This is a genomic window from Glycocaulis alkaliphilus (genome assembly GCF_004000605.1).
In the GTDB taxonomy this organism is placed as follows: domain Bacteria; phylum Pseudomonadota; class Alphaproteobacteria; order Caulobacterales; family Maricaulaceae; genus Glycocaulis; species Glycocaulis alkaliphilus.
Genome location: NZ_CP018911.1, coordinates 114,384 through 171,297 on the forward strand (window position 1 = coordinate 114,384; position 56,914 = coordinate 171,297).

General features: G+C 63.6%; 50 protein-coding genes (2 of these 50 only partly in view). 24 read left to right on the forward strand and 26 right to left on the reverse strand.

All coding sequences use genetic code 11. From position 1 onward, the window contains the following. Window positions 1-1,062 carry the 5' portion of a YifB family Mg chelatase-like AAA ATPase gene (locus tag X907_RS00575; RefSeq protein ID WP_127565129.1) on the reverse strand. It extends 504 nt beyond the left edge of the window, so the window shows 1,062 of its 1,566 coding nt (coding positions 1-1,062); its start codon is at window positions 1,060-1,062; the stop codon falls past the left edge of the window. A gap of 164 nt (window positions 1,063-1,226) precedes the next feature. Then, a complete protein-coding gene (locus X907_RS00580) occupies window positions 1,227-1,616 on the reverse strand; it encodes a YraN family protein (protein WP_127565130.1) in 390 nt (129 codons plus the stop codon). A gap of 123 nt (window positions 1,617-1,739) precedes the next feature. Between X907_RS00580 and X907_RS00585 the strand changes: the two genes are divergently transcribed. Then, window positions 1,740-3,110 (forward strand): penicillin-binding protein activator, encoded by a 1,371-nt coding sequence (locus X907_RS00585; RefSeq protein ID WP_127565131.1) that lies wholly within the window; start codon window positions 1,740-1,742, stop codon window positions 3,108-3,110. A 19-nt stretch (window positions 3,111-3,129) separates the two neighbouring features. On the opposite strand, the gene hemW is transcribed toward X907_RS00585, so the two are convergent. Next, window positions 3,130-4,275 (reverse strand): radical SAM family heme chaperone HemW, encoded by a 1,146-nt coding sequence (gene hemW / locus X907_RS00590; RefSeq protein ID WP_127565132.1) that lies wholly within the window; start codon window positions 4,273-4,275, stop codon window positions 3,130-3,132. Beyond that, window positions 4,272-4,895: an RdgB/HAM1 family non-canonical purine NTP pyrophosphatase gene (gene rdgB / locus X907_RS00595; protein WP_127565133.1), complete on the reverse strand. Its 624-nt coding sequence runs from the start codon at window positions 4,893-4,895 to the stop codon at window positions 4,272-4,274. The genes hemW and rdgB overlap by 4 nt, the downstream gene beginning before the upstream one ends. Before the next feature lie 410 nt (window positions 4,896-5,305). On the opposite strand from rdgB, the gene X907_RS00600 reads away from it, so the two are divergent. Together X907_RS00600 and X907_RS00605 are read left to right on the forward strand one after the other, a co-directional pair. Continuing rightward, window positions 5,306-5,866 (forward strand): DUF2975 domain-containing protein, encoded by a 561-nt coding sequence (locus X907_RS00600; protein ID WP_127565134.1) that lies wholly within the window; start codon window positions 5,306-5,308, stop codon window positions 5,864-5,866. A gap of 12 nt (window positions 5,867-5,878) precedes the next feature. Then, window positions 5,879-6,115, forward strand: a complete 237-nt coding sequence (locus X907_RS00605) for a helix-turn-helix domain-containing protein (protein ID WP_127565135.1) — start codon at window positions 5,879-5,881, stop codon at window positions 6,113-6,115. A 4-nt stretch (window positions 6,116-6,119) separates the two neighbouring features. Here X907_RS00605 and X907_RS00610 read toward each other — a convergent pair whose 3' ends face one another. After that, window positions 6,120-6,869 carry a LolA family protein gene (locus tag X907_RS00610; protein ID WP_170175405.1) on the reverse strand — a complete coding sequence of 250 codons (750 nt, stop codon included), beginning with the start codon at window positions 6,867-6,869 and terminating at the stop codon, window positions 6,120-6,122. Window positions 6,870-7,059: 190 nt separating this feature from the next. On the opposite strand from X907_RS00610, the gene X907_RS00615 reads away from it, so the two are divergent. The 6 genes from X907_RS00615 (at window position 7,060) to X907_RS00640 (ending at window position 11,505) form a co-directional block, all read left to right on the forward strand. Continuing rightward, window positions 7,060-7,638 carry a DUF2244 domain-containing protein gene (locus tag X907_RS00615; RefSeq protein ID WP_127565137.1) on the forward strand — a complete coding sequence of 193 codons (579 nt, stop codon included), beginning with the start codon at window positions 7,060-7,062 and terminating at the stop codon, window positions 7,636-7,638. A 23-nt stretch (window positions 7,639-7,661) separates the two neighbouring features. After that, complete coding sequence (locus tag X907_RS00620; protein WP_127565138.1) at window positions 7,662-8,531, forward strand: bifunctional helix-turn-helix domain-containing protein/methylated-DNA--[protein]-cysteine S-methyltransferase; 870 nt, start codon at window positions 7,662-7,664, stop codon at window positions 8,529-8,531. A 10-nt stretch (window positions 8,532-8,541) separates the two neighbouring features. After that, window positions 8,542-9,180, forward strand: a complete 639-nt coding sequence (locus tag X907_RS00625) for a hypothetical protein (RefSeq protein WP_127565139.1) — start codon at window positions 8,542-8,544, stop codon at window positions 9,178-9,180. Between the two features lie 35 nt (window positions 9,181-9,215). Further along, window positions 9,216-9,680, forward strand: a complete 465-nt coding sequence (locus tag X907_RS00630; protein ID WP_127565140.1) for a VOC family protein — start codon at window positions 9,216-9,218, stop codon at window positions 9,678-9,680. Between the two features lie 42 nt (window positions 9,681-9,722). Next, window positions 9,723-11,102 (forward strand): alpha/beta hydrolase, encoded by a 1,380-nt coding sequence (locus X907_RS00635; protein WP_127565141.1) that lies wholly within the window; start codon window positions 9,723-9,725, stop codon window positions 11,100-11,102. Window positions 11,103-11,187: 85 nt separating this feature from the next. Then, window positions 11,188-11,505 carry a hypothetical protein gene (locus tag X907_RS00640; RefSeq protein ID WP_127565142.1) on the forward strand — a complete coding sequence of 106 codons (318 nt, stop codon included), beginning with the start codon at window positions 11,188-11,190 and terminating at the stop codon, window positions 11,503-11,505. Between the two features lie 291 nt (window positions 11,506-11,796). Here X907_RS00640 and X907_RS00645 read toward each other — a convergent pair whose 3' ends face one another. Both X907_RS00645 and rph read right to left on the reverse strand, forming a co-directional pair. Continuing rightward, the gene (locus X907_RS00645; RefSeq protein ID WP_127565143.1) at window positions 11,797-12,987 is read right to left on the reverse strand and encodes a hydroxymethylglutaryl-CoA reductase; all 1,191 of its coding nucleotides are present in this window, start codon (window positions 12,985-12,987) and stop codon (window positions 11,797-11,799) included. Between the two features lie 28 nt (window positions 12,988-13,015). Continuing rightward, complete coding sequence (gene rph / locus X907_RS00650) at window positions 13,016-13,738, reverse strand: ribonuclease PH (protein WP_127565144.1); 723 nt, start codon at window positions 13,736-13,738, stop codon at window positions 13,016-13,018. A 134-nt stretch (window positions 13,739-13,872) separates the two neighbouring features. On the opposite strand from rph, the gene hrcA reads away from it, so the two are divergent. Continuing rightward, window positions 13,873-14,943 (forward strand): heat-inducible transcriptional repressor HrcA, encoded by a 1,071-nt coding sequence (gene hrcA, locus X907_RS00655; RefSeq protein ID WP_127565145.1) that lies wholly within the window; start codon window positions 13,873-13,875, stop codon window positions 14,941-14,943. Window positions 14,944-14,999: 56 nt separating this feature from the next. Next, window positions 15,000-15,662, forward strand: coding sequence for a nucleotide exchange factor GrpE (gene grpE, locus X907_RS00660; RefSeq protein ID WP_127565146.1), 663 nt, complete (start codon window positions 15,000-15,002; stop codon window positions 15,660-15,662). A 67-nt stretch (window positions 15,663-15,729) separates the two neighbouring features. On the opposite strand, the gene X907_RS00665 is transcribed toward grpE, so the two are convergent. The 5 genes from X907_RS00665 to X907_RS00685 all read right to left on the reverse strand — a co-directional run bounded on the left by X907_RS00665 (window position 15,730) and on the right by X907_RS00685 (window position 18,870). Continuing rightward, on the reverse strand, window positions 15,730-16,095 hold the full coding sequence (locus X907_RS00665) for a glycine zipper domain-containing protein (RefSeq protein ID WP_127565147.1): 366 nt from the start codon (window positions 16,093-16,095) through the stop codon (window positions 15,730-15,732). 178 nt (window positions 16,096-16,273) lie between these two features. Continuing rightward, window positions 16,274-16,627 (reverse strand): glycine zipper domain-containing protein, encoded by a 354-nt coding sequence (locus X907_RS00670; RefSeq protein WP_127565148.1) that lies wholly within the window; start codon window positions 16,625-16,627, stop codon window positions 16,274-16,276. Between the two features lie 115 nt (window positions 16,628-16,742). Then, on the reverse strand, window positions 16,743-17,453 hold the full coding sequence (locus X907_RS00675; RefSeq protein ID WP_127565149.1) for a hypothetical protein: 711 nt from the start codon (window positions 17,451-17,453) through the stop codon (window positions 16,743-16,745). Window positions 17,454-17,568: 115 nt separating this feature from the next. Then, window positions 17,569-18,195 (reverse strand): alpha-ketoglutarate-dependent dioxygenase AlkB, encoded by a 627-nt coding sequence (locus X907_RS00680; RefSeq protein WP_127565150.1) that lies wholly within the window; start codon window positions 18,193-18,195, stop codon window positions 17,569-17,571. A gap of 6 nt (window positions 18,196-18,201) precedes the next feature. Beyond that, a complete protein-coding gene (locus X907_RS00685; RefSeq protein WP_127565151.1) occupies window positions 18,202-18,870 on the reverse strand; it encodes a peptidase associated/transthyretin-like domain-containing protein in 669 nt (222 codons plus the stop codon). Window positions 18,871-18,985: 115 nt separating this feature from the next. Here X907_RS00685 and X907_RS00690 point away from each other — a divergent pair, with 115 nt between their 5' ends. From X907_RS00690 to dapB, 4 genes are all read left to right on the forward strand, one after another. Further along, window positions 18,986-19,333 carry a hypothetical protein gene (locus X907_RS00690; RefSeq protein ID WP_127565152.1) on the forward strand — a complete coding sequence of 116 codons (348 nt, stop codon included), beginning with the start codon at window positions 18,986-18,988 and terminating at the stop codon, window positions 19,331-19,333. Window positions 19,334-19,533: 200 nt separating this feature from the next. Beyond that, entirely contained in the window at window positions 19,534-21,450 is a 1,917-nt protein-coding gene (dnaK, locus tag X907_RS00695; RefSeq protein ID WP_127565153.1) for a molecular chaperone DnaK, read from the forward strand. Between the two features lie 88 nt (window positions 21,451-21,538). Next, the gene (dnaJ, locus tag X907_RS00700) at window positions 21,539-22,720 is read left to right on the forward strand and encodes a molecular chaperone DnaJ (RefSeq protein ID WP_127565154.1); all 1,182 of its coding nucleotides are present in this window, start codon (window positions 21,539-21,541) and stop codon (window positions 22,718-22,720) included. A 72-nt stretch (window positions 22,721-22,792) separates the two neighbouring features. Then, on the forward strand, window positions 22,793-23,623 hold the full coding sequence (gene dapB / locus X907_RS00705) for a 4-hydroxy-tetrahydrodipicolinate reductase (RefSeq protein ID WP_233352441.1): 831 nt from the start codon (window positions 22,793-22,795) through the stop codon (window positions 23,621-23,623). 2 nt (window positions 23,624-23,625) lie between these two features. On the opposite strand, the gene polA is transcribed toward dapB, so the two are convergent. The 3 genes from polA to X907_RS00720 form a co-directional block, all read right to left on the reverse strand. Beyond that, window positions 23,626-26,400 (reverse strand): DNA polymerase I, encoded by a 2,775-nt coding sequence (polA, locus tag X907_RS00710; RefSeq protein ID WP_127565155.1) that lies wholly within the window; start codon window positions 26,398-26,400, stop codon window positions 23,626-23,628. Between the two features lie 87 nt (window positions 26,401-26,487). After that, window positions 26,488-27,009 (reverse strand): hypothetical protein, encoded by a 522-nt coding sequence (locus tag X907_RS00715; RefSeq protein WP_127565156.1) that lies wholly within the window; start codon window positions 27,007-27,009, stop codon window positions 26,488-26,490. Further along, a complete protein-coding gene (locus X907_RS00720; protein WP_127565157.1) occupies window positions 27,006-27,530 on the reverse strand; it encodes a hypothetical protein in 525 nt (174 codons plus the stop codon). The genes X907_RS00715 and X907_RS00720 overlap by 4 nt, the downstream gene beginning before the upstream one ends. A gap of 152 nt (window positions 27,531-27,682) precedes the next feature. Between X907_RS00720 and X907_RS00725 the strand changes: the two genes are divergently transcribed. Both X907_RS00725 and gyrB read left to right on the forward strand, forming a co-directional pair. Further along, window positions 27,683-28,309 (forward strand): LysE family translocator, encoded by a 627-nt coding sequence (locus tag X907_RS00725; protein ID WP_127565158.1) that lies wholly within the window; start codon window positions 27,683-27,685, stop codon window positions 28,307-28,309. A 9-nt stretch (window positions 28,310-28,318) separates the two neighbouring features. Continuing rightward, window positions 28,319-30,739 (forward strand): DNA topoisomerase (ATP-hydrolyzing) subunit B, encoded by a 2,421-nt coding sequence (gene gyrB / locus X907_RS00730; protein WP_127565159.1) that lies wholly within the window; start codon window positions 28,319-28,321, stop codon window positions 30,737-30,739. A gap of 1,420 nt (window positions 30,740-32,159) precedes the next feature. On the opposite strand, the gene X907_RS00735 is transcribed toward gyrB, so the two are convergent. The 4 genes from X907_RS00735 to X907_RS00750 all read right to left on the reverse strand — a co-directional run bounded on the left by X907_RS00735 (window position 32,160) and on the right by X907_RS00750 (window position 35,879). Further along, window positions 32,160-34,058, reverse strand: coding sequence for a SulP family inorganic anion transporter (locus X907_RS00735; protein ID WP_127565160.1), 1,899 nt, complete (start codon window positions 34,056-34,058; stop codon window positions 32,160-32,162). 12 nt (window positions 34,059-34,070) lie between these two features. After that, complete coding sequence (locus tag X907_RS00740; RefSeq protein ID WP_127565161.1) at window positions 34,071-34,502, reverse strand: protein tyrosine phosphatase family protein; 432 nt, start codon at window positions 34,500-34,502, stop codon at window positions 34,071-34,073. A gap of 163 nt (window positions 34,503-34,665) precedes the next feature. Next, window positions 34,666-35,535: an MBL fold metallo-hydrolase gene (locus X907_RS00745; protein ID WP_127565162.1), complete on the reverse strand. Its 870-nt coding sequence runs from the start codon at window positions 35,533-35,535 to the stop codon at window positions 34,666-34,668. Next, on the reverse strand, window positions 35,532-35,879 hold the full coding sequence (locus X907_RS00750) for an ArsR/SmtB family transcription factor (protein ID WP_127565163.1): 348 nt from the start codon (window positions 35,877-35,879) through the stop codon (window positions 35,532-35,534). Before X907_RS00750 ends, X907_RS00745 begins: the two co-directional genes overlap by 4 nt. A 142-nt stretch (window positions 35,880-36,021) precedes the next feature. On the opposite strand from X907_RS00750, the gene X907_RS00755 reads away from it, so the two are divergent. From X907_RS00755 to X907_RS00765, 3 genes are all read left to right on the forward strand, one after another. Next, a complete protein-coding gene (locus tag X907_RS00755; protein ID WP_127565164.1) occupies window positions 36,022-36,459 on the forward strand; it encodes a YeeE/YedE family protein in 438 nt (145 codons plus the stop codon). Window positions 36,460-36,469: 10 nt separating this feature from the next. Next, complete coding sequence (locus tag X907_RS00760) at window positions 36,470-36,883, forward strand: DUF6691 family protein (protein WP_127565165.1); 414 nt, start codon at window positions 36,470-36,472, stop codon at window positions 36,881-36,883. Window positions 36,884-36,961: 78 nt separating this feature from the next. After that, window positions 36,962-37,822: a DUF1295 domain-containing protein gene (locus X907_RS00765; protein ID WP_127565166.1), complete on the forward strand. Its 861-nt coding sequence runs from the start codon at window positions 36,962-36,964 to the stop codon at window positions 37,820-37,822. Between the two features lie 10 nt (window positions 37,823-37,832). Here X907_RS00765 and X907_RS00770 read toward each other — a convergent pair whose 3' ends face one another. The 5 genes from X907_RS00770 to X907_RS00790 form a co-directional block, all read right to left on the reverse strand. Beyond that, on the reverse strand, window positions 37,833-38,051 hold the full coding sequence (locus X907_RS00770; RefSeq protein WP_127565167.1) for a hypothetical protein: 219 nt from the start codon (window positions 38,049-38,051) through the stop codon (window positions 37,833-37,835). Window positions 38,052-38,126: 75 nt separating this feature from the next. After that, entirely contained in the window at window positions 38,127-38,936 is an 810-nt protein-coding gene (locus X907_RS00775) for a hypothetical protein (protein ID WP_127565168.1), read from the reverse strand. A 55-nt stretch (window positions 38,937-38,991) separates the two neighbouring features. Then, window positions 38,992-42,105 carry an efflux RND transporter permease subunit gene (locus X907_RS00780; RefSeq protein WP_127565169.1) on the reverse strand — a complete coding sequence of 1,038 codons (3,114 nt, stop codon included), beginning with the start codon at window positions 42,103-42,105 and terminating at the stop codon, window positions 38,992-38,994. Between the two features lie 25 nt (window positions 42,106-42,130). Continuing rightward, window positions 42,131-43,225 carry an efflux RND transporter periplasmic adaptor subunit gene (locus X907_RS00785; protein ID WP_127565170.1) on the reverse strand — a complete coding sequence of 365 codons (1,095 nt, stop codon included), beginning with the start codon at window positions 43,223-43,225 and terminating at the stop codon, window positions 42,131-42,133. Next, window positions 43,222-43,788: a TetR/AcrR family transcriptional regulator gene (locus X907_RS00790; RefSeq protein ID WP_127565171.1), complete on the reverse strand. Its 567-nt coding sequence runs from the start codon at window positions 43,786-43,788 to the stop codon at window positions 43,222-43,224. Before X907_RS00790 ends, X907_RS00785 begins: the two co-directional genes overlap by 4 nt. Before the next feature lie 310 nt (window positions 43,789-44,098). Between X907_RS00790 and X907_RS00795 the strand changes: the two genes are divergently transcribed. Continuing rightward, on the forward strand, window positions 44,099-45,244 hold the full coding sequence (locus X907_RS00795; RefSeq protein WP_233352442.1) for a hypothetical protein: 1,146 nt from the start codon (window positions 44,099-44,101) through the stop codon (window positions 45,242-45,244). Window positions 45,245-45,251: 7 nt separating this feature from the next. On the opposite strand, the gene X907_RS00800 is transcribed toward X907_RS00795, so the two are convergent. Both X907_RS00800 and X907_RS00805 read right to left on the reverse strand, forming a co-directional pair. Further along, window positions 45,252-49,376, reverse strand: coding sequence for a translocation/assembly module TamB domain-containing protein (locus X907_RS00800; protein ID WP_127565172.1), 4,125 nt, complete (start codon window positions 49,374-49,376; stop codon window positions 45,252-45,254). Then, window positions 49,376-51,130: an autotransporter assembly complex protein TamA gene (locus X907_RS00805; RefSeq protein ID WP_127565173.1), complete on the reverse strand. Its 1,755-nt coding sequence runs from the start codon at window positions 51,128-51,130 to the stop codon at window positions 49,376-49,378. Before X907_RS00805 ends, X907_RS00800 begins: the two co-directional genes overlap by 1 nt. 223 nt (window positions 51,131-51,353) lie before the next feature. Between X907_RS00805 and X907_RS00810 the strand changes: the two genes are divergently transcribed. The 3 genes from X907_RS00810 to mtaB form a co-directional block, all read left to right on the forward strand. Then, on the forward strand, window positions 51,354-52,508 hold the full coding sequence (locus tag X907_RS00810) for an efflux RND transporter periplasmic adaptor subunit (RefSeq protein WP_127565174.1): 1,155 nt from the start codon (window positions 51,354-51,356) through the stop codon (window positions 52,506-52,508). Next, window positions 52,505-55,699: an efflux RND transporter permease subunit gene (locus X907_RS00815; protein WP_233352443.1), complete on the forward strand. Its 3,195-nt coding sequence runs from the start codon at window positions 52,505-52,507 to the stop codon at window positions 55,697-55,699. The genes X907_RS00810 and X907_RS00815 overlap by 4 nt, the downstream gene beginning before the upstream one ends. 83 nt (window positions 55,700-55,782) lie before the next feature. Then, window positions 55,783-56,914, forward strand: the 5' portion of a protein-coding gene (gene mtaB, locus X907_RS00820) for a tRNA (N(6)-L-threonylcarbamoyladenosine(37)-C(2))-methylthiotransferase MtaB (protein WP_127569214.1). It continues 176 nt past the right edge of the window; 1,132 of the gene's 1,308 nt are visible here — the first part of the coding sequence; it begins with the start codon at window positions 55,783-55,785; its stop codon lies beyond the right edge, outside the window.

Genomic DNA, 56,914 nt, shown 5'->3' on the forward strand with positions numbered 1-56,914 from the left:
TGCGCCGGCCCAGCCGCAGCGGCAGGGATTCATTGCCGCAACCAGCTGAAACCGCGCCGGAAACGTGATCCGCGCATTGGCGCGGGCCACCGCAATTTCGCCGGTCTCCAACGGCTGGCGCAGGGAGTCGAGCACTTGCGGGTGGAACTCTGGCAGCTCATCGAGAAACAGCACGCCATTATGGGCCAGCGAGGCCTCACCGGGCCGCACCCGCGTGCCCCCGCCTACCATTGCCGCCATGGACGCGGAGTGATGGGGCGCACGGAAGGGCCGTGTGCGGCTGAGCTCTCCGCGCTGCAACAGTCCGGCGACCGACTGCACGGTGGAGATTTCCAGCAATTCCCTTGCCGAGAGCGGGGGCAGCAGGCCGGGCGCCCGCTCTGCCAGCATGGACTTGCCGGAACCCGGCGGGCCGATAAACAGAATATTGTGGCCACCAGCCATGGCGATCTCGAGCGCGCGCTTGGCGGTTTCCTGACCGCGCACATCACGCATGTCCCGGAAGCGCGGCCCCTCGACCAGATCACCCGGCTGCGGCCGCACCAGCGCCTGCCCGCCCTTGAAATGATTGATCAGCTGGATGAGCGATGCCGGGGCCAGGATGGCGAGATCCCCGCCCGCCCAGGCCGCTTCCGGCCCGCTATCCTTCGCACAGATAAAGCCTGTTTCCTGCTCCACGGCGAGCATGGCCGCTGGCAGGGCGCCCGGCGCTGGCGAGATCGAACCGTCAAGGCCGAGCTCCCCCATGGCCAGATACTCCGAGCCTGCCTCCGGCGGCAGGACGCCCATGGCGATCAGAATGCCAATGGCGATGGGCAGGTCGAAATGGGCGCCTTCCTTGGGCCGGTCCGCCGGGGCCAGATTGACAATCAGGCGCTGGCCGGGGAGGGAGAGACCAATCGCCGCAAACGCCGCACGTACCCGCTCACGGCTCTCCGCAACGGCTTTGTCGGCCAGCCCGACCACGGTGAAAGCCGGTGTGCCGCCTGCAATCTGCACCTGAACATCAACCAGGCGTGCGTCAGCGCCTTCAAAGGAGGCGGAATGGGTATAAGCGCTCATCATCACCTCCAGAAAATGCGTTCACTGAACAAACTAAATTTCGTCCACGCGCCTTTACCTTTTATCCACAGGAGCCATGAACAGACCTGTATAAAACCAGAACAAGAAAAGAACAAAAATGCCGCGAACGTCAAGACGTCACATTAACTTTTTGCCAAACCCTTCTAAATTAGCTCGTTTTCCGCCCCGGAATCCGCGCTGAGCACGCCGGAAAGGCGTAAAGGCCAGCGTCCGGGCGACACGCATATCAGGTCAAAACGGGTGGCCATCCGGTGCAGCGATGTCCGGCGCGCGCGCCACAGCGCCGCTGCGCGCATCAGCCGGGCCTGCTGGCGAGGATGGAAGGCTTCGCGGGCGGCCGGTTCACTGGCGCGCCACTTCACCTCGATGAACGCCAGCACGCGCCCCTTGCGCGCTATGATGTCGATCTCGCCAAGCGGGGTTTTCACGCGCCGTCCGACGATCCGCCAGCCTGTCAGGATCAGCATGGCCACGGCCAGCCACTCCCCGCGCCGTCCGCGCCGCTCTGCCCGTTGACGTGCGCGTGTCTTCATGGGGCGCGCCCGCCCGCCGGAATAGTCAGGTCCGCAGTTGCCCCTGACCGATCACGCCGGTAGCTTTGGCGCGGAGCGCATCGGGGCGCAGTGCCGGTCGCGGCGGTGATAAGGACAGGATTCATGACGCAAGCAGTGTTGCCCACCTGTGCGCTGGCGCCAATAGCCCGGCTTTCGCGCGTTGCGTTTATGGTAGCGGGTGCGGCCCTGCTCCTGTCGGCTTGCGGCGCGACCACGGGCACACCGGGACCGTCGGTCCAGCAGGGCACGGCATCGCCTGTCGTCGGCGCACCGCCCGAGCCGGCTGTGCTGGGTGTGGAGATGAGCCCGGAGCGGCTCGCCTTCACCCCGCCCCATCTGGAAGGCACTGATCTGGTGCGGGTGGGGGTGTTGCTGCCCTTCTCCGGGTCGGCGGGCGCTCTGCGCTCGGAAGCGGGGCATTTGCTGCGCGGGGCGGAACTGGCCCTCTTTGAGCGCGGCATCGGGAACGTGGTCCTGCTGCCCAAGGACACCGAAGGCACGGCGCGCGGCGCCGAGGCCGCGGCCGAGGCAGCCATTGCGGATGGCGCCGATCTGATTATCGGCCCGCTTCTGGCCGCTGAAGTGCGCGCCGTATCCGGGCCTGCCCGCCGGGCCAATGTGCCGGTGATGTCGTTCTCCACCGATACCAGTGTCGCCGGGGGCGGAGTATACCTGCTCAGCTTCCCGCCCGAGGAAGAAGTGCGCCGCGTGGTCTCCTACACGGCCTCGCTTGGCGCCAGCCGGTTTGCGATTGTCGCTCCGGCCACGCCTTACGGCCAGCTGGTCAGCGAGGCCTATCGCCGGGCCGCATCCGATATGGGCGGGACGGTGACGGCCGAGGAGGTCTATTCGGGCGGCGTGGAGTCCATGAGCCAGGCTGCACGGCGCCTCGCCCGGGCCGGCATTGGCCGGCTGGAGGTGGGCCGGGCCCTCGCCATGACGGGCGAGGACTGGCGTCCCACCGATAGCGGCGCCTTCCAGGTAGTCATGCTCCCGGCGGGCGGCGATGATTTGCGCATGCTCGCGCCATCCATGCTGTTTGCCGACATTGACCCCCTGCTGGTGAAGTTTGTCGGCACCGGCCTGTGGCGTAATCCCGATACGGCGCGCGAGCCCGCACTGGCCAATGGCTGGTTTGCCGGTCCGGACGCCGAGATGCGCGCGCGGTTTGAGTCCGCCTATGAGAATGCGTTTGGCGAGGCCCCGTCGCGGCTGGCCGGCCTTGGCTATGATGCCGCATCCCTTGCCGCCCTGATGGCGGCCAATATGGGCCGTATCGACCGCTCGGTCATTGAAGATCCAAACGGCTTCCTGGGCGTGGACGGCCTGTTCCGCATGCGCGCAGATGGCACGGTTGAACGCGGGCTCGCCCTCTACACTATCCGCAATGGGCGTTTTGAGGTGCTTGACCCGGCTCCGGAACGCTTTGGCTCTGATGGCCTCGTTGTCGATGTGGAGCCGGGCGAATCCTGATCAGGCGCCTGGCTCCTGTTCAGGGCGCCAGCAGGTTGGCCACCCGGTCGGCATAGAGCCGCCCCTGCGTCGTCAGGCGCACGCCTGACGCGTCCATGGCAATAAGCCCGTCAGCCAGCAGGGATGCGGCGGCCTCCTCATCGACATCGTGCCCGGTCAGGGACTTCAGGCGCGTCCGGTCCAGACCTTCCGCGATACGCAGCCCCATCAGCACGCGCTCCTGCGCCTCTTCCAGCGCGCTTAAATGCTCAAGTTCAGAGAGGGGCTGCTGGCTGGCGGCGATATAGTCTGCAGGGCGCATCGGCGCGGCATGGACAATGCGCCCCCCTCCCGCGTGTGAGCCGATGCGGCCATGCGCGCCGGGGCCGATGCCGATCCAGTCCCCGCCTGTCCAGTAAAGCCGGTTATGGCGCGAGCGGTGGGCGTCCGCGCGCGCATGATTGGAAATCTCGTACGCCTCCAGCCCCGCGGCGCGGGTAAGATCCTGCGTCGCCGTGAACATGTCAGCGGCGAGATCTTCAGGCGGCGGCACCAGCGTGCCGCGCTTTACCTGGCGCGCGAAGGCGGTGCCGTCCTCGATCGTCAGCTGATAGGCCGAGAGATGATCAATCCCCAGCGCCAGCACTGTGGACAGCTCGCCCTTCCAACCGTCAAGGCTCTGGTCCTCGCGCGCATAGATGAGATCGGCCGAGACGCGCGCCACCAGAGAACGGGCTATTTCCAGCGCCTCCAGCCCGGCGCGGGCATCATGATCGCGCCCCAGACGCGCCAGGGCGGCATCGTCCAGCGATTGCATGCCAACCGATAGCCGGTTGATCCCGGCGCTAACAATATCGGCCAGGCATGAGCGCTCGGCCGGATTGGCCTCCAGTCCGAGCTCTGCCTCCGGCGCCAGCCCCCACAAGGTTTCGGCCGTTTCCAGTATGCGGGCAATGTCGCGCGCCTCCATCAGGGAGGGCGTGCCGCCGCCAAAATGTATGCTGGCGAGCGTGCGCGGCCCGGTCACCGCGCGCCAGCGGGCCATGTCGGCGATCAGCGCATCGACGAGGGCCGCGCTATCGGCGCCTTTGGCCTTGTAGACATTGAAATCGCAATACGGGCAGATCCGCACGCAATAGGGCCAGTGAATATAAAGCCCAAGCGGAGCGGGCGCGTGGGTGCTCACGTGCCGAGCACCGCGTCTGTGAGCTTTCTGAAAGCGGCGGCGCGGTGGCTGAGGGCTTTTTTCTCCGCAGCGCCCATCTCGGCAAAGGTGCGGGTTTCGCCTCGGGCCACAAACACCGGATCATAGCCAAAGCCCTGATCCCCGCGCGGCGGCCAGACAAGATCACCCTTCACCTCGCCCTCGAAGACCAGCTCGGCCCCGTCCGGGTGGACCAGCGCCAGCACGCAGACAAAGCGCGCGGAGCGGTCCGTACTGCCAGAGGCGGCGAGTTTCGCCTCCACCGTCTCCATGGCGAGACGGAAATCCTTCTCCGGCCCGGCCCAGCGCGCGGAATATACGCCCGGCTCACCACCGAGCGCACTCACTTCCAGACCTGAATCATCGGCCAGCGCCACCGCTCCGGAGGCCTTTGCGGCGGTCCGCGCCTTCAAAAGCGCATTGCCCGAAAAAGTTTTTTCAGTCTCTTCCGGCTCCTCCAGGCCCATCTCGCCTGCCCCTTTGACGGTGATCGAGAAGGGCGCGACAAGATCGGCTATCTCCTTGATCTTGCCTGCATTATGGCTCGCCAGCACCCACAGCGGAGCGTCCCGGAACAGGCGGTTTTTGGTGACTACATCCATTTACGCATATCGCCTTTCGAAAAATTCATATCGTTTTTCGATATTTTTTTGTTGCAAAGCGATGAGTGCCTTGCTAGATGTGTTTTCGAGGCAAGCGGAACACCCCGCTGCCTCACGGCAGAAGCCCCGGCAAACAAAAGACCGGAGCAAAGGCCGAAGGTTGATCGATAACACTGGACCTCAAAGGAGACAAAGATGGTCAGGCTCGAAAACAACACCCGCAATTTTCCGTTTGCGGCTATCATGAATGTGGTTCTGGTCGCTGCGGTAGTAGCGGGCATGGCTGCGGCGCTGTCACCGATTGTCGCATAAGGCGGCGCCGTGAGGCAGCATGACGGCACCGGGTGCGTCTGACCTCTTCCCCCTTGGAGGCAGCATCGCGCCCGGTGTGACGTCGCAGAAGGGCAGGGATGCGTGCGCTAAGTCCGGGATTTCTGACATCCCTTCTGAAAATTTTCCTCGACGTGGCGATTATCGTGCTCTGGGGCCTTCTGGTCCTGGCCAGCCTCGTCACCCTCTCCTTGATGGCCTTTGGCATCTTCAGCCTCACCGGCATGGGCCCGGACCTGCCAGACGCCTTTGTCCGTTTCCTCCAACTTGATATCGTCATCGCGCTGCCGCTGGGTGTGGCCGCGATCATTGCGATTCTCTTCATTACCGACCGGCTGCGCCGCATCGTCATCACCCTTGTGCAGGGTGATCCCTTCGTGCCGGAAAATGCCGGCCATCTGCGCGCCATCGCTCTGGCCATCGCCATCTACCAGATCATCCGCTACGGCGCGCATGGCATTATCGCGCTGATCTTCACCGTGTTTGGCCGCCCGGTGGAAAGCGGGGTCAGCGTCCAGCCGGAGTTCGGCCTGAATGCCCTGAATATCGGCGCCTGGATCGCCGTTATCGCCCTTCTCGTCCTGTCAGAAGTGTTCCGTGAGGGAACGCGCCTGCGCGACGAGCAGAAGCTGACGATCTAGGGGGCGCGAGACATGGCAATCCGCGTCACCCTCGACCGTATGCTTCTCGAACGGCGCATGTCGCTGACAGAGCTGTGCGACCGTGTCGGCATCACCATGGCCAATCTCTCCATCCTGAAAACCGGCAAGGCCAAGGCCGTGCGCTTTTCCACGCTGGAAGCGCTGTGCCGCGAGCTCGATTGCCAGCCCGGCGATTTGCTGCAGTTTACCGACGAACCTGGCGAAGAGGATGACGACGGGACGGAGTAGCTACTTACCGCCGTCCCCTGCGCCGTGATGAGAACATGTCGTCATCCAGCACAAACAGGCGCGGATCGGCGCGCTGACCAAGGCGCACCTCATCGAGCGTCACCTGCGTGAGCGAGCCCATCCCGTCCACCGCATACCAGCCCAGAAGCGCCACCTCGCCCGCGGGCGCGGCCGGGTCATCGTCACCAAAGGCCAGCGTCACCCGGCCCTCGGCCTCGCCTTGCGGATCCTCCAGCGTCACATAGAGCTGATTGTCATAGCGGCCCACCTCCACAATCGCGCCGGAGGATTCCAGCTCCGAAGCAGGCGCCAGCAGCCAGCGCAGGGGCGTGGAGCGGATCGGCGCACGGTCAACCGTTTCCAGCGCGCTGTCGGCAATCGCCACCGTCGAGCCATCGGCCACGATCAGCAAAGGCGAGGGCGCATCATAGGCAAAGCGTACCCGTCCGGGGCGCGACAGGGCGATATCGCCATCACTGACGGAGCCATCAGGGTTCACCTGCCGGAAACGGGCCTGCAGGGTCTCAACGGCGGCAAAGATTTCCAGCGCGCGGGCGCGCTCCACTGCTTCGCCGCGGCCGGACTGCTCGACAGCCTCTGCCGGCGGCAGGGTTTCAACCTCCTGCGCCTCTTGCGCTTCCTGCACGATGACAAGGCCGGTATCGGCGTTCACATCGAACGCGGTGCTATTGGCGTCCGCCGTGCTCCAGCCGGTGGACAGCGCTGCAAGGGCGGTGGCAAGCGTGGTCAGCATTTTCAGGTCCCTTTCCTTCGTGCCGGGGACAATCACTATGACCCTATGGCTAAAGGCAAATTGCGGCCCATGAAAGGCGTTTGCGTTCATCTGCGCGACAGCAATTCGTAACGCGAAAAGCCCGGCAAAGTGTCATTCGCCGCACCCGCTGGCCTCGCCCGAAGCGCGCCTTTGCCCTATCTTGCGTGCCATGAAACGCCGCACGGCAATAGAGAACTGGCCGATCGAGGCCCATGGCCGTCCGCTGCGTCTGGACCATCTGGACGCGCGCGAGGACGTGCTTCTGGACGCCCACGTGCGGCCCAACCGTTCGCTCGGCAGCCCCGCTTTCATCGCGCTGATGGTGGCCATCGCCGTTATCAGCTTTACCGCAGGTCTGGCCTTTCTGCTGGCCGGGGCATGGCCGGTGCTGGGCTTTTTCGGGCTGGACGTGCTGATCGTCTGGCTCGCCTTCCGGCTCAATTATCGCGACGGGCGGCGTCTGGAGCGTATCCATATCACGCCAGATGCCATCCATGTCATGCGCCGCTGGCCGACAGGCTATGAGACGCTCTACCGCCTGCCCTCTGCCTGGACCCGGCTTGTCGTGGACCATGAGGACGATCCGGACGTGCAGCCGCGCCTGACCGCCATGGGCAAGCACGTGCTGGTCGGCTCGGTCCTCTCGCCGCGTGAACGGCGTGAGCTTGCGGGCGCGATTGGCGAAGCGCTTGCAAAGGCGCGCACCAGCCCGGTGGCTCTGGCGCAAGAAACGGGTGGCGCTGCTTAAGTGTCAGCGGCACTCTTGCTCCCATGACCGATCTTGCCAGCCCTTCAGAAACCGTGCCCGCCCTTGCCCTGCGCGCGAGCGATTATCCGCGCATCAATGCCGCGCTGGATTTCATCGGCGCCCACTGGGAGGAACAGCCCTCGCTGGAACGCATTGCGCAGGCTGCGGGGCTTTCCCCGCACCATTTCCAGCGCGTCTTCACCCGCTGGACCGGGGCGAGCCCGAAACGCATGATCGCCGCCCTTACCCATGCCAGCGCCCGCCGCCTGATGCGTGAAGGGGCAAGCGTGCTGGAAGCCGCGCTGGAAACCGGCCTTTCCGGGCCGTCGCGCCTGCATGATGTCTTCATCGCGGAAGAAGCCGTCACGCCCGGCAATGCCCGCAGCGCTGGTATCGGACTGGAATTTGCCATTGGCCATGCCCCGACGCCCTTTGGCACTGGCGTGTTTCTCATTGCTCCGCGAGGCCTCTCTGCGCTCGCCTTTGCCGATGCGGGCCGCGAGGCGGAGGCTGAAGCCGATCTGAGATCGCGCTTTCCAGCGGCGGATTTCACGGTCGATCACACGGCCGCCGATCATTATGCGCAAGCGATCTTCGGTGGGGGCGGCATACGGCCTGTCCCGCTCGTCCTCTACGGCACGCCCTGGCGGCGGCAGGTCTGGCGCGCCCTTCTGGCCATCCCGCCCGGCGAAACCACTTCCTACGGTGAGATTGCCCGCGATGTCCGCACCATGAAGGCGAGCCGAGCGGTGGGCGCAGCCGTCGGCGCCAACCCGGTCAGCTGGCTCATTCCCTGTCACCGCGTGCTGGCGAGCGACGGACGGCTCAATGGCTACCATTGGGGGCTGGAGCGTAAGCGCGCCATGCTCGCCTACGAGGCCGCAACGCGCTAGATAGCGTGGCATGTATGATCTCTCGCTCCAGCTTCTCCTTGCCGTTTTTGCGGTCTTCATCCTCACGTGTCTGGGCTATGGCCTGCTGCGCTTGAGGGCGCTGCGCGCTGACGCCGCCGAGGAATATGCCGACCGCACCGCCACCAAGCCCGCCACCGTGCGCGGTGTCAGCGAGGCCGAGTTCACCCGCCTCTATGTGAACAGCTTTGCGCCGCGCTGGGCTTTCTACCTCGCCGCCGGGTGCCTGATCGCCATTGTGCTCAGCCCGGTCGCGCTGACCCTTATCCCGGCCATTTATGACCAGATCTGGCGGGCCACAGGCGCGCATGACTGGGCAGGCCGTGGCGGTTATGTCTTCATGTTCACGGTGTTTTTCGGCGTTGTCGCCTTCGGCGCGCTGCCTGCCTTCGTGCTGGCCCGCCTGCATCACACCCGCGCGCCCGAACCCTTCACCCACGCGCTTGCCAGCGCGCGCGGCGAGCCCATCCCGGAGGAAACCGGCTGGCGCAGACGGCCCAAATGGGCCCGGAGGGTGCGGCCCGACACAGACGTGGACGCCGACGGGAGCAGCGATACCGGCCGCAAGGACACCGCCCCTGACTCTGCTGATGGCAGTGCAGGCGGTGGTGATGGCGGCGGCAGTGACTAACTCTCAGGCCTGACAGGCAGCAAGAGGAACTGGATATGCGATACCTCCACACCATGGTGCGCGTCAGCGATGTGGACGCGAGCCTGCGCTTTTACTGCGAGGGGCTGGGCTTGAAGGAAGTCCGCCGCATGGATAGCGAGAAGGGCCGGTTTACCCTGATCTTCCTGTGCTCGCCCGATGATATTGCCGCGGCTGGCGGGGTGCCGGAGAGCGGTCCGCTGCCTGCGGGTCTGCCTTGCATCGAGCTTACCCATAACTGGGATCCGGAAACCTATTCAGGCGGGCGCAATTTCGGCCATCTCGCCTACCGGGTGAAGGACATCTATGCGCTGTGCGCGCGCCTGCAGGGTATGGGCTATACGATCAACCGCCCGCCGCGCGACGGCCATATGGCTTTCGTGCGCTCACCGGATAATATCTCGGTCGAACTCCTGCAGGAGGGCGAAAGCCTGCCTGCCAAAGAGCCCTGGGCCAGCATGGAAAACACCGGAAGCTGGTAAGCTGCGCTTGCCCTTCGCCAACATTTTGTCTGGACAGGATTCATGATTCGACCCTTCAGCCTGGCAGCCCTTGGCCTTGCCGCTGCCTGTGCAGCCCAGCCTGCCACTCCGGCCTATGAGGGGTTTGCGCCCTGCGCGGATGCCGGTGACTATCCCACGCTCGCTGACAGCCTGTGCCGGGTGGAGAGCGTGCCGCTGCGCCCGCCGCACGAAGGTGATGAGAGCACGATAGAGCTCTTCGTCCGCCTCTTCCCCGAAAGGGATCTGCACGCGCGGCGCGGCGCAGTCTGGCTGATCGCGGGGGGTCCGGGAGAGACCGGTGCGTCCTTCTATCCCTTCCTCGACGAGTTCCGCAGCGCCTTCCCCGGCTATGATCTGGTGATCCCGGATCATCGCGGGACGGGCTATTCTGCCAAGCTCTGCCCGGATCAGGAATCGCCGCAAAGCGCCGATGGTATCGCGCTCGCCGGAGAGGAATGGGGTCCGTGCATTGGTCAGATGTTTGCCGATCCCGCTCGCGCTCACGGCTTCACCATCACCAATGCCGCCCATGATCTGTCGGCACTGATCGGCCGCCACAGGGAGCCGGGCGAGGTCCTCGTCTATGCGGTGTCCTACGGAACCCAGCTTGCCTTGCGGATGATGCAGGCCGCCCCGGTGGCGCTCGACGGGCTGGTGCTGGATGGTCTTGTCTCCCCCGAAGGCACGCCCGGCGCTGATCTGTCCCGGCGGACAGAAATTGTCGATGCGGTGGGCCGCGATCTGCTGACAGATGACGAACTGGCGGCCTATGCCCGGCTCCTGCACGAAGACTCCGCATCGGCCAGCTGGGCCGGGAGCGTGCCGGGCGGTGATCTGCGCCGCTTCATGGGCGCTTTGCTGAACTTCCCGACGCTGCGGGAGCGCATTCCGGCGCTGATCGACACGCTGGGGCGCGGCGAGACCGGGCTTCTGGACAACACGGCCGCAGAACTGGAAGGGCTGCTGGCCACACTGAACGCCTATCCCCAGTCGCCGCCATCCTTGCCGCTGGTCATGCTGATAAGCGGCTCTGAGAACAATGAGCGCCGGGACCTGACAGCTGACACGGTGGCGGCAGAGGCGGCAGATGCCCTGTTTACCAGCCCGCTTCCCGGCCTGCTGGTCGGCATACCCGCGCCGTTATATGAGCGCGACGCATACTTTGGCGGCGGGCCAGCCAGCCTGCCGCGCACCCTCATCATCCACGGCACGCATGACCCAAATACGCCGTATGAGGGCGCCCGCGCGCACGTTGGCATGCTGGCGCAGGCCGGTGAGGTAAGCTTCACCACCGTCGAGGGTGCGGCCCATTTCCTGCCCTTCGTTGCGCCCTCCTGCTTTGTCCAGGCGGTTTCGGCTTTCGTGGCAGGAGAACAGGCGCCGGAGACATGCCGTCCCTGACGGGGCGTGGGTAAGATTTTATCCACAATCCCTTGACTTTGGTTAATGTTCCGCTTATGTTCTAGATATGAACAGGAGCGGTGCCATGAGCTATGCATCGAAATTGAAAGCAAGCGGCGGCGGTTATGTCCGCAATGCGGGCAAGCGCTGGCGTTATGAGGATGAGCGTGAACTGCGCGATCTGGCCCGGCGCGGCGTGCCGCTGCAGCGTATTTCACTAAAGCTCGGCCGGCCCGAAGGCGCCATCCGCGCCAAGGCGTCTGCCTTGCACCTTGATCTGGTGGAAGCACCCGAGAGTGTGCCGGTCGCACGGCCCGCGCTCAAACCCCGCAAGCTGAATGCGGGCCCGGCGAACATTGCCCCCTTCGCCCGCGAAGCCCGCCAGCTGGAGCTGTTTAACTAGGGCTTGTCCTCATAAAGGGTTTGGAGCGCGGTATGTGGCCAGATTGTCCGGTTCGAGGAGCGAAACCGCAGGAAGGATAGTCCCCTTTCAAAGGTTCGCGACGCAGCAAACGGGCGATCTGGCCCATATCCTGTAGGACGCGGCGGATTTTGCCCCTGACGGTGTCGAGCCGTCCTTGTGGAGGGATGCTCCACAGCGGCCATCTCTCCTTGTCAGACGCCAAATCCGCTTCGCGCCGCGCCCGAAACCTTTATGAGGGCAAGCCCTGGCTCCGCTGACCATCCCCGCTGGTCAGCGATTGCGGCCGAGCCGGTCGTGGCTCTCCACCCAGTCCCCCGCCACGACCGCGCTCGCCAGCGATATTTCCCCCGCCAGCACGGTGGCCGCGCATATCTCGATAAAGCGCCCGACCTTGCCCTTGCCCCGGCAGCCCAGAATATCCAGGCACTCGCCTTGTGTGGGCAGCTGCGTGCCCCCGCCAAATGTCGCGACGATCAGGGCAGGCAGCGTGATCGACCAGTAATAGGTTTCCCCGTCATCCTCCAGACGCACAAAGGTCATCGCGGTATGGGACTCGGCGATATTGGCCGCATCTTGCCCGCAGGCGATGAAGAGGGCCGCGAGCCCATTGGCGGCGTGCATGCCGTTATTGGCGCTGCCGGCCATCACCGAGCCGGCAAAGGAGTTGAGCCGCGCACGGAAAAGATCGGCTGCGGCCACGCCCGCCCGCTCTCGCAATACCCGGTCCGGGATGCGCGCCTCCGCTATCACCCGCGCCCCGCGCGAATGCAGAACGTTGAGCTGGGAGTGCTTCTTGTCGGTATCCATCGCGCCCGAAAGAGTATAGCGCGCGCCGCCCGGATAGTTGGCCGCTATCCATTCGCACGCCGCCAGCGTGGCCTTTCCGCTCATATTCTGGCCTGCCGCGTCGCCTGTCTCATAGTTGAAGCGCAAATGGAGCATCGGCCCCACCGAATAGCGCTCGATATGGGAGAGTTTGGCCACCGACGACGTGGTTTCGGCGGCGGCGCGGATACCTTCGAAACTCCCGTCAATCCACTGCGCGAACGATCGTGCGCCGCGGGCATCGCTGAAATGGAAAACCGGCGCGCGCTGCATGTAGCGCTCATGGATGGTGGTTTTCACCCCGCCAGCTTCGGTCAGGATGCGCATCCCCCGGTTATAGCTGGCGACCAGCGTGCCCTCGGTCGTGGCCAGCGGCACATAGACATCCTCGTCTACGTGCTCGCCATTGATACGCAAGGGTCCGGCCAGCCCTACCGGAACTTGCGCCACACCGATGAAATTCTCGATATTCCCGGCGGTCACACCGGGGTCAAACGAGTATGACCCGACATGGTCCAGCGGCAGGCCGGTACGCTCGGTCAGAAACGCCCGGCGCATACGGGCAGCATCATGCGTGTGATCGTTCGTTTTATCGCGCGGCACGGGCGCGCGGGTGTCGTTGCGGCGGTCAGTCATGGCTCCTCCCCGTAAGGCCCGCCCCGGACTAGCGCCGGGCTTTCAGGGCCTCGTTCTGTAGCACGGCAAGCTCGCCAATGCCCTTGCGCGCCAGCGCAAAGAGCGCGTCGAACTCCTCCGGCTTCATGGGATCAGTTTCAGCCGTCGCCTGAATTTCGACAACCCCGCCATTGGCGGTAAGCACGAAATTGGCGTCCGCGTCGGCTGTGCTGTCCTCCTCGTATTCCAGATCAAGGCGCGCCTCGCCCTTGATGATCCCGGCCGACACCGCCGCCACCTGCCCGGTAACGGGGTCTGCTTTCAAAAGGCCTTCTTCCATCAGATAGAGACAGGCCGATTTCAGGGCGATCCATGCGCCGGTAATGGCGGCGGTGCGCGTGCCGCCATCGGCTTGAAGCACATCACAGTCAATGATGATCTGGCGTTCGCCCAGCGCTTTGAGATCCACCACCGCGCGCAAGGAACGCCCGATCAGGCGCTGGATTTCCTGCGTGCGCCCGGACGGCTTGCCACTGGTCACTTCGCGGCGCGTGCGTTGATGGGTGGCGCGCGGCAGCATGGCGTATTCCGCCGTCACCCAGCCCTGTCCGCGTCCGCGCAGCCAGGGCGGAGTGGTTTCCTCCACGCTCGCGGCGCACAGAACCCGCGTATTGCCGAACACGGCGAGGCAGGAACCTTCCGCATAGGGCGCGGCGTCCAGCTCGAAATGGACCGCGCGCAGGGCGTCGGCGGGGCGGTTATCAGGGCGCATAGTGTCTCTCCAGATTGATCTCTTCTGCCGACCTAGCCCGAATGCTGCCGGGATGAAAGCGGGTCGGTCCGGCGACGGCCATGAACCACGAGACCATTGCAGCGCGCGCACGGCTCGCTTAACTCATTGTCATCATGACAGAGCCAATTTCGCCCCTTACCTCCTCCCTGGCTGATCTGGATGCGCGCTCGCGGGATATTTTCCGCGAGCTTGTCGAGGCGTATCTGGATACAGGCGAGCCGGTGGGTTCGCGCACCCTGTCAAAACGCGGCGGGCTGAACCTGTCGCCTGCCTCGATCCGTAACACCATGGCTGATCTGGCTGGTGCAGGGCTTCTGTCGGCGCCGCACACGTCTGCCGGGCGCATGCCGACCCATGCAGGGCTGCGCCTGTTTGTGGATGGCCTGTTGCAGATTGGCGAGATCGCAGAGGAGGAGCGCCGCGAGATCGATGCCCGCGTCGGCTCGGCAGGAAAACGCCCCGAAGATGTGCTGGCCGAAGCCTCATCGCTCCTGTCCGGCCTCGCCGGCGGGGCCGGGCTGGTCGCGTCGCAAAAGCAGGACGTGCCGCTGCGCCATGTGGAATTTGTGCCGCTCTCGCCTGTCGAGATACTTGCCGTGCTGGTCTCGGAATCCGGTGCCGTGGAGAACCGGCTGATGACCGCGCCTGCCGGCTTGCCGCCTGCTGCGCTGGTGGAGGCCGGCAACTACCTGTCCTCCCGGCTCAGGGGCCGCACACTGGCCGAGGCCCTGAAGGCTATCCAGAGCGAGATCGCCGAAAAGCGCGCCCAGCTGGACGAGACCGCGGCCAGCCTGGTCGAGGCGGGGCTTGCGGACTGGAGCGGGGCGGAGAACCGCTCGCTCATCGTGCGCGGTCAGGCAAAGCTGCTGGAATCGGTCGAGGCCAGCGAGGATCTGGAACGCATCCGCCTGCTCTTTGACGATATTGAGCGCAAGGAAGACCTTCTGGCCCTGCTGGACGAAGCGCGCGGCGCGCAAGGGGTCCGCCTCTTTATAGGTTCGGAGAACCCGCTCTTCTCGCTCTCCGGCTCCAGCGTGATCGTTGCGCCCTACCGCAATCGCGATCAGCGTATCCTGGGAGCGCTGGGGGTCATTGGTCCGACGCGCCTGAACTATGCGCGCGTCATCCCGCTGGTTGATTATACAGCCCAGCTTGTGGGGCGCCTCCTCGACGGGCGCAGCTAGCCTCCCTATGTGTCGGGCAACCCGAACCCTACAGAACTGACGACAGGACGCATTTCATGAGTGATGACAGCAAGAACACCCCGGCCGAAGACGCCGCCGGCATCCGGCCTGAAGAGGGTGTGGACACCGCTGCAGACGCAGGCGGAGAGTCTGGCGAAGACGGGCTGGACGCTCTGCAGGATCAGGTAAACGATCTGCGCGACCGGCTTCTGCGCGCCGTTGCGGATGCGGACAATACCCGCAAGCGTGCCGCCCGCGAGGTCAAGGAAACCCGTGAATACGCCGTCACCGGCTTTGCGCGCGACATGCTCGATATTGCTGACAATCTGGAGCGGGCTCTGGGGCTTCTTGGCGAGGATGTGCGCGCCAGCCTGCCGGAAAACGTCAAACCGCTGGTTGAAGGTGTGGAAATGACCCAGCGCCGCCTGATGAGCACGCTGGAACGTCATGGTGTGAAGCGTGTTGCGCCGGAACCTGGCGATCCGCTCGATCCAAACCTCCATCAGGCTGCCGCGCAGATACCGGCGGACCAGCCCAAGGGCCGCATCGCCCATGTGATGCAGCCTGGCTATGTGATTGGCGAACGCACCTTGCGCGCCGCGATGGTGGTGGTATCGGCCGGTCCGGCAGAGGGCGCGGCGCCTGCCGGTGCCAAACCGGCGTCAGAGCCGCAAACACCCGGTCACAAGCCCGGAAGCGGGCTCGACGTCGAGGCCTAGCCGGCGCTGACATCAAAAAAAGGGCGGCTCACAGGAGCCGCCCTTTTCGTTCATTGTGGTCCAGACCCTAACGGCCGGGCGCGCGCGTGCGGGGCTCGCCATTCTGCCAATAGGTATTGCCGGTCTGGAGATCGGTGTACCAGTAGCGGTCATTGTGCTGGTCGTAATAGAGCTGCGAGTGGCGTCCGCTATTCGGGTTGTGCTGGCATCCGCCCTGCTGGTTGCAGGCAATGGCGGCGCCGACTGCAGCGCCGCCAATGGCGCCAATCGCTGCGCCCGTGCGCGGGCTGCCCACCTGATTGCCGATGACGGCGCCGCCAACACCGCCCACGGCCGCGCCCGTGGCGCCGCCGCGAACAGCCGGTGTGGTGGCACAGGCTGTGGCCAGGAGCGGCACGCTCAACACTGTGGCGATAAGAATTTTGCGGGTCATGACATTGTTCTCCCTGGGGTCGGTTCTGCACAACTAACCGTCCGAAGGGCCAAGCGGTTCCGCAGATTCGTGACTCGAAAGCTTTATGGGGGTCGCGAAAAACCCCGGCGGTGTGCGCCGGGGTTCTCTCATTGGCCGATCCGCAAGGAATCAGCGGATCACGCTGCCAGCAGGGGAACTAGCCGCGATATTCGCCGTTCTGCCAGTAGGTTACGCCGCTGCGCTGGTCGATATAATAGTACCGGCCCGCACGTTGGTCATAATAAAGCTGGGAATGGTTCTGGTTGTTCTGGTTCCAGCGGCAGCCGCCATCTTCACGGCAACCTGCATAAGCGCCGGCTGCACCGCCAACCACAGCGCCGATAATGGCGCCCTGGCGGGCATTGCCGCTGCCGGTATTGTTACCGATAACCGCGCCGGCAAGGCCGCCAGCCGCAGCGCCGCCTGCTGCGTGGGTCATCGTGTTGTTGGTGGCGCAGCCTGCCATCACTACGGCAGGCGCAGCCAGGGCAATAATCATGAGCTTCCGCATTGGATGCCTCCATTGTTTGCCGGCGGCTCAAACCCTCATGGTGCCGCCTTCTGACACTAGATCAGGCGAAAGCTATACGCGCGATGAACGAAGCCGGTTCCCGTTCCGGCCAGTGTCATTGGCCGAGGTCCGGTTCCTCGCTGTTTTGCGCTATCATGCGTGATACTTGCTGAATACCGAATCCGACGCCGCACATGGCGTGATAATCACCGAACTCGGTGGCCACCCGCTGCAACCGTTCCTGACCGGACATGGAGCCAATGTCTTCGATATTCAGTATTGCCGCTCTGCGTTCCAAGCGAGCCTGCCGCACGGCGGCATAAAGAAGCGGCACCTGTGTTTGCGACAAAAGGTTGTTTTCCATCGAACGGCGGGCGGCGCCGAATGCTCCGGACGCGCCGGCCCATTCATTGGCGTCTCCCGCCACCGATGCCGTCCCCATCGACGCTATGGACGCCAGGTCGAGCGCGGTGACCGTGACGTTCCGCGACGAGTTGAGCATGGCGAAATAGTCGTCACAGGCTGCATCCGACGCGTAGAACAGCAGCGGGATCAACCCGTTTGCCATCTGGTCCGCATCGGATCCGTCTTGGGCCAGTACATGCGCAACAAGGGTTATGGCCCGCACAGGATTGTTCGGCCGCGCGCGGGTTTCACTTGATGTAGCGCGCGAAGCGTTGAGGGAAGGCGCGATTACCCGCGCGGTTTCCGCATCGATCGTCAGATCAAACATCGCGATCGGTGCGCCGGACTGGTCGTAACGCGTTGCGCACGCTGACGTGGCAACAATGGCAGACAGGCAAAGCAGCTTAACTATTGTATCCATAAAGCCCTCCCGCATTTATATCATCAATGCTGGCATAGATTGCTCTGGACTCGAAGAAAAAAGTTAACGAAAATTAGTTTTTGTATTAAATATTTGTATTTAAATCGTTATTTCTTCAGCGCACCCGCCTCAGTGTCAGGTTGATCCGGCCGGGATGGAAGGGAGCAGGCAGCAGGGTGGATGTGCCGGGATAAATCCGGTCTACGCCATGGAAAAAGCGCCGCGAGGCGCCGCCGAGCACGACAACATCGCCTGAGGACAGGACCAGCGAACGGCTGGGGCTGTTGCGCAATGGTCCGCCCAGCCGGAAGCGCGCCCGGTCGCCGAGACTTACAGACACGACGGGTGCGTCGCGCGCGTCCTCGTCGGCGTCCACATGCAGGCCAAGGCGTGAATCGGGTCCGTAAACGGTTATCAGGCAGGCCTGCGGGGGCTGATGCCAGCCCGACACCGCTGCCCACAGTTCCAGAAGCGCTGGCGGCATGGACGGCCAGGGCGCGCCGGTGACGGGATGCTCAGGTTCATAACGATAGCCCGCCTGGTCCGCCACCCAGCCCAGAGGGCCGAAATTGCTCATCTGCACACTTAAGGGCTGGCCGTTGCGCGGCATGGAAGGCCGGTAAAGCGGCGCAGCGCCGATACCGCCCAGCACACCGGCCAGCAGGCTTTCCTGTGCGGCCCTGTCGAAATAGCCCGGCAGGAGGACAAACCCGTCCGGTCCGGTGACCCGGCCAGCGTCCATCACCGCCTAACCCTCAATACCGGCCATGGCACGAAAGGCGGAGAGTTGGCCTTGCAAGGTCTCGTGCGCTGCCTGTGTCTGCTCGCAGTCCAGAAGAAGGCTCGAACGCAGGACAATCCTGATATGCTCTTCCAGTCCCAGCGCCGCCTCCATATCCAGCCATGCCGGAAGGTCTTGCGGGTCCAGCTCGGCAAGACGGGCCGCTATATGCACCGCGTGGCGCTGCTCTGGTGTTTCAAGACAGTCCGCCATCAGGCCGGCCAGATCAGGTTCGGCCGCGCCTTGCCGGACCAGCATGATGATGACGGGATACTCGGTCTGCGCCGGGCCCAGCCCGTTGATGAAGGCCGCGCTGGCATAGCCGGTCTCATAGCCGCTGACGCTGGCATGCACGCGGGATGCATCACGATAGACGCCTCCGACGACGGGCATGACACGGCGCGTTTCGCTACGCCCGTCGAGAGAAAACCGGCCCTGCGCATCCGTCATCGACGCCGGGCTTGCGGTCAGGGCTTCAAAACGCACCTGCGCGCCCTGCACTGGCGTTAGCGTACCGGCATCCACCACCAGACCTTGCGTATCGGGCGCCAGCACATGCTCGCGCTCAATGATGCAGGCCGTCAGGGCGAGTGATAGCAGGGCGATAAGGCAGGCGCGTAGGGGGATCGTCTTCATGTCAGCCTCCTGACGGCTGGGTGCAGCTCAACTCCTGCCACACACTCAATCAGCATTTGGACCGCGCCGGAAGCCGGGCCAGTATGGATGTCAGGCAAGAAGGGGGCGAGGGCCTATGGCGCTGTTCATCCTGCAACTGGTCCACACCATTGTCTGGGTGGTGTCGGTGGCCATGGTGATAGCGCTCGCGGCCTATGTGCTGACCGGGCGGTTTGAGCGGCTTGTTCCATGGGCGCTCGGTTTCCCGGTCCTCATTTTCATCGGCATCCTCATCAATGGTGAGTGCATACTGCAGAGCTGGGCACGCGAGCTTTCCGGCATCGAGGAGGGCTGGGCGCGTGACATTCTCTTCCTGCCGGAGCCGGTTGCGCGCGCGACCATGCCGGTTTGCGTGCCCGCTTTTGCTGTTATCGGCGGCGCTGCGGCCTGGCGCTGGTGGAAAGCGGCAGCAAATAAGGCGTAACACACCCTTGCGGCTTCGCCCCCGCCTCCCTAAATCGCCCCGTATCAAGAGGGGTTATTTCCTGACCGCCTCAAAGGGTTAAAGCAAGACCAGAGAAGAAACCTGCACGGGGGGCGGATGACCGGCGAGCCGCCGCAAACGCTTTTAAAGGTTTACGGACCGCGCACCCCGCCCTGCCAAAAAGTGGAGAGAATGAGACTATGAGCAAAGTTATCGGTATCGACCTTGGCACCACCAATTCGTGTGTCGCGGTCATGGAAGGCGGCCAGGCCCGCGTCATCGAGAACACCGAAGGCGCGCGCACCACGCCGTCTGTCGTCGCGTTCACCGAAGACGGCGAGCGCCTGATCGGTCAGCCCGCGCGCCGTCAGGCCGTGACCAATCCGGAGCAGACCTTCTTTGCCATCAAGCGCCTGATTGGCCGCAACATGAACGACCCGACGGTCAAGAAGGACGCCGCCATGGTGCCCTACAAGATCGTTCCGGGTGATAATGGCGATGCCTGGGTTGAGGGGCGCGACAAGAAATACGCGCCGGCGGAGATTTCCGCCTTCATCCTGCAGAAAATGAAAGAGACCGCTGAAAGCTATCTTGGCGAAAAGGTGGAAAAGGCCGTCATCACGGTCCCGGCCTACTTCAACGACGCCCAGCGTCAGGCCACCAAGGATGCCGGCAGAATTGCCGGTCTTGAAGTGCTGCGCATCATCAACGAGCCGACAGCCGCCGCGCTCGCCTATGGCCTCGACAAGTCCGACCAGTCCAAAACCATTGCTGTCTACGACCTTGGCGGCGGCACGTTCGACATCTCCATCCTGGAGATCGGTGACGGTGTGTTCGAGGTGAAGGCCACCAATGGCGATACCTTCCTTGGCGGTGAAGATTTCGACATGCGCATTGTCGATTACCTTGCCGACGAGTTCAAAAAGGAAAACGGGATTGACCTGCGCAAGGACAAGCTCGCCCTGCAACGCCTGAAGGAAGAGGCTGAGAAAGCCAAGAAGGAGCTGTCCAGCGCGGCTTCCTACGAGGTGAACCTGCCCTTCATCACGGCGGACGCCTCCGGCCCGAAACACCTCAATCTGAAACTTTCCCGCGCCAAGCTGGAAGCGCTCGTTGAAGACCTCATCAAGCGCACGATCGAGCCGTGCAAGGCGGCGCTGAAGGATTCGGGCCTCTCCACCGGCCAGATCGACGAAATCGTGCTGGTCGGCGGCATGACCCGCATGCCCAAAGTGCAGGAAGCCGTGAAAGCCTTCTTTGGCAAGGAGCCCCATCGCGGTGTGAACCCCGATGAAGTCGTCGCCATGGGCGCGGCCATTCAGGCCGGCGTGCTGCAGGGCGATGTGAAGGACGTGCTGCTGCTCGACGTGACCCCGCTTTCGCTGGGCATCGAGACGCTGGGCGGCGTGTTCACCCGCCTCATAGACCGCAACACGACCATCCCGACCAAGAAGAGCCAGACCTTCTCCACCGCTGATGACAATCAGACCGCTGTGACGATCCGCTGCTTCCAGGGCGAGCGGGAAATGGCCGCCGACAACAAGCTGCTCGGCCAGTTTGATCTCGTTGGCATTCCGCCCGCCCCGCGCGGCATGCCGCAGATCGAGGTGACGTTCGATATCGACGCCAACGGCATCGTGAACGTCTCCGCGAAGGATCAGGCAACCGGCAAGGAACAGGCGATCCGCATCCAGGCCTCCGGCGGTCTTTCCGACGCTGACATCGAGAAAATGGTGAAGGACGCCGAAGCCAACGCGGAAGCCGACAAGCAGCGCCGCGCGCTGGCCGAGGCCCGCAATAATGCCGAGGCTCTGGTCCACCAGACCGAGAAGCAGCTTGAAGAGTTTGGCGACAAGGTATCGGCGGAAGACAAATCCTCCATCGAGACCGCCATTGCCGAGCTGAAAGAGGTCAAGGATGGCGAAGACGTGGAAGCCATCCAGCAGAAGACGCAAGCTGTCCTGCAGGCGGCCATGAAGCTGGGTGAAGCCATGTACGCCCAGCAGCAATCGGCTGGCGGTGATGATGGCGGCTCCGACAACACCCCGGACGGGGATGATGTGGTCGATGCCGAGTTCACCGAAGTGGACGGCGACGACAAGAAGAAAAGCGCCTGATAACGGCGCGCAGACGCTGACAGCCCCGGCTCCTTGATGCGGGCCGGGGCTTTTACCTGATACCAGCAAGCATTCAGACCGGCGGATCATGGCCAAGCGCGATTATTATGAAATCCTGGGTGTTGAACGCACCGCCGATGCAGGTGCGATCAAGAGCGCCTATCGCAAGCTCGCCATGCAATTCCACCCTGACCGCAATCCGGGTGATGCGGAAGCCGAAGCCAAGTTCAAGGAAGTGGGCGAGGCCTACGCCATCCTCTCGGACGCTGACAAGCGCGCCGCCTATGACCGTATGGGCCATGCCGCCTTCCAGAATGGCGGGGCGGGCGCGGGCGGTCCCTTCGGTCCGGGCGGGTTTGGCGGCGCAGCCGACTTTGCCGACATTTTCGAGCAGGTGTTCGGCGATGCGTTTGCCGGGCGTGGCGGCGGGCGCAGACGCGCCGGACCGGCGCGTGGCTCTGACCTGCGTTATGACATGGAAATCTCGCTGGAAGAGGCGTTCAACGGCAAGGATGCCAAGATACGCGTCCCCACCACCGTCTCCTGCGGCCATTGCGAGGGATCGGGCGCCGAACCCGGCTCCAAGATCATCACCTGCGAGACCTGTAACGGGGCGGGGCGTATCCGCCGCACCCAGGGCTTCTTCACCATGGAGCAGACCTGCCCCACCTGTGGCGGGCGCGGCCAGTACGTCGAAACGCCCTGCCGGGAATGCGACGGCGTAGGCCGGGTGCGCAAGAATCGCGAGCTGCAGGTGCAGGTGCCGCCGGGCGTCGAGGATGGCATGCGCATCCGTCTTGCCGGCGAAGGCGAGGCGGGCGGGCGTGGCGGTCCGCCGGGCGATCTCTACATCTTCATTTCGGTGAAGCCACACGACATTTTCGAGCGTGACGGACCCAATCTCTATTGCCGCGCGACCGTGCCCATGGTCACAGCGGCGCTGGGCGGCGAGATACAGGCCCCCACAATCGAGGGCGGGCGCGCTGAAATGCACATTCCCGCCGGCTCCCAGACCGGGCGGCGCATGCGCCTCAAAGGCAAGGGCATGGCGCGCCTCAAAGGCGGCGGCGCGCGCGGCGACATGTTTGTCGAACTGTTCGTCGAGACCCCGCAAAAGCTTTGCGAACGCCAGAAAGAGCTCTTGCGCGAGTTCTGTGAGCTTTCCGGCGATGGCTGCAATCCCGACAGCGACGGTTTCTTCAAGAAGGTCAAGCGCTTCTGGGATGATGTGCGCGGCGAGGATGAAGCGCGCCCCGGCGCCGGGCACTGACACCCGCGTTCACCCCCTGCTAACCGAATAGGCCTGCTATGACAGGCTTGATGGCGGGCGGGAGTGAAAGCAGTGACGATAGCACCGGGTAAGGTTCTCAAGATTGCGGTTCTGGGCGCGTCAGGACGGCTTGGCCGCCTGATCATGGCCGAAATCATGCGCCGCCCCGATATGGAGCTGGTGGCGGGCGTTGTGCGCCACGATTCGGTGATGCTGGGCGCGGATCTCGGCGAACTGGCGGAAACCTCCCTGGCCGGTATCGAAACCAGCGTGTCCATGCGCGATGCCGCAGACGCGGCCGATCTGGTGATCGATGTCTCTGCGCCGCAGGCCAGCGCTGCCTTTGCCCGCCAGATCACCGAGCGGGGCGGGCCGCCTTTCGTGTGCGGCGTTACAGGACTTGGCGCTGACGACATGGCAGCGCTCGAAGCAGCGGCGCAGTCAGTGCCGGTGCTCTACGCCCGTAATTTCTCTCTTGGAGCCGCGGTCATGCGATGGCTGACGGCTGAAGCCGCCCGCCTTATGCCTGCAGAGCAGTTCGATCTGGAGATCGTCGAGACGCATCACCGCCGCAAGGTGGATGCGCCGTCAGGCACCGCGCTCGCCATTGGCGAGGCGGCCGCACAAGCGCGCGGACTGGAGCTTGGGACGCAGGCGATTTTCGACCGTCCGCGTCAGGGCGCCGCCCGCCCTGTCGGCGCGATAGGGTTCTCGGCCATTCGCGGCGGCGGCGCGATTGGCGAGCACTCGGCCCTGTTCCTGGGCGCGTTCGAGGAGCTGGAAGTCCGCCACCGCGCCAATGACCGCTTCATCTTCGCACGCGGCGCGATTGAGGCAGGCAAATGGCTAACCGGCCAGAAGCCGGGCTTTTACGGCATCGAGGATGTGCTGGGGCTGAACTGACCCTAATGCGCCTGCCCCCAGGTGAGGGCGGCCTTGGCCTCTACCACCAGCGGGACGGAGAGATCGACCGCGGGCAGGGCCGCCTTGCCCATCACGTCCTGCACCAGCGGGATCAGCGCGCCGGCCTCATCCTCAGGGCATTCAAACACCAGCTCGTCATGCACCTGAAGGAGCATGCGCGCTTTCAGGCCCGCCTCTTCAATAGCCGCGTCCATGCGCGCCATGGCGCGCCGGATGATGTCAGCCGCTGAGCCCTGAATGGGCGCGTTGATGGCCTGACGCTCGGCGAACTGGCGCATTTGCGGGTTCTTGTCGCGAATGCCGGGGAAGTGGCAGCGCCGCCCGAACACGGTCTCGATATAGCCCTTCTCCCGCGCGGTCTCCTTCATCGCGTCCATATAGGCGGCGATGCCGGGAAACTTCTCGAAATAGGCCTCGATATAGGCTTTCGCCTCATCGCGCTTGATGCCGAGATTATTGGCCAGGCCAAAGGCGGAAATCCCGTAAATAATGCCAAAATTGATGGCCTTGGCCTTGCGGCGGGTCATCGGGTCCATCTGGTCGAGCGGCACGCCGAACATTTCGGACGCCGTCATGGCGTGAATGTCATGGCCCGCCTTGAAGGCATCTTTCAAAGCGTCGACCCCGGCAATATGGGCCAACAGCCTGAGCTCGATCTGGGAATAGTCAGCCGCCACCAGCACATGGCCTTTCTCGGCCACGAAGGCTTCCCGGATCAGGCGGCCTTCCTCGGTACGGATCGGAATGTTCTGCAAATTGGGGTCAGAGCTGGAAAGCCGCCCCGTCGTCGTTGCCGCCAGCGAGAAGGATGTATGTACCCGGCCGGTATCGGGGTTGATCGCGGCTTTGAGCGCATCGGAATAGGTTGATTTCAGCTTGGCAAACTGCCGCCAGGTCAGCAGCGCGCGCGGCAAAGCATGGCCGTCATTGGCCAGCTCTTCGAGGACGCTGGCGTCCGTGGACCAGGCGCCGGTCTTGGTCTTCTTGCCGCCGGGCAGGCCCATATCACCAAAGATGATGTCGCCGATCTGTTTGGGGCTTCCCAGATTGAAGCGTGTGCCTGCGGCTTCAAACGCTTCTTCCTCGGCCTGCGCCATGCGCTGGGCGAACTCCGAAGACAGCCTTGAGAGCTGGGCGACATCGACCTTGATGCCATTGAGCTCCATGCGTGCCAGCACGGCGGGCATGGGCCGTTCCAGCGTCTCATAGACAGTCGCCAGCCCTTTGCCGGCCAGACCCGGCTTTAAAAGCTCATAGAGGCGCAGCGTGATGTCGGCGTCCTCGGCGGCATATTCTGTGGCGCGCTTAAGATCGATCTCGCCGAAAGATTTCTGGTTTTTGCCTGTGCCCGCCACCTCCTTGAAGGCGACCGGCTTGTGGCCGAGATGCAGCTCGGAGAGCTCGTCCATGCCGTGCCCGTGCAGGCCCGCCTCCTGCACATAGGAGATCAGCATAGTGTCATCGACCGGGGCCATATTGATGCCCTGACGGGCGAGTACCGCCAGATCATATTTGATGTTCTGGCCGACTTTCAGGACCGCCCTGTCTTCCAGCAGTGGTTTTAGGAGCCCGATGGCCTGCGCCATCTCGATCTGCTGAGGTCTCCCCCCGCCATCGGCAAGGTCCCCGCCTAAGTGAGCCAACGGGATATAGCAGGCTTCGCCCGGCTTTACCGCGATGGAAATGCCAACCAGCCCGGCGGCCGTCGCTGACAGCGCATCGGTCTCCGTATCGACCGCGATGACGCGCATGCGCTTTGCCCTGGCGATCCAGTCCTGCAAGGCCTCTGCCGTCTGCACGCATTGATAGCCGGAGCGGTCCACGGGCGCGGTGGCATCGCCGGTCTCGTCGGCAGGCCCAGCCCCCAGCGCCTCCTCCACCCGCCGCGTGATGGTGCGGAACTCCATGGAGCGCAAAAAGGCGATCAGCTTTTCGCCGTCCGGGTCCGCTGCGCCGAAACCCTCCAGTGGATCAGGCGTTTCGATGTCGTCTTTCAGCGTAACCAGCAGCTTGGAGATGCGCGCATTCTCCGCATTCTCGATCAGCTTGGTGCGCCGTGCGGGCTGCTTGATCTCCTCTGCCCTTGCAAGAAGGGTTTCAAGATCACCATACGTGTTGATGAGTTCAGCCGCCGTCTTGATGCCGATGCCCGGCACGCCCGGCACATTGTCCACGCTGTCGCCAGCGAGCGCCTGCACGTCGATCACCCGCTCCGGACCAACGCCGAACTTCTCGCGCACTTCGGCATCGCCAATCCGGCGCACCTTCATCGGGTCCAGCAGCGTCACCTGGTCATTGACCAGCTGCATCAGATCCTTGTCCGACGACGCGATGGTGACGCGCGCGCCCTTTTCGGCGGCCTGGCGGGCATAGGTGGCAATCAGGTCGTCGGCCTCAAACCCGTCCATCTCGATTGAGGGCAGGTCAAACGCCTTGGTGGCATCGCGGATGATCGCGAACTGCGGGCGCAGATCCTCGGGCGGTTCGGGGCGGTGGGCCTTGTATTCAGGATAAAGATCATTGCGGAAGGTCTTGGCCGAATGATCGAAAATCACGGCCAGATGCGTCGGCTGATCCTCGCCCTTGAGGTCCTCCAGCAGCTTCCACAGCATGTTGCAGAAACCCTGCACCGCGCCGACCGGCGTGCCGTCAGAGCGCGTCAGCGGCGGCAGGGCGTGATAGGCGCGGAAGATATAGCCCGACCCGTCCACCAGATAGACATGGGAGTCCTTGGTAACGGGGCGTGTCGTGGCCATGGGATGCGTCCTTGGGAAGCGGGCGAGGGAGTATCGAGGGCGCAAACTAGGCCCGCTTCGAGATCGGGGCAATCAGGCGGGGTCAGGTCACTCCGCGATTCCCCAGCCCTCAAGGCAAGGAGCACTCTCCTCATCGGGGGTGGCAGCGCGCACAAAGTTGATTTGCATTTCATCCAGCTCCCAGCACGGCTCGCCTGTCAGCGGCGGTTCGTCCGGGTTGTGGAAGAAGCGGATGGACCAGCGGTGCAGGGCCACCTGACTGGCCACTTCGATGCGCGGCATACGCGCGGCGGCTTCGAGCGCAGGAGGATATATCTCCCCCGACCAGTGGGAGCGCATATACCCGTCACGCAAGCGGCCGAAATCGATCAGGTCCGGTTCCACCAGCCCTTCAGCACGCCGCCTCTCGGCGTTGGCGATCCAGCAATCGATGGCCGCGACATTCCCCCGCATGCCGTCTTCAAACGAGCCGCCATCAACGCCAAACCAGGGCTCGCACGCCACGAGCGGGTCGAGTGCAGATGCACTGCCGTCGCTACCGGCGGGCGCGGGGTTGCCGCATGCCGATATGGCAAGGCAAGCAACGAGGATCGAAAGCCGTCTGTTCACTCTTCAATCCCCCAGCCCTCAAGGCAGGGGGCGGTATCATCATCGGGGATCGCCACCCGGACCAGTTCGAGCTGGATGTCGTTCAGCTCCCAGCACGGGCCATCAGGCAGTAACCGTTCGGCGGGGCCAGAGGCCGTCCGCAGCAGGTGGCCATGATAGGCCACTTCACCGGCCACCGTGTCGCGCGGCAGGCTCCGGGCAGCAGCCAGGGCGCGCTCATCGCGCTCGCCGCTGATCTGCCAGCGGCGGTAGCTGGAGCGCAGCCTCGCGCGGTCTGCGCCATCAAAACCGGGGGAAAGCAGCAAATGCCGCTCTTCTCGGGCTATTTCACAGTTCGTGGCCCCCAGATCGCCAGCAAGCGCTGCATCCATCATGCCGGTCCTGTCCGTCCAGTCTGAGCAGGCGGCATCCAGCCGGTTCGCCACGGCCTGAATATCCGGTGTTCTTTCAGGATCCGGCGCATGGTCACCGCAAGCGGACACCGCCAGACCCAAGATCAGCGCTGGAAGCCATTTTCTCAAACCGTTATCCTCCCCCGAAGACTGCTCCGCTCATGAAACCAGACCCCGCAACCTAGAGGCCATTGGCGCAAAAGCGAAACCAGCTCTCGCCACCGCCACCCCACTGCCCCGCGCGCTTTGCGATGCCTTGCGGCGGCGCTAATCCACACGCCATGACCCTTGCCTCGCTGGCCGCCTTTGGCGGCGCGCTCTTCATCCTGTTCTTCACGCCGGGGCCGGCCAATGCCGCCATGGTCGGGCGCACGATTGATGCAGGGCCGGTGCATGGCTGGCTCTATGGCAGCGGCATCATTACCGGCGATATTGTCTGGCTGACGGTGGCGGTGACGGGGCTGGCCGCGCTGGCAGAGCGGGCCGGGCCCTATGTGTGGATCGGCAAGGCGATTGGCGTGGCGATCCTCTTATGGATGGCGTGGGGCAGTTTGCGCTCCGGCCTGCGGCCAAAACCGCCCGCGCCCGTCACCTCCGGCCTGAAGCGCAGTGCGGGTTATGGCGCGACCTATCTGGCCGGTGTCGCCATGCCGCTGACCAACCCCAAGGCGATCCTCTTCTATCTCGCCTTCCTGCCTGCCTTCTTTGATCTATCGACCGTGCGCATTACCGATTACGCGGTGATGGTGGCGATGATGCTGGCGCTTTTCATGCTCACCACGGCGGTCCATGTGACGCTGGCAGAGCGGGCGCGGGGCTGGCTGGTGGCGAAGGGTGTGAAATCGCGCGCTGACCTTGCCACGGCTTTTGTCATGGCAAGCGTGGCGGTATGGCTCGCTATCAGCTAGAAAAAACCCATGAGCGAGAACACGAATCAGGAATATGGCGCGGACAGCATCAAGGTCCTCAAAGGGCTTGATGCCGTACGCAAGCGTCCGGGCATGTATATCGGGGATACCGATGACGGTTCGGGCCTGCACCACATGGTCTATGAGGTGGTCGACAACGCCATCGACGAGGCGCTGGCGGGCCATTGCACGGAGATACGCGTCACCCTGCACGCGGACGGTTCGGCGAGCGTGCGCGATGACGGGCGCGGCGTGCCGACCGCCATCCACGAGGGCGAGGGTGTCTCGGCCGCGCAGGTCATCATGACCCAGCTCCATGCCGGCGGTAAGTTCGACCAGAATTCCTACAAGGTGTCCGGCGGCCTGCACGGCGTCGGCGTATCGGTGGTCAACGCCCTGTCCGAATGGCTCGACCTGACCATCTGGCGTCATGGCAAGTCGCACCACATGCGCTTTGTGCATGGCGAGCCGAAGGATGGCGAGGATTTGAAAGTCATCGGCGAGGCGCCTAGCCGTGCCAATGGCAAGCCGCTGACCGGCACCGAAGTGCGCTTCCTGCCCTCAGACAAGACGTTCTCCGAGATCGTGTTCGAGCGCGCGCGCCTGCACCACCGCCTTAGGGAGCTCGCCTTCCTCAATTCCGGCGTACGCATTGTCCTGCGCGATGAGCGCGAGGCGGAAGCCTTTGAGGAAGTGCTGCAATATGATGGCGGGGTGGCCGCCTTCGTGAAGCATCTCGACCGCGCCAAATCCCCGATCTTCCCCGAACCGATCGTGATTCTGGGTGATCGCGATGGCGTGACGGTAGAGGCCGCGCTGCAGTGGAATGACAGCTATCACGAGAACATGCTGTGCTTCACCAACAACATCCCCCAGAGGGATGGCGGCACACACCTTGCCGGTTTCCGTGGCGCGCTGACGCGCATCATCAATAATTATGCGGCAAGCTCCGGCCTGGCCTCCAAGGCCAAGGTCGCCATTACCGGCGATGATGCGCGCGAGGGTCTGACCTGCGTCTTGTCGGTGAAGGTGCCGGACCCGAAATTCTCTTCGCAGACCAAGGACAAGCTGGTCAGCTCCGAAGTGCGCCCGGCCGTTGAGGGCGCGGTGTTCGAGCAGCTGTCCGAATGGTTTGAGGAGCACCCGGCCGAGGCCAAGGGCATTGTCTCGAAAATCATCGAGGCCGCCGCCGCCCGCGAAGCGGCGCGCAAGGCGCGCGAGCTGACCCGGCGCAAGAGCGCGCTCGACATCACCTCCCTGCCCGGCAAGCTGGCGGACTGTCAGGAGAAGGACCCGGCCAAATCGGAACTCTTCATCGTCGAGGGTGATTCCGCCGGCGGCTCAGCCAAACAGGGCCGTAACCGCGAAAATCAGGCCGTGCTGCCGCTGCGCGGTAAAATCCTCAATGTGGAGCGCGCGCGCTTTGACAAGATGCTCTCCTCTGACCAGGTCGGCACGCTGATTACCGCCCTTGGCACCGGCATTGGCCGCGACCAGATCGACTATAACAAGCTGCGCTACCACAAGGTCGTCATCATGACGGACGCCGATGTGGACGGCGCGCATATCCGCACGCTCCTCTTGACCTTCTTCTATCGGCAGATGCCGGAGCTGATCGAGCGCGGCCATCTCTATATCGCCCAGCCGCCGCTCTACAAGGTCACGCGCGGGCGCTCCGAACGCTACATGACCGATCAGGCCGAGATGGACGCCTCCCTCATCGAGGAAGGCTCCGCCGAAGCCACGTTGCGCCTTGGCACGGGCGAGACGGTGACGGGAACGGACCTGGCTGAGCGCGTGAAATCTGCACGCGGCGTGGTGCTGGCCACCGCCCGCCTGACCGCACGTGCGCCGGCCTTCGCGCTGGAGGCCGCGGCCCTTGAAGGGGCGCTGAGCCCGGAGGTGACGACCGAACTCGCCGAGAAGGTCGCCGTGCGCCTCAACCGCGCCGCTGACGAGGGCGAAGATGGCTGGATGGGGCTGGTGCCACCTGAAGGCGGTCTGGTGCTCAAACGCGAAGTGCGCGGCGTCACCGAGGCCGTGGTGCTGGACGATACGATCCTGGCCAGCCCTGATGCGCGCCGCCTGTCAGAGCGTGCAGCCGCGATTGCCGAGGATTATGCCGGCCCGCTCCTCTTCACCCGCAAGGGCGAGGAGACCGTGATCCATGGCGCCTGGCAGCTCATGGACACGGTGATCCGCGCCGGGGCCAAGGGTATGAAAATCCAGCGCTATAAGGGTCTGGGCGAGATGAATCCCGGCCAGCTCTGGGAAACCACGCTCGATCCCGATGCGCGGTCCTTGCTGCGCGTCTCGGTCAAGGAGGCCGACACGGCTGACGATCTCTTCGCCAAGCTGATGGGCGATGTGGTGGAACCGCGCCGCGAGTTCATCCAGGAATTCGCCCTCGAAGCCGAGGTGGATGCTTAGGCTTTTCTTGATGGTTAACTGGCCTCTGGAGAATGCATGACGGGCGATCAGCACAATTACCTTGATCGCCTCTTTCAGGCGACCCGCGGCCTACAAATACCCGAATCTCTTGAGGTGCTTGGTCATATCGACAGGTTTAGACACTTCGGAACGAGGGTCCAAATACCGAGTTTCCCCAGCCCACCAAAGTATGAGCTTATGAACTGCCCTTTCGGCTTTCCATGGGCGCGGGACCTAGTGGCAGAATCCATTATAATTAATGGAGACTACTTTAGCCGAGCATCACTATCAGATTACAACATTTTCTCAACCGCGATACGTGCTGCAACAGATTATTGTTTGAGCAGCCCATTTGATTTCGATCAGGTGAGTATCTGGCGGTACATGGGATCACTCTTATATCAGCAAATTCCCGATCAAAGACCTGTGGGATTTGATGATATTATGCTTTTCTATAAAATATATGACCATCCCAAAATTCGTGAATCGTTTAGAGAGGGATTTGATGTCGAATTGGAGTCGTATTTTCAGCATGTTTTTATAATATACTCTTTATTTCAAGATTCAACTTTTATAAAATTGCCTTTAAATTTAAATGAGATTCGACTCAATAAACATACTTTGTATAAAATACTTCAGAAAATATCTATGCCAGTAGAATTGCATAGAGAGTTCAGTAAAGCAAATCGGTTAGCTGGCCACCATAAAAAATTTCACCTATCAAGCTTTGTGAGCAATCCGATTGCTGTGATTGATATAAGTCGGATTGAGCTTTGTTGCCCATTTGTAGGCCACTTGCTTAGACGATTAACTTATGGTGTATATTATGATCTAATAAAATTAGATAGTTTCGCAAACAACGTGGGGTACGCATTTGAGGACTGTGTAGGAAATATAATAAAATTGCTATCACTAAGAAAATGGAATGTATACGCTGAATCGATAAATGGAAAAAAAGAGCCAAAATCTTCTTGTGATTGGATAATTGTTGAAGATGATATAGGGGTGTTTATCGAGTGCAAATTCAAAAGACCTCTGGTAGATACCAAATCAGATCCGTCAAATGAGGGCGCATTTGAAAGGGATTTGTTTCATTATGCAAAATTCTGCGCTCAGGCTATAATGGCAGCAGAGCGTGAACACGCAGGATTATTTGGTAGAGACGTGCCCAAGGGAGCGGTATACATTATTATTGTAACGCCTGAAGATTGGTTGATTCTGAACGGCGTTATCGGTGCTAAAATTCGTAAAATGTGCACTGAAGAACTCCGCAGAAAGGGATCAGATCCGAAGCTGGTTGAAAAGTATTCGATAATCAATATGGGCTGTTCGTCTTTTAGCTTATTTATTCAGGCGGCAGCCCACTTCAGTTTAACCGAAGTTTTAATTAGTCACAGCTCGGACGCGCATTTGAATGACTTTACCCCCGGATTTGTAATGAATAATTATAGCGGGCGTGACGGTTTCCGACCGCAAAAGCTTTGGCGAGAAGATTTTGATAGGCTGATTGACTTGGATCAATTTCGACCAGAGAAAATATAACTCCCCCCGTGAACGGGGAGACACCAGCCCACGTGATCCCCGCCTGCGCGGGAACAACGAAGCAGTAGGCCCTAACCCCCAGCTCCATGAACGCCTCGTACTGGCTCAAATACACCTTGCCGGTGAGGTGATTGAGGAAGCCGGAACGTTTCAGCCGGTCCATGACCGGGCCCTTGACCTCGGAGAGGTGGAAGGAGAGCCCGCCCTCCTTCAGGCGCTGGTTGATCACCTCAAGGCTTTCCAGCGCGCTGGCATCAATCGCGTTCACCGCCGGGCACATCAGCACGAAATGCTTGGCTTCCGGCTGCGCGGCGACCAGTTCCAGCACGCGGTCTTCCAGATAGCGGGCATTGGGAAAATAGAGGCTTTCATCCACGCGCAGGGTGATGAGCGAAGGCGAGGTGATAACCTCGTGGCGGTCAACATTGCGGAAATGCTCGGTGCCTGGAACCAGGCCGACAATGGCCGTATGCGGGCGGCTGGTCTTGTAAAGATGCAGGCCGATGGAGAGCACCACGCCGGTAAGGATGCCCGCTTCCACGCCCACTAGCAGCGTGGCGAGTATGGTGCCGGTCATGGCCGCACCATCGCTTTTTGAATAGCGCCAGGTGCGCCGGATGATCGGGAAGTCAGCCAGCGACAGCACGGCCACGATAATGGTTGCGGCCAGCACGGCGACAGGCAGGTCGGCGAGCCAGGGCGTCAGGAACAGGCTGGCAAGGCCAATCCCGATAGCGGTGAACGCGCCTGCCGCGGGCGTGGCGGCCCCGGCATCGAAATTGACCACCGAGCGGGCAAACCCGCCGGTCACCGGAAAACCGCCGGAGAAACCCGCACCGATATTGGCGGCGCCGAGGCCGATGAGCTCCTGATCAGGATCAATGCGCTGGCGGCGCTTGGCGGCGAGCGTCTGCGCCACCGACACCGACTCCACAAAACCCACCGCAGACAATAGTAGCGCCGGGCCGATGAGGGCGGAGATCAGGGCCGGGTCAAATGATGGGATGGTAAAGGGCGGCAGGCCGGCCGGAATATCACCCACCGTGGCTACGCCCCGCGCGGACAGATCGAATATCTTCACCGCTGCAATGGAGGCCGCGACCGCCAGCAGGGGCGCGGCGCGCCCGATCAGGTTGGCAACAAACTTGGGCAGGCCCAGCCGCCACAGCAGGTCCGGCGCGCCCTTTCTTGCCCAGGCCAGGAAGGCAAGGGCGGGTATCGCTACGGCGAGCGTCCACAGATTGGCCTCGCCAATGGTCGTGACGAGGCTGGCGGCAATCTCCACGCCGGTATGTCCGCCCGCCCCGGTGCCGAGAATATGGCGCATCTGCCCGGCCGCGATGAGCAGGCCCGCTGCGGTTATGAAGCCGGAAATGACCGGGTGGGAGAGAAAATTGGCGATAAAGCCCAGCCGGAACAGACCCATCGCCACCAAGATCACGCCTGAGAGCACGGCGAGGGTAAGCGCGGCGGTGATATAGCCCATACTGCCTTCGTCGGCGACGCGGCCCACGGCCACCGCCGTCATCAGCGAGATCACCGCCACGGGCCCGACGGCGAGCGTCCGGCCCGTCCCGAAGATCGCGTAGAGCACAAGCGGGGCCATGGAGGCATAAAGCCCGGTCTCGGGCGGCATCCCTGCCAGCATGGCATAGGCGAGCGATTGCGGGATCAGCATGATGGTGACGATCACCGCCGCCATCAGGTCGCTGACAAGCGTTTCGCGCCGGTATTCCCGGCCCCAGTCCAGTATGGGCAGATAGCGCGAGAGCTTCACCTCCGCCGCTCCTTACGCGTTGTTGCCATGGCGCGCGGCAAGCGCCGGGGCCAGCGGGGCAAGATCATAGCCAGCGCGCGCGCCAGCCTCGATAAGGCTTGCCGGTTCACTCTTGCGCGCCTGCGAGAGTGCCCACAGACAGGTCGAGCGCGTGCCGGACCGGCAATAGGCCATCACCTTGCCATCTGCGCCCTCAAGCGCGTCAGCAAAGGCGGAGATGGCACTTTCAGGGAACTGTCCGCCTGAAACAGGGATGTGGTGGAAGGCTATGCCCGCTTCCCTCGCGGCTGCCTGCAATTCTGAAAGAGGCGGCTGGCCCGGCTCCTCACCATCGGGGCGGTTGCAGATCACATCGCTAAAGCCCTGCCCGGCGAGATCGCGGATCGCGTCGGCGCTGAGCTGGCCTGCGACCGAAACCTTGGGCGTGAGGGTTTTATGGGGCATGGGAGGGTCCTTGGAAGGGGTGTGGCAAGTAGCGAGGGCATGGTTTCTCCCCCCGCGAGCGGGGGGGAGTGGCCCGAAGGGCCGAGGGGGGGGATTTCACAACAACTCCCCCCTCCGCCTTCTTCGAAGGCACCTCCCCCGTAAACGGGGGAGGAAAGGACGCCTAAAGCGCATCCACCGGGATTTTCAGATAGGTCGTGCCGTTATCCTCCGCTGGCGGCATGTGCCCGGCGCGCATATTCACCTGCACGCTCGGCAGGATCAGGGTCGGCATGGCCAGCGTCGCATCGCGCTCAGTGCGCATCTTCACGAACTCGTCCTCTGAAACACCCTCGTGAACATGGATGTTGGCGCGCTTCTGTTCGCCCACGCTGGTTTCCCATTCAAACGTGTCGCGCCCCGGTGCCTTGTAGTCATGGCACAGGAACATGCGTGTCTCGTCAGGGAGCGCATAGATCTTCTGGATCGAGCGGTAAAGCGTACCGGCATGGCCGCCGGGGAAGTCACAGCGCGCCGTACCATAGTCGGGCATGAACAGCGTATCGCCGACAAAGGCCGCGTCCCCGATGACATAGGTCATGCAGGCGGGTGTATGGCCCGGCGTGTGTATGGCCTGCACATCAATTTTGCCCAGCTTGAATGTATCGCCATCCTCGACCAGCCGGTCGAACTGGGAACCATCGCGCTGGAACTCGGTGCCGGCATTGAAGATCTTGCCGAACACGTCCTGCACGGTGCGGATATAAGAGCCGATGGCGAGCGTGCCGCCCACCTTCTCTTTCAGATAGGGCGCCGCGGAAAGGTGATCGGCATGGACATGGGTCTCCAGAAGCCATTGCACCTCAAAGCCCTGTGCCTTCACATAGGCGATGATGGCATCGGCGCTGTCGCGCGAGGTGCGCCCGGATTTCGGATCATAGTCGAGTACCGAGTCGACAATGGCGGCCTTCTTGGTGGCCGGGTCGGAGACGACATAGCTGACCGTGTTGGTCGGCTCGTCGAAAAACGCTTTCACGTCAGGAATGCCGGTCATTGAGCAAGCTCCTTCTTCGGGGTTTGGGGCGCATCGGCAACCGGGGCGAACGCGTCACACAGGGCGCGCATCACGGCGAGGATGCGGGGGTCTTTGAGGGAATAGAATATCTGTTTGGACTGACGGCGCGTGGAGACGATGCCTTCGGCGCGCAGCCGTGCCAGATCACGCGATAGATTGGGCTGGGCAACGCCGGTACGCGCCTCGATCTCGGATACGGAGAGCTCGCCATCGGCCAGCTCGCACGTCACCAGCAGCCGGTTGGGGTGGGAGAGCAGCTTTAACAGCCCTGCCACTTCATCGGCGCGGTTGCGTACCATCTCCAGATCAAGACCTGCCTGCATGGCCCGGCTCCCTATCCATGCCCCTGTCAGAGAAAAACATCACGCCGGGGCTTGCGTTGTCATCACATATATATCATTTTCGATAAATGACAAGTGTGGAGTGGTGACATCTCGCCTCCCCAACAAAAGGACGACAGGAAAAATGGACGCACCTACCGCCTTCACCCCGTTTTCGGCATTGCTGGGCGGGGTTCTGATCGGCCTGTCCGCGGTGATGCTGATGGCGCTCAATGGCCGCATCGCCGGTATTGCAGGCATAGTCGGCGGGCTGCTAGGCCCGGCACCGTTCAATGGCCTGGACCGTTTCTGGCGGCTGGCTTTCGTCGCGGGCCTTGTTGCCGCGCCTGCCCTCTGGTTTGCGGTGACGGGTGCAATGCCTCAGGTCAGTGTCACTGATAGCTGGCCGCTTCTGATTGTCGCCGGGCTGATCGTGGGCGTGGGCACGCAGATCGGTTCAGGCTGCACCTCTGGCCACGGCGTATGCGGGCTGGCCCGGCTGTCACCGCGATCACTGGTAGCGACCGGCGTCTTCATGGCCGCGGCGCTGCTCACCGTCTTTGTCACCAGACATCTTGTATAGGACCAGACCGATGAAAGCTGTTCTTTCTGCCCTGGGTGCCGGTCTTGTTTTCGGGCTGGGCCTTATCGTGTCAGGCATGGTCAATCCGGCCAAGGTGCTGAACTTTCTGGATATAGCGGGCCAGTGGGATCCGAGCCTCGCTTTCGTGATGGCGGGCGCCGCCGGCACCGTCTTTATCGGCTACCGCTTCGTCCTCAAACGGCCGGCCCCGCTCTTTGCCGAGCGCTTCAACGTCCCGACGGCGACGAAGCTGGATGCGCGCCTTATCGGCGGCGCAGCCATGTTCGGCGTGGGCTGGGGGTTGGTGGGCTTCTGCCCCGGACCGGCTTTGACCGCTCTCGGCACGGGCGCGCTGCCAGCACTGCTGTTTACTGCGGCCATGCTGGCGGGAATGGCAGGCTGGCGCTGGCTGGTGCGCGATTAAGCACAACCCCCTCTCGCCCTTCCTCGCGGCGCACGCTAGGCTTCCTTTTGAAAGCCAGCTGTGCCCTGTGAGGACGTCATGCCGCTTGCCCTGATCCTGCTGATCAATTTTGTGGTGATTGCCGCCGTGTTTGCGGGGCTGTGGCTGTGGAGCCGCAAGATCAAGGACCCGAGCTTTGTCGATGCTTTCTGGGCATTCGGCATGGTCATACTGGCGCTGACGACCTTCATCATGGCCGGTGATGGCTGGCTGGAGCGCAAGCTGGTGCTGGCAGGCCTGACCATTGCCTGGGGCATGCGCCTCGGCCTCCACCTCTTCCACCGCTGGGGCCGTGAAGGGCCGGACCGGCGCTACCAGGCCCTCATTGGCCGGCTGCAGGACAAGCGTGGCTGGGATTATGACAAGGCGACGGGCCTCGCCGTGTTCGGGCCGCAGGCCATATTGCTGTTCGTTGTCTGCCTGCCTGTGCAGCTCGGCCAGATCAGCGCCGAGCCGGTAGGGTTTGGCATTATCGCCCTTCTGGGCTTTGCGCTGGCGGTCTTTGGCATCGCCTATGAGGCCATTGCCGACTGGCAGCTTTCGGTCTTCAAGGAAAACCCCGCCAACAAGGGCAAGGTTATGGATCAGGGCCTGTGGGCCTGGTCGCGCCACCCCAATTATTTTGGCGAGATGTGCGCCTGGTGGGGTATCTGGCTGATTGCGGCGGAATCGGCGCTCGGCTTCTGGTCATTCATCGGCCCGGCCTTCCTGACCTTCACCCTCTTGCGCTGGTCAGGCGTGCCGCTGCTGGAGAAGGGCATGAAGACCTCGCGTCCGGGCTATGCGGACTATGCAGCCCGCACCAGCGCCGTCTTCCCCTGGCCGCCAAAGGCGCGCGCCAGCGACGAGCCGGTGATCGATGATGAGGATGATACCACGGAATACGACAGCGCGGTCTGACGCCCCGGTGTCAGTGTCCCTGGCGCCTGCTTTCGCCGTCCGCATCGCTCAGGTCCGGCGCGCGTATGGCCAGCGCAGCCGCAATAATGTCCGCCCCGGCGCGCATTTCCTCGACGATCTCCGCGTCCGGCGTGACGGTGCGGGTCACTTCCGCGCGCACGCTGACAGGACAGATCATCCAGCCTGCACAGACCAGTATTGCCGCTACCAGACCGAAGACGATGCGCATGGTTGCCTCCCCAGACCCCATTCACCGGGAAGGCTAACATTACTTCGCCGTAATGTTGAAGCAGAAAATGAGCGGTCAGGCCGCTTCGCGTCCCAGGCCGTCCAGCAATTTGGGCTCGGCGCTCTGGCGCTCCAGCCCCTCCACCGCTTTGAGCAGCAGTTTCAGGCTTTCCTGCAAGCCATTGGCGATGACGGCGGCGGACGCATCATTGCGCGTCAGGGCCAGCTCCAGCCGGTCGGCATCGGGCAGGCGCGCGGTTGCAAGGTCAATCCGCTCGGCGGCCCCTTCAACCCGGCCTGCCGCTTCTGAAATGCCTGATTCCAGTCTTTGCGCGAGCGTATCCAGCTCCGACCGGAAACTGCCCAGCGCGTCCTTGACGTCCACGCCCTGCAGGCTGGTGGCAATCTCGCGCATATCAGCCCGGAAGGCCGCAAGCTCCTCTTGCAGAGTGCCTGTGCTTTCAGGCGCGCCGGGGGGATCGGTTTCGGCGCTGGCCGCTTGCGTCTCTGCAGTGTCCTGCGCAAGGGCGGGGACATAGGCTTCGCCTTCGTCCTCGTTCTCCACCGGGATCTCCACCAGCACGGCCTGCCCGCGCAAATGCGACGGCCCGGTACCGAAAAGCGTTGTCTCCAGCTCTGCGCGCACCTTTTCCATCTCGGCCATTTTCTGGGAGGCCGAAACCAGCATCCAGCGCAGCGCGGCGGTGCGGGTGGCGCGGGTCGATCTGGCATCAAACCGCGTCAGGTATAGCCGGACAAAGCTGTCGATATGCTCGGCCAGCGCGGTGTCCTTTGCAGGATCGCGATTGGGCGGCAGGGACAGCCGCAAGGCATAGGCATGCTCGCCGGCGCGGGGCTCGATACGGTCACGGCTGGTAATCAGCATGGCGGGAATCCTTCCGGCTTGCCCGCCATCTCGCGCTGATTGCGTTTATGACACGTTAACCTTTCAGCGCTGGCACTGGTTTTGGCGCGCGGATACCAAAGAACAGAGCGTAGAGCACAGGCGCTGCCACCAGGGTCAGCACCGTGGCAAAGGCCAGCCCGCCAATGATCGTGACCGCCATGCCCTGGAAGAAGGCGTCGGCAATCAGCGGCATCATGCCCAAAATAGTCGTCGCCGAGGCGAGGAAGACCGGGCGCAGGCGGCTCACCGAGCCTTCGCGCACCGCCTCGAACGGATCAATGCCGGCGGCCACGCGCTGATCGAGCTCGTCCACCAGCACGATGGCGTTCTTGATCAGCATGCCAGAGAGCGACAGGAAGCCCAGAAGCGCCGTGAAGGAGAAGGCGATATTGGTGACGAGAAGCCCGGCCGTGACCCCGCAAATGCTCATCGGCACAATAGCCCAGATGATGAGCGGCTGGCGCACCTTCTGGAACAGGAGGAAGCTGACGACCAGCATGACGATGAGGCTCAGCGGGAGCACCTGACCCAGCGACTCGTTCGCCTCCTGATTGGCTTCGATCTCCCCGCCCCATTCGACCGAATAGCCGCGTGGCAGATCGATCGAATTGATCACGCCGGAAAAGCGCGGAAAGGCTGAAGCAGCCGTTTCGCCTTCGGGCGGATTGGCCTGCACGGTCAGCGTGCGCACCCGGTCGCGCCGCCGGATCAGCGTGTCGCGGGCCACCAGTTCGAAGCGCTCCACTGCCTGCGTGATCGGCACATAGGTGTTCTGGGACGGACTCCAGATCAGCCGGTCTTCAAGGGCGGAGGGGTTCTCCCGCTCGGTCAGCGGTGCCCGGGCAATGATCGGGATCAGAAGATCGCCCTCCCGGTAGAGGCCGACACGCGTGCCTTCCGTGGCAAAATGCAAGGCTTCGCCAATATCCTCTCGCGTCACGCCCGTCGTGCGCGCGCGCTCAGCGGAGATGACAGGCTCCAGCATCAGTTCACGGTTGCGCCAGGTATGGCGCATATCGGTAAGCGTTCCGGTGTCGGCGAGCCGGGCAACCGCCTCCTCGCCCAGTGCCCTCAGCACGTCGGCGTCAGGCCCGGAGAAACGGACTTCCAGACGGGCCCCTGCCGGCGGTCCGAACACGATACGTTCCCCGCGTACATCGGCCTCGGGTAATGTCTCGCGCACATGATTGACGATGCGTTCCGACAGGGCCGGTATCACGTCGGTGGAGTGGGCCCGCACCACCAGCTGGCCATAGGCGGTATTGGGCTGTTCGGAAGAATAGGTCAGCATGAAGCGCGTGCCGCCGCGTCCGACGAATGTGGTCACGCCGTCGGTTTCCGGCTGCACAAGCGCAAATCCGGCGGCCTCACGTACGGCCCGGTCAGTTGCAAGAATGTCCGTGCCCTGAGGAAGTTCGATATTGATGTAGAAGAGCGGGGTGTCGGAGTCCGGGAAGAAGGCAGCCCGTACGAAGCCGAAGCCCCAGAAGCTGGCCACCGTGATGGCGACAAGCGCTATCACGGTCAGCCAGCGGCGGCGCAGCGCCCCGGTGAGAATGGCCCGGTAGGCTGAATAGGTCCGCCCGCCATAGGGGTTGGGCTTGGATCCGCGCTCGGACTTGAACAGCGTATAGGCGATCATCGGTGAGACGGTGATGGCGAGAAGCCAGGACAGTCCCAGCGATATGCCGATCACCGCGAACATGGAGAACATGAACTCGCCGGTGGAGTCCTGTGACAGGCCCATGCCCGAAAACGCCATGATGCCGATAATGGTCGCGCCCAGAAGCGGAAATTGCGTGGTCTTCACCGCGCGCTCTGCGGCGATCTGGCGGCGCACCCCGCGCTGCACATCAACCTGCATGCTCTCGGTCACGACAATCGCATTGTCGACCAGCATGCCCATCGCGATGATGAGCGCGCCCAGCGAGATGCGCTGCATGGTGATGTCGAACACTGACATGAAGAACAGCGTGCCAAGTACGGTCAGGAGCAGGGTGGCCCCCACCGTCACCCCGGCGCGCCAACCCATGAACACGCACAGCATCACGATCACGATGCCCAGCGACATGGCCAGATTGACCAGAAAGCCGCTAATGGCTTCGTTGACCACCACATGCTGCTCGTAGATCGGGGTGAGCTCGACGCCGACGGGCAGGTCAGCCTCGAGCTGACGCAGGCGCTCTTCAACCCGGTGGCCGACATCCACGATATTGGCGTCGGGCAGGGCGGCAATACCCAGCGTGAATACGCGTTCGCCATTATGGTAGGCGTAGAAGCTTTCCCGTTCCAGCGGCGCGCGCGTAACGGTCGCGATGTCCGACAGGCGCAGCACGCTGCCAGCAGCGCGCGGATTGATCAGAGTGTTCTCCAGCGCTTCAACCCCGTCGACCCGCTGGGGTACCGTCACGCGCAGCAGGCGGTCGCCTGCGGGCGTCTCGCCGGCCTGTACCACGGCATTTTCGTTACTCACGGCCTGCAAGACAGCGTCAAAGGGCAGGCCCAGCCGGGCGAGCTGCTCCTGGGCAATCTCGATATAGATGCGTTCTTCGGGCAGGCCGGCGGCCTCGACGCGCGAGACGCCGCGCACCACCAGCAGTTCGCGGCGCAGATTGCGTGCCATGTCCCGGATCTCCCGGTCCGAATAGCCCGGTGCCGTTACGGCATACAAAATGCCGTACACATCGGCGAAATCGTCAATGACTTGCGGGTCGGCCACGCCCGGCGGCAGGCCTGCCGATGCGTCGCGGACACGCTTTCTCAGCTCGTCCCAGACCTGCGGCAGTTGATGGCCGAGAATGTTGTCGCGGATGGAGACCTGGATCTCCGACATGCCCGGCATGGACTTCGAGGTGACACGGTCGAGCTGACCCATCTGCTGGATGGCCGCTTCGAGAAGCTCGGTCACCTCGGCCTCCACCTCCTCGGCGGTGGCGCCGGGATAGGCGGTGAAGATGATGGCTTCCTTGATGGTGAAGTCAGGGTCTTCCAGCTGGCCGACCGTGTTGAAGCCCCACAGGCCGCCAAGCAGGCAGGCCAGGATAATCAGCCAGCTGATGACAGGCTTTTCAATGGAGATACGTGCCAGATTGAACGCATCATCGATACGCGCCGGCTCTTCCGGCGCGGGCTTTGCAGTGTCCGTCATGGTGTTGATCCTGCCGGGTTACAGACTAGCGCGCAGCGCCATTTTGGGCGACGGCCCCTGAGGGCGCCATGGGGCGTACACGCATGCCTTCGCTTAGCGCGCTGACGCCCGCGGTGACGATTTGCTCGCCTGCCTGTACCCCGTCCAGCACCAGCACCGAGCCGCCTTCGACGCCGCGCGTGCGTACCGGCCGGGCACTGACCGAGCTGGTGTGCGGATCGAACACCCAGACCTGGAAACCGCCATCTGGCAGAGCCGCCAGCGCGGTCACCGGAATGCGCACCGCATCACCGCCGGGCAGGGATTCCTGATCGAGCTGAACACGCACATTCACCGTCATGCCGGGCAATATGTTGCCGGGCAGGTCTGCCGGCAGCGCGAACATCACCTTGTAGGTTTGCGAAGCGGTGTCTGGCTCCGCGATCAGCTCGCGGAACTCCAGAGGAAACTCGCGGTCGGCCATGAACGGGAAACGGGCCGAGATCGTGTAGCTGTCCGGCCGTTCGAGTGTCGCGATCAGGCTTTCGGGCACGGCAATCGCGACCCGCAGCTCAGACAGGTCCTGCAGGCGGGCGACCGGCTGGCCGACGTTCAGCGTGGTGAAATTATCAACCAGCCTGCGGCTCATCAGCCCGGTAAACGGGGCTTCAATAGTCGCGTAGGAAAGGTTCTGACGCATCGTATCAAGCGCCACCGAGCGCAGCTCGAACGCGGTGCGGGCATCTTCCAGCGCCGCGTCGGAGGCGATGCCGCGCTCATGCAGTGTCTGCTGGCGGTCAAGATTCGTGCGTGCCTGCTGCAGCTGGACGCGCGCCTCGCGCAAGGCTCGCTCGTAATCCTGGTCTTCCAGCCGGGCGATCAGCGTGCCTTCTTGCACCATCTGGCCTTCGGGAATGGCAAATTCGGCCAGCCGGCCGGAAACCTGAAAGGCAAGATCCACACTATAGCGGGCCTCTACGCGGCCGACGAATTCCCGCCGGGCAAGGCCGGTGGGCGCCGCAACCGTTTCGATACGCGCGGTGCGCAGCGTTTCTTCAGGGGTGGCTGCCACATCAGAGCACGCCGCCAGCAGGGCAGCGGAAAGGAGGGCGGCAGCGGGGAGGAGATAGCGCGTCATCATGACTTGGGCTCCGAAATGAGATCGACCAGCCGGGCCTCTACGCGGGCCCGTTCTTCAGGGGTTAGAAAGTCCAGACCGAGCATGTCGGCAAAATGCAGCCCGTCGACAGCAAGGAAGACGACGCGGGCCAGATCGGGGTCGGCGGCGCTTGCCAGCAGATCAACGCGCATCTGCGTCAGCAGCCCCCGCACTGGGTCCAGCAACTCAGGATGTTCAGCGGCAGCCGCCATCAGACCCATCATGAATTTCTGGCTGTGGGGCTCTTTCTCGCAGGCCGTGCGGATCAGTGCCGAAAGCTCTGACTGTCCCTGCTCGCGCGCATCCTTGCGGGCGAGTTCCACATCGCAATGCACGGCGTCGACGATACGCGCCACCATGCCCTTGATGAGGTCCAGCTTGGACGGGAAATTGTACAGTACGCCGCCTTTGGAAAACCCGCTCTCGCGCACGACCGCATCAATGGTCAGCCGGCCAGCGCCTTCGCGTTCTACAACGCGCTCGGCGGCGTCAAGAATGACGTCGCGGGCAGAGGCACGGGCTTCCTTGGCGGCAGTTTTCGGCATGATGTGTACTCACAAGCACCTGGCGGCTGGGTCCGTCCAGACGGTATGCTGCAGTGCAACGAGGCCGGGGGAGCTAATTGTGCAGCGCATCTATACCGTCTGGACGGTTTTGATGAAATAGCGCGTTCACTGCCGCCGTGCAAGAGGTGGCCGTAAAAATTCTTTCTGGCTCCGGCCGGGCCACCAAATGTGACGTTTCAATGAAGATTCAGCGCCGAGGGCCGCCGGGTAGGCGCTTTTCTTTGCGCGGGTGAAAGAAACGGGATAAGGCGCGCGCTGAACAGGTTTGGTCCCGCAAAGGCTCTGTTGCATGGATATGGTCATTCTCGGTGTGCCACTTCTGGCACTGGTAGGATTCCTGTTTGCCTCCTACGCGATTGTCGCCAACGACGTCATCCAGACGCTGGGGACGTTCCTGTCGTCGAATGCCAAACGCCCCTGGCTGCTGCTCTGGGCATTTGCGTCGTCCATTATCGTGGCGGTGATGATCTATGGCTGGTTCGCCTATGACGGCGATATTGCTTTCGGCCGCCTCAACCGCATTCCCTATCCGGAGCTGGGTATTCAGTGGTGGCATGTGCTGCCGCCTCTGGTCCTGCTCGTGCTGACACGCTTTGGCATCCCGGTTTCGACGACATTCCTTGTACTGACGATTTTTACCCTGTCGGGCGGTTCGGCTACCGAGGGTGTCCTCGGCGACATGCTGATGAAGAGCTTTTTCGGCTACCTCGTAGCCTTCGCCGCTGGCGCGGTCGTGTTTCTGGTCATCGCGCGCCTGTTTGAGCGCTGGGTTGCGCGCACGCGCGGCCAGCCCATCTCCCCGGTCTGGTTCATCGCCCAGTGGTGCTCCACAGCTTTCCTGTGGTCGCAATGGCTGATGCAGGATCTGGCCAATATCTTCATCTTCCTGCCGCGCGAGACCGTTATCGCCGCTGACGGCTCGGTACAGGTCACCTTCTCCCTTGGCCTGGTGGTGTTTGCGACCCTTCTGATGGTTGCCCTGCACGGCATCATTTTCGCCACGCGTGGCGGCGAGATTCAAAAAATCGTCCTCACAAAGACAAATACCGTGGACCCGCGCTCGGCCACTTTTGTTGATCTGATCTACGCGTTCATCCTGCTGTTTTTCAAGGAACTCAACGACGTGCCCATGAGCACGACCTGGGTGTTCCTCGGCCTTCTGGCGGGCCGCGAGATCGCGATTACCTATGTCGCCTCGCTGCGCTCCAAGGGCGAGGCCATGTTCGACGTGGCGACCGATATTGGCCGGGCCGGCATCGGCCTTGCGGTGTCCGTCGCGATGGCCGTCGCCCTGCCTTTCGTAGCGACCGGCTCAATGCCGGATATACGCCAGCAGATTTTCGGATCAGCAGAGGCGCAAACGGGGCCTGCCGATACGCCGGCTCCTGTGTCCGCCGAAACCGGCCCTGCCATACCGGCGCGCGGCGCACCCTGAGACGGCGTCAGTCGTATTCGCGCCGCCAGGTCAGGGCGACGCCGGTATCACCGTCCGGCGCAATGCGTGACAAGAGGGTCAGATTCTGGGTCAGCGCCCATTCGATGCGAGTGGTGGCGCTCGCCGATCCGCCGCCCGTCTCCACTTCCAGATATACATCCTCGGTAAGATAGCGCCCGCCTGCAACGACCGTTTCGCCCGTTCGGCTGGAGCTGACCGAGAGCTGGTCCAGGCCCAGCCCGCTGCGCAACGCTCCGAACGGATCGAACCCGCCCCCCGACGACATGCTGGCGACCGCGCCAGCCAGCTGGGCGGCCTGCACCCCGCTGAGCTGCCCGGCGCCCTGATCGAACAGAAGCCGCGCTGCAATCTCGTCCTGTGGCAGGCTGGGGGTCGAGGCCAGGGTGATTTCCGGCGCGCTCACCACGCCGCCCACGCGGATCTCCGCTGTAATCTCGCGGGCCTGCCGGGCCGCCACCAGATTGATGGCGGCGTCCATCGGGTCGCCAGCGAAGACGACCGAGCCCGAGCGCATCTCGAAGGGCCGGCCCAGCAGGTCCGCACGTCCGCGCAGCAGGGTTGCGCGGCCCCTCAGGCTTATCGCGTTGGTGGGGCCCCGCGCCGTCACATCCATCGACCATTCAGAGTCAAATTGCCCGCCACGTACGAAGATGCGCCCCGGCGCCCGGATGCGATAATCCAGAACGATGTCCGGCCCCCGGCGAAGCTCTGCCAGGTCATCGCGGGCCCCGGCGGCATTGATGTGTACTACCTCCACCAGGGGGATGGAGGGGCGGCTGGCTTCAGGCGGGCGCACCTCGGCGCGTGCAATCCGGGTTTCGCCGCTGATTTCGATGCGGTTATCGCCCACACCAATGTCCACATTGCCCCCGCCCACGACGGTGAGATCGGGGCGCTCGATAATCAGGAAGTCGGTGAACTGCAGCGCCGCCTCGCCCTGAAGGCGGGCACCGGCCAGGCTGAAACTGCCATTGCCGGTCAGCTCCCCGCCTTCGGCGCTTTGCGCCCGCAAGCTATCTATCTCCAGCCCGTCCTCGGCGAAGCGTGCGTCGAGGCGCAGGTTCTGGACAGAAATGCCGATTGCCGGATCATCAAAACGGCCGTTTTCAAGCACGAGGGTGCCATCAAGATCCGGTGCGCCGACACTGCCGCCGAGCACCGCTTCCAGACGGGCTGTTCCGGAGAGGCTCTGGCCTTCGGCGAGCCGGAACGCGGCCAGCGTGCCTATCTCGCCTGATACCCTTGCGGCGCCAGCCAGACCCGTCTCCGGCGCGGTCAGGCTCTCAGGGCCGGTAACGGGCCCTGAGAGCAGCTGTATACTCGCCGTTGCCTGCAGGTCCGATCCGCGCGCCCGCGCCTCCAGCTGAGCCCCGGCCTCGTCGAGCATCATGGTCAGGGTGCCGTTCAGGGTGATGTCGGCGCCGTCGGGCCGCTGGCTTTCTGGCGGCGCGATGTCTTCCGCCTCAAGCCGCATGGTGCCGGTCCATGTGCCGCCAGCCTGAGACAAAGCGAGATTGCCCGAAACGGCGCCGCCCACAGGCTCGCGCCCGGATGGATAGCTGGCCAGCGCGGCAGGAATGTTGGCGGCATCGAGCGTCACCTCAATACTGTCATCGCCGGTGTCAACGCGCGCGTCGAGCGTGCCCCGGTTCAGCCCCAGTGAAAGGCGTGCCCGCGTGCCATCTGGCCCGAAGCGGAAATCGGCGGCCTCGCGCGTGGCGATACGTACACCGCCATAGCGGCCGATGAGGGAAAATCCGAGCGCGGTCTCATCCTCACCCGATGTCAGCTGCCCATTGACGGATACAAGCGCGCGTGCGCCGTACGCGCCCTCGGCCTCCAGCGTGAAGCCGATATTGTCTACCGGGCCTTCGGCATCAAACTCCAGCCTGTCGAGATAGGTCAGGTTTTCGCCCACCATGTCCTCGGCCCGGATCCGCGCGGAAATATGGCCGTCGGCAAGCCGGAAGGCGATCGCTGCCGACCCGAAACCGTTGACAGGCATCGCGCGCAGCGCGCCCCCCACACGGCTGCCTTCGGCCTGCAGCCCACCGGTGTAGTTGAACCCGCCAAACCGGCCTTCGATACCGCTCAGATCGGCGCGCTCGCCCTCGCGTGATGCCCGGCCTCCAATATCGACGGGGCCCGTGCCCGTGGCGCCGGTCAGCCGCCATGCGCCGTCAAAGGCATCGGGCGGGCCTTCGCCTTCAAGGCGCAGCCGCGCATTCTCCACCACGACCGGGCCGGCCCCGGCGCGCGGCGCGGTCATGTCGGCGCGGATACGCAGCGTGTCATTGCGGTCACGCGCTTCAAAGGCGAGGCTCGCCGTGCCTTCCAGCACCATGGCTGCCAGCGGCGCGCCGCAAGACCATGCGGCCTGCCCGGTTATGTCCCAGCCCTGTTCGTCGGAGCTGCCTTGCGCTTCAGCCACCAGATTGGGAGCTTCAATGTCCAGTGCTTCCAGCGCTATGGCACCGTCCGCGCGCCGCTCCCCGCGGGCACTGAAGCGCGCCTCCCCGCCGATACGCGTGCCCAGCTCGCGTCCCAGGTTCTGCGCCCTCCCGCTCGCCGAGAACCGGCCCGTCCCGTCAAAGCCCAGCGCCAGCTCGGCGGTGCCAGAGGCGCGCCCGGATAATTGTTCGGTCAGGCGTTCAATGGCCAGCCCGTCATAGCGCAATGACAGGGCAATGCGTTCGCGCGCCGTGTCCACACTGCCGCTGGCCGTCAGCACCAGGGCGGAGGCGCCCTCCAGCCGTGCTGACACGATTTCCAGCTGGCGCTGCTCACTGTTCCAGACAAGCCGGGCCTCGAGCGCAGGTTCGGCTCCGGCCAGCGTCTGCAGAATGTCCGGCTCCAGAGCGGTCGAACGGGTCTGCAGGGATGCATCCACCCGTATCGTGTCCAGAGGACCCTCCACGCGCACCGGGCCGCCTGCGTGGGCGATATTGCCGATGGGAAGCGTGATGCCTTCAGCGCCAATCCGGCCTTCAAACACAAGCGGACTGCCCTCACTGGCCGGTATGAGGATGCCGTCAGCCGCCAGGGATGCGAACTGCATGGTCTCGGGCAGCAGCGCGTTGACCAGTCCCGCCGCCTCCTGGACCTGTACGGCGATGCCGTCTGCCCGGCGCGCCGCTGTCAGTGACAGGCGCGGCGCGCGCACCTCACCGGAGACTGCGTCCAGCTGAGGCGCCGTTACACCCGCCTCTCCGAGTGGCAGCTGCAGGGCGAACTCCAAGGCGCCCCCGATCAGAGAGTCAAGTTGCTCGAAACTCTCCCAGGCGCGCGCATCAAGCTGGCCTTGTGCGGACAGCATGCCATCGGACCAGTCAAGCGTGCTGGCGCCCGCGCGCGCATCACCGATGAAAAAGACCAGATCGCCGCCGCCCGCCTGCGGTGTGCCGTCTGCGCTCAGCCGCGCGGTAGCACCCTGTCCGGGCGCCTGCAGCAGAGCCGCCAGAGGCCCGTCCGGCGCGGCATCAATATCCGCGCGCAAGCTTATATCGCCGTCCGTGACGAGCGACAGCGACACCCGGTCGCCGGGCGCATCAATCCGGTCGGCGTCCAGCTGCGCATTCCACTGGGCGCCCTGTCCGCGCGCGCGCCCCAGCACCGAAATGACAGCCGCGTCCCCGGCCACTCCTTCAGCGAGGGAGAGCGCGTTAATCTCGAAGCGTGCAAGATTTACTGCGAGGTCGGGCAGCCCGCCTCCGCCGGGCGCCTGCTCCTCCCTCGCTGGCAGGCGCAATATGTTGGCGCGCTGCACAGACAGCTCGGCAATATCGAGCGTGTTGGCCAGCAGGGAGGCAGGCGTCCATTCAAACACGGCCTCTTCCAGCTCCAGCCAGACGCCCTCTTCATCAGACAGGGTGATGCGTCTGGCAGTGAGACGGTCAAACAGATTGCCCTCAAGCCCGGAAATGGAGAGCCGTCCATAACCTGCCACCTGACGGCCATCGGCCAGCCGGACCACCAGGTCACGGCCCGTCTGGCCGGTCAGGGTGACGACCGCGATGCCCGCCGTGACGACGGTCAGCAGCGTCAGTATCCCGAACGTCCAGGCCAGGATCAGGGCAATCAGCCGTATGCGTGAGGACGAGACCGCTGACATCAGAAGGCCTGCCCGATACTGATATAGAGGTGAATGGCAGCATCGCCGGAGCGCCGGTTCAGTGGTGCAGCCACATCCACCCGCAACGGGCCAAAGCCGGGATAATAACGCACGCCCGCTCCGATGCCGAAGCGCATCTCGTCAAAATCGGGTTCAATACCGCTGCTTGCCACACCGCCATCCAGAAAGCCGACAAATCCGAGCCGTTCCGAGTAGCGCCAGCGTGCTTCGACGCTGGTTTCCACCAGCGAGCGCCCGCCAAACGGCTCCAGTTCTCCGGTATTTATGCCGATGACCCGCGGTGACAGGGCCTGATAGCCATACCCGCGCACAGAGCCGCCGCCGCCGGCATAGAACCGCAAATCGGCCGGCACGGATTGGGCCTCAACGCCAAACAGCGCCCCCACCCGTCCGCGCACGGCAATCAGCATGCGCTCGCTGACCGGGAAATACGTGCGTGCCCCCAGAACGGCGCGCACATACTGGCTTTGCGTATCGCCAAACGTCAGACCGGGCCGGATTTCCATATCGGCGCCGATACCCGATTGCGGATCCAGCACATCGTCGCGGTCATCATAGGCAAGGCTGAGCGGGAAGGTGATCGAGTTCAGCGTGCGTTCGCCCGCTGCGTCCGTGATCCGGGCGATCTGCCCGGACAGGCCTGCCGATGCGAAAAGCTGATCGGTGACAGGGCGTGACAGGGTAGCGCGCGCGCTGATCGAGTCCTGCTCAAAGGCGTCGGTGTTTTCCAGCGCCAGTCCGGCGCCGACTTCCAGCGTCTGCGCGAACCGGCGCCAGTGCGGAAAGAGCAGGCTCGCCTCGCCGCCCGTATTGAGCTCCGATGCGCGCCCGATCAGCGTCAGTGTCTCGTCCCGCCGGAACAGGTTGCGGCGTGCCCATTCGGCCCCCGCCCCTGCGCCTTCCGTCGTGGCATAGCGCGCTGAAAGCTGGATGCGGTGGCGAGGCGTCGGCTCCATACGCACATCAACGGCGCGTATATTGCCTGACCCTTCCTCTTCCGGTGCCAGCCGGGCCTCGGCCAGTGCCACGCTGCCCAGTGCTTGCAGGCGCTGGGTGTAGATGTTGAGCTGGCGGGTGCTGACCGGGTCACCGGGGCTGAAAGGCGCAAGGCTGGCGACATAATCCTCGCGCAGATCGGCCAGACCACCGGCCAGTTGCGGCTCACCAAAGCGCAGGAACGGGCCGGTATTGAAATGCATTTCCACTGTAACCGACGCATCAAGATGGTCTGCCGTGAACGCATGTTCTCCGGCGCGCGCCAGCGGCCAGCCATTATTGCGCAGCGCCTCCACGACAGCGGCTTCCGCATCAATAATACCCTGTGAACGCATGGGCTGCCCGGTGCGCAGGTTTGCCGCTGAACGGATTTCATCTCCGGGCTGATCGCCGCCTTCAGGGGTGTCAAAGCGGATGTCGAGCGTAGCGATGGTGAAGCGTTCACCGGGGCGCACGCGCACCAGCGGACGCTGGTCGTCATCAAGGCGCGGATCAATCAGGGCGGCAAAATAGCCTTGGGAGTCCAGATAGCGCCGGATCTGCTCGCCTGCATCGCGGGCGCGCTCGCGATTGCGCCAGCGATTGTCCGAATGGGACGGGGCTTCGCCGACAATGCGCGCTATGGCGGCATCGAGCGCCGGGTCTTCCACGCCTTCCACGCGCGCCAGCGGCACCGCCGACACCGGGGCGCCGGCCAGTAAAAGTGCGCTGGCTGCAAGAAGAATACGCCGCCGCATGGGAAAGACTGCCTTCAACTTATCATTCCGTTTTGTCCCATCCCAGCAACGTTCACCATATGGCTTCAAGGCGCTGGCGTCACTACGGGTTGCAGCCCACGGACAATGGCTTCCGGGCGCACATAGCTAACCGGAATTTCATGTTTGTGCGGCGACGCGCCCACTGTGCAAATGCAGTAAAGGCGCTAGGTTAGGCCTCACCGGCGAGGGGCAGACAGTCACCATGGACCAAGACAGGCAGGATGTTCGCGAAGAGCGCGGTTGGCTGGGCTGGGTGCAGCTGGCCATCATCCTCGGGATCATCATCTTCTCTCTTGCCTTGACGGCCTGGCTGGCGGCGGGCAGTTCCGGTGGCGCATCCAATGGCAATGGCGCTCAGGTAACGGCGGCGCCCGTCGAAATCGTGCGCCCGCGCGCGGCCTCGCACACCGTGCAGGTACGCACGACCGGGACGGTGCGTGCCAGGGCGCTGGTCAGCCTGACACCGGAAGTGGGCGGGCAGGTGGTGGAGGTCTCCGACTCGGTCCGTCAGGGCGCGCGGTTCGAGGCTGGTGAAACGCTGGCGCTCATCGATCCGCGCAATTACCGCCTTGCGGTTGACCGGGCCGGTGCTGCCTATGCCGATGCGCAAAGTGCCCTCCAGCGCCTTGAGGCCGAGGCCGGGCTTGCCAGAGAGGAATGGGAGGCACTCTATCCCGGCCAACCCATTGCGCCCCTGACAGCGCTCGAACCGCAGCTGGAGGCCGCCCGTGCGCGTGTCACCTCTGCGCGCGCGGATCTGGAGCAGGCGCGCCTCAATCTCGACCGGACACGCCTTCGCCTGCCGTTTGACGGGCGTATTGCTGAAGCGCGCATAGAGCTGGGCCAGACGCTCGGCGCCGGCCAGCCCTATGGTGAGGTCTACGCCATTGATGCGCTGGAGATCGCTGTCCCTCTGAGCCCGGAAGAGCTGGCGAGGATTTCGCCCGCGCAGGGGCGCCCGGTTACGCTGACCTTCGAGGCCGGTGCGGCGCCCGGCCTGACGGGTACGATCGTGCGCGAAGGCGCGCGGCTGGATGACAGGTCGCGCCTGATCACGGTTTTCATTCTCCCGGATGATCCTGAAACCCTGCGGCCGGGCCTGTTTGCCAATGTCACCATAGAAGGCGCTACCATGGCTGAGGCGCTCAGCCTTCCGGCCTCCGCGCTCGCCGGACTGTCTGAGGTGCGTACCGTGCGCGATGGCCGGATCGTGCCAGTGACGATCACCGTGCTTGACCGTTCCGGCGACAGGGTGATTGCCGCACCGTTCGACGCCGGTGAAGGTGTTATCGTCTCGCCCTTGCCGGAATCGGTACTTGGCGGGCCCGTCACCATTATCGCGGAGCGTGAGAATTGAGCGGCGCGCGCCCTTCCGGTTCGCCTGACACGCCAGCCGATCACGGCCTGCCCGGGGCGGGCCTGATCCGCTGGTTTGCCGACAATCCGGTAGCGGCCAATCTCGTGATGATCCTGCTCCTGCTCAGCGGGGCGATCAGCGCGGCCACCATGCGCACCGAGGTTTTCCCGGCTTTCACCCCGCGCACCATCATCGTGTCCGTGCTCTATCCGGGCGCGACGCCTGAAGATGTCGAGCAGTCCATTACGCGGCGCGTGGAAGAGGCCGTGATCGGCCTTGATGGTGTGCGTGAGGTGCGTGCCACCGCATCAGAGAATGTCGGCACCGTCACCATCGAGATCAGCGAGTTCGCCAATCCGCGCATTGTACGCGACGATGTGCAGACGGCTGTCGACTCGCTGGTGAGCTTCCCGCCCGCCGATGCCGAGCAGCCCCAGATACGCATCCCCCAGCCAACGACCACGGTCCTCACCCTGGTTCTAACCGGCGCGGTGGATGAAGGAACCCTCAGGCGCGCCGCGGAGCAGGTCGAGCGTGATCTGATGGCGGTCAACGGCATCTCCACCGTGCAACTGCGCGGGGTGCGTCCCTACGAAATCGCCATTTCCGTCTCCGAGGAGGCGCTGCGCGCTTATGGCCTCACCTTTGGCGATGTCGCCCAGGCCTTGCGCGCTGCATCCATCGACCTGTCGGGCGGTCAGATACGCACAGGTGCAGGCGAGTTCCTCTTGCGCACCAATGCGCGCGCCGAGACGGGCGAAGCGTTTGAAGAGATCATCCTGCGCGCCCTTCCCGATGGCTCTCGCATCCGGGTACGTGACGTGGCGACAGTCACGGACGGATTTGCCGAAGACCCGCTCATCAGCCTGTTCAATGGCCGGCCGGCCGCCCTTGTCGATGTGCAGCTGCGCGGCAATGAAGACCTTTTGCGCGTAAGGGCGCGTGCCATTGATTATGTCGAGAGCGCGGTCCTGCCGCCGGGCATATCCTTGAGCGTGGCCAGCGATCAGAGCCAGGTTTTCCGCGACCGCGTATCATTGCTGGCACGCAACGCGATTCTGGGTTTTACCCTCGTCTTCCTGCTGCTGGTGCTGCTTCTCGATCTGCGTCTTGCCTTCTGGGTGGCGCTGGGCGTGCCGATTGCGTTTCTCGGCGGTTTCACCCTGTTTGGCGCAGCCGGGGTGACGCTCAATTTCATCACCACGTTCGGGCTTATCATCGTGCTTGGCATCGTGGTCGATGCGGCCATCGTCGTGGGCGAAAACACCGACCGGGAACGCATGAAGGGCCGATCCAACAAGGAGGCCGCGATTGCAGGCGTCACCGGCGTGGCCGCGCCCGTACTCGTCGGCGTGCTGACAACGGTTGCCGCGTTCGGGCCGCTGGTTTTCATCACGGGCACGTTTGGCGAGATCACCCGGCCGATCCCGATTCTGGTGATTTCCATCCTGGTTGTCTCGCTGATCGTCGCCTTCTTCGTGCTGCCGACCCAGCTGGCGGGCGGGTCCACCTGGTCACGCGGGCCCATGCGCTCGATCCAGACCTGGGTGGATGGTTATGTCGCCGGCTTTGCCGATAACGTCCTGCGCGGCTGGACGCGTTTTGCGGGCCGGATGCGCTATCTCGTTGCCGTGGCGGGCTTCTGCATCCTGATCGCCTGTTTCACCTTGCTGGGCACGGGCACGGTGCGCTTTGTGTTCTTCCCGAACATTGAAGCTGATTCCATCACCGCCAGCCTTGCCCTGCCGACAGGTGCGCCCTTCGAGGCGACGCGCGCGGCCGCCACGCGCATGCTGGACGAGGCCGAAGCCATGCAGGCCGAATATGCAGAGCGCGGCGAGCCCGTATTTGAGTCTGTTTCGGCTGTCATTGGCGGGCGCACCAGCCTGTTTGGCGGACCCGGCTCGGTCAGTTCAACATCGCTGGCATCGCATCTGGCCCAGATCGAGATACGCCTGACCCCGTCCTCCCAGCGCCGCCTGTCGTCAACCCAGCTGGAGCGTGAATGGCGCACCCGCATCGGCCAGCTGGCAGGGGTCGAACGCCTGACCTTCACCGCCTCTGCCGGTCCGCAAAACCCCGACATCGCCTACCAGCTCTCCCATCCGGATAATGACGAGCTGGAGCGCGCCGTGAACCAGCTGGTGGCGGGCTTGCGCGATGTGGAGGCCTTGAGCGGTATTGATAGCGGCTATGAGCTCGGCAAGCGCCAGCTGGATTTTGCGCTGACCCCGGCAGGCGATGCGGCCGGTTTGCGGGCCGCCGACATTGCCCGTCAGGCCCGCCAGGCCTTCTTTGGCGAGGAAATCCAGCGCATCCAGCGCGGCAGCGAGGAAGTGCGCGTCTTCGTGCGCTACCCGCAAGCTGAACGCACCAGCCTCGACGACCTCTCGCAATTCCGGGTACGCACCGCCGATGGCACCGCTATACCCTTGAGCGTGGCCGCCAGCATGACCGAGACACGCTCGCTGACCTCGATCAATTCGGTGGATGGCCGCCGCGTGATCGAGGTGACGGCGGATGTGGACCGCTCCATCCTCACGCCAGACGATGCGCGTGCCATCGTCGAAAACCGTCTTCTGGCAGACCTTGTATCGCAGTTTCCCCAGCTGCGCTGGGAGCTCTCCGGTGCGGGCCGCGATCAGGCCGAGGATTTTGCTTCCATCGGGCAGGGTTTCCTCTTTGCCATCATCATCATGTACGCCCTTCTGGCGACACAGCTGGGCAGCTATGTCCAGCCGCTGGTCATCCTGATCGCCATTCCCTTTGGCGTGGGCGGGGCGATTTTCGGCCATTTCCTGATGGGTTATGATGTCTCCTTCCCGTCCCTGTTCGGGATGGTGGCGCTCTCCGGCGTGGTCGTGAACGCGTCAATCGTGCTCATGGACCGCTACAACATGAATGTCGCGCGCGGTTACACGCCTGCAGAAGCGATTTCGGAGGCCACCTCCCGGCGCTTCCGGCCCATCCTCATCACCACGCTGACCACCGCTTTCGGGCTTCTCCCCATCATGCTGGAGACCAGTCCGCAGGCGCAATTCCTGGTGCCGATGACCATTTCGCTCGGCATTGGCCTGCTCTTCGCTTCGGCGCTCATCCTGCTGCTCCTGCCCGCCTATGTGCTGATCGTGGAGGATCTGCGCGGGGTAAAAGTGCGCGCGGTCCAGCCCCACGCCGAACCGGCCGAATAGGCTGCGCACACTGCCCGGCTTGACCCGTGGCCTCTCGAGGCTCACTTATCCCGGCCATGAGCGCCCCCGGCCCCGATAACACGATGCTTGAGCCTGCCGATCCTTCTGCGCCTGTGAGCGCAGAAGGGGTCAGTGCTGTGGAAATCGTCACCTTTGGCTGCCGCCTGAATGCCTGGGAAAGCGAGGTCATGCGCGATCATGCGCGCGAGGCAGGGCTTTCCGGCGCGATCATCATCAATACCTGCGCGGTGACGAACGAGGCGGTGCGTCAGGCCCGCCAGACCATACGCCGCATGAAGCGCGATAACCCGTCCGCGCAAATGATCGTCACGGGCTGCGCCGCCCAGATTGATCCCAAGCGCTTTGCCGCCATGCCCGAAGTGGACCGGGTCATCGGCAATGCGGAAAAGCTCAGAAGCGATACTTTCCGCGCGCACGCCATATCCGGCGGCGAGACCGTCTCGGTCGGTGACATCATGGCGGTGACAGAGATCGCCGGGCATCTGGTGGACGGGCTGGAGGGCCGCGCGCGCGCCTATGTGCAGGTGCAGACAGGCTGCGATCATCGCTGCACCTTCTGCATAATCCCTTACGGGCGCGGCAATGCGCGCTCAGCCCCTGTGGGCGATGTGGTCGATCAGGTGCGCCGCCTTGTCGAGACCGGCCATACCGAAGTGGTCCTCACCGGCGTCGACATGACCAGCTGGGGCAATGATCTGCCCGGCACGCCAAAGCTCGGACGCCTCGTAAAGGCGGTACTCAAACTGGTGCCGGACCTGAAACGCCTGCGGCTGTCTTCCATCGATGCCATCGAGATCGATGATGATCTGATGGACGTGATCGCCAGCGAGGAGCGTTTCTGCCCCTATCTGCATCTGTCCTTGCAGGCGGGCGATGACATGATCCTGAAACGCATGAAGCGCCGCCATTTGCGCAGCGATGCCATCGTGCTGACAGACAGGCTGAAAGCCCTTCGCCCTGACATCGCGTTCGGGGCAGACCTGATCGCCGGTTTCCCGACCGAGACCGATGAAATGTTTGAAAATTCGCTGCGTCTCGTGGATGAGTGCCAGCTGGCTTATCTGCACGTCTTTCCCTATTCGCCCCGCCCCGGCACGCCCGCCGCGCGCATGCCGCAGGTCGATGGCAATATCATCAAGGAACGCGCGCGCCTGCTTCGCGAAAAGGGTGAGGCGGCGCTCGCCGCGCATCTCA

What these genes read in the sequence shown, in the direction of transcription:
- X907_RS00600 (WP_127565134.1), top strand. Translation starts at nt 5,306, where the DNA reads ATGCGTGCGCTAAGTCCGGGATTTCTGACATCCCTTCTGAAAATTTTC.
- X907_RS00780 (WP_127565169.1), bottom strand. Translation starts at nt 42,105, where the DNA reads ATGACGGACACTGCAAAGCCCGCGCCGGAAGAGCCGGCGCGTATCGAT.
- X907_RS00580 (WP_127565130.1), bottom strand. Translation starts at nt 1,616, where the DNA reads ATGAAGACACGCGCACGTCAACGGGCAGAGCGGCGCGGACGGCGCGGG.
- X907_RS00625 (WP_127565139.1), top strand. Translation starts at nt 8,542, where the DNA reads ATGTATGATCTCTCGCTCCAGCTTCTCCTTGCCGTTTTTGCGGTCTTC.
- X907_RS00610 (WP_170175405.1), bottom strand. Translation starts at nt 6,869, where the DNA reads ATGCTGACCACGCTTGCCACCGCCCTTGCAGCGCTGTCCACCGGCTGG.
- X907_RS00785 (WP_127565170.1), bottom strand. Translation starts at nt 43,225, where the DNA reads ATGATGACGCGCTATCTCCTCCCCGCTGCCGCCCTCCTTTCCGCTGCC.
- X907_RS00790 (WP_127565171.1), bottom strand. Translation starts at nt 43,788, where the DNA reads ATGCCGAAAACTGCCGCCAAGGAAGCCCGTGCCTCTGCCCGCGACGTC.
- X907_RS00740 (WP_127565161.1), bottom strand. Translation starts at nt 34,502, where the DNA reads ATGCCCCATAAAACCCTCACGCCCAAGGTTTCGGTCGCAGGCCAGCTC.
- dnaJ (WP_127565154.1), top strand. Translation starts at nt 21,539, where the DNA reads ATGGCCAAGCGCGATTATTATGAAATCCTGGGTGTTGAACGCACCGCC.
- X907_RS00680 (WP_127565150.1), bottom strand. Translation starts at nt 18,195, where the DNA reads ATGGACGCTGGCCGGGTCACCGGACCGGACGGGTTTGTCCTCCTGCCG.
- X907_RS00760 (WP_127565165.1), top strand. Translation starts at nt 36,470, where the DNA reads ATGAAAGCTGTTCTTTCTGCCCTGGGTGCCGGTCTTGTTTTCGGGCTG.
- X907_RS00585 (WP_127565131.1), top strand. Translation starts at nt 1,740, where the DNA reads ATGACGCAAGCAGTGTTGCCCACCTGTGCGCTGGCGCCAATAGCCCGG.
- X907_RS00635 (WP_127565141.1), top strand. Translation starts at nt 9,723, where the DNA reads ATGATTCGACCCTTCAGCCTGGCAGCCCTTGGCCTTGCCGCTGCCTGT.
- X907_RS00745 (WP_127565162.1), bottom strand. Translation starts at nt 35,535, where the DNA reads ATGACCGGCATTCCTGACGTGAAAGCGTTTTTCGACGAGCCGACCAAC.
- X907_RS00725 (WP_127565158.1), top strand. Translation starts at nt 27,683, where the DNA reads ATGACCCTTGCCTCGCTGGCCGCCTTTGGCGGCGCGCTCTTCATCCTG.
- X907_RS00675 (WP_127565149.1), bottom strand. Translation starts at nt 17,453, where the DNA reads ATGGATACAATAGTTAAGCTGCTTTGCCTGTCTGCCATTGTTGCCACG.
- X907_RS00770 (WP_127565167.1), bottom strand. Translation starts at nt 38,051, where the DNA reads ATGCGCATCGTCTTCGGTCTGGTAGCGGCAATACTGGTCTGTGCAGGC.
- X907_RS00685 (WP_127565151.1), bottom strand. Translation starts at nt 18,870, where the DNA reads ATGAAGACGATCCCCCTACGCGCCTGCCTTATCGCCCTGCTATCACTC.
- X907_RS00620 (WP_127565138.1), top strand. Translation starts at nt 7,662, where the DNA reads ATGACCGATCTTGCCAGCCCTTCAGAAACCGTGCCCGCCCTTGCCCTG.
- rdgB (WP_127565133.1), bottom strand. Translation starts at nt 4,895, where the DNA reads ATGGATGTAGTCACCAAAAACCGCCTGTTCCGGGACGCTCCGCTGTGG.
- hrcA (WP_127565145.1), top strand. Translation starts at nt 13,873, where the DNA reads ATGACAGAGCCAATTTCGCCCCTTACCTCCTCCCTGGCTGATCTGGAT.
- polA (WP_127565155.1), bottom strand. Translation starts at nt 26,400, where the DNA reads ATGGCCACGACACGCCCCGTTACCAAGGACTCCCATGTCTATCTGGTG.
- X907_RS00805 (WP_127565173.1), bottom strand. Translation starts at nt 51,130, where the DNA reads ATGCGGCGGCGTATTCTTCTTGCAGCCAGCGCACTTTTACTGGCCGGC.
- X907_RS00765 (WP_127565166.1), top strand. Translation starts at nt 36,962, where the DNA reads ATGCCGCTTGCCCTGATCCTGCTGATCAATTTTGTGGTGATTGCCGCC.
- X907_RS00630 (WP_127565140.1), top strand. Translation starts at nt 9,216, where the DNA reads ATGCGATACCTCCACACCATGGTGCGCGTCAGCGATGTGGACGCGAGC.
- X907_RS00795 (WP_233352442.1), top strand. Translation starts at nt 44,099, where the DNA reads ATGGATATGGTCATTCTCGGTGTGCCACTTCTGGCACTGGTAGGATTC.
- grpE (WP_127565146.1), top strand. Translation starts at nt 15,000, where the DNA reads ATGAGTGATGACAGCAAGAACACCCCGGCCGAAGACGCCGCCGGCATC.
- X907_RS00605 (WP_127565135.1), top strand. Translation starts at nt 5,879, where the DNA reads ATGGCAATCCGCGTCACCCTCGACCGTATGCTTCTCGAACGGCGCATG.
- X907_RS00775 (WP_127565168.1), bottom strand. Translation starts at nt 38,936, where the DNA reads ATGCTGATTACCAGCCGTGACCGTATCGAGCCCCGCGCCGGCGAGCAT.
- rph (WP_127565144.1), bottom strand. Translation starts at nt 13,738, where the DNA reads ATGCGCCCTGATAACCGCCCCGCCGACGCCCTGCGCGCGGTCCATTTC.
- X907_RS00690 (WP_127565152.1), top strand. Translation starts at nt 18,986, where the DNA reads ATGGCGCTGTTCATCCTGCAACTGGTCCACACCATTGTCTGGGTGGTG.
- X907_RS00670 (WP_127565148.1), bottom strand. Translation starts at nt 16,627, where the DNA reads ATGCGGAAGCTCATGATTATTGCCCTGGCTGCGCCTGCCGTAGTGATG.
- X907_RS00665 (WP_127565147.1), bottom strand. Translation starts at nt 16,095, where the DNA reads ATGACCCGCAAAATTCTTATCGCCACAGTGTTGAGCGTGCCGCTCCTG.
- X907_RS00755 (WP_127565164.1), top strand. Translation starts at nt 36,022, where the DNA reads ATGGACGCACCTACCGCCTTCACCCCGTTTTCGGCATTGCTGGGCGGG.
- gyrB (WP_127565159.1), top strand. Translation starts at nt 28,319, where the DNA reads ATGAGCGAGAACACGAATCAGGAATATGGCGCGGACAGCATCAAGGTC.
- X907_RS00645 (WP_127565143.1), bottom strand. Translation starts at nt 12,987, where the DNA reads ATGACTGACCGCCGCAACGACACCCGCGCGCCCGTGCCGCGCGATAAA.
- dnaK (WP_127565153.1), top strand. Translation starts at nt 19,534, where the DNA reads ATGAGCAAAGTTATCGGTATCGACCTTGGCACCACCAATTCGTGTGTC.
- X907_RS00615 (WP_127565137.1), top strand. Translation starts at nt 7,060, where the DNA reads ATGAAACGCCGCACGGCAATAGAGAACTGGCCGATCGAGGCCCATGGC.
- X907_RS00810 (WP_127565174.1), top strand. Translation starts at nt 51,354, where the DNA reads ATGGACCAAGACAGGCAGGATGTTCGCGAAGAGCGCGGTTGGCTGGGC.
- X907_RS00750 (WP_127565163.1), bottom strand. Translation starts at nt 35,879, where the DNA reads ATGCAGGCAGGTCTTGATCTGGAGATGGTACGCAACCGCGCCGATGAA.
- X907_RS00800 (WP_127565172.1), bottom strand. Translation starts at nt 49,376, where the DNA reads ATGTCAGCGGTCTCGTCCTCACGCATACGGCTGATTGCCCTGATCCTG.
- X907_RS00640 (WP_127565142.1), top strand. Translation starts at nt 11,188, where the DNA reads ATGAGCTATGCATCGAAATTGAAAGCAAGCGGCGGCGGTTATGTCCGC.